Raw genomic sequence first — 57,671 nt, 5'->3', positions numbered from 1 at the left:
GCACAGCCTGCGCAACGGCGCGGCCGACGCCGTCCTGGTGGTAACTGGGCAACGCCGGGAAGGAGATTTCGCCGCCGACGCCCTCGCCGCCAAGGGCTTGACCACGAATTCACCCCTGTCCGAAGGCGTCTCAGCCCTCCTCCTCAAACGCCGAGAGACAGCGCGGCGCGACGGGGACCGCATCTACGCCTCCATCCTCGAAGGCGCGCTAGGCCACGAGCCCCGACCCGGCGTCTTTCGCTACTCGACCACCGCCGAGGAACGCTTCCGCATCGCCAAGGAATGCCACGACGCCGCCGCGGTCCACCCCGCCGCCGTGCGCTACATAGAAAGCGTCGGCCCAGGAATCCCCGCGGTCACCGAAGCCGAAATCCGCGCCCTCACCCGCCTGTTCAATCACACCACCCCCCGATCAATCGCCCTGAACAGCACCCGCGACCGCCTCGGCCACACCTACGCCAACGCGGGCCTCACCGGCATAACCGCAGCAGCCCTAGCCCTCCACGACGCCACCCTCCCACCCCGCCTCACCCCACCCCCAGACCTCTCCGACACCCCCTTCGCCTCCCTCGGAAGCCCCGAACCCTGGCCCCCGGAAACAGAACTCGACGCCCGATACGCAGCGCTTTACGGCTCCGCCCTCGGCGGCACCTACGGCTACTTTCTTTTAGAGAGCGAAAACACCACCTCCGGGTCTGACACCGGCCGCCGCAGCAGACTGAGCGACTGGAAGCCCATTGCCGCACCGGATCGCGAACGTCACCACGGGAACCCCGCTGCCACCGCCGAGGTCGGATACCGAACTCCAGCTGCCGCCCCCAGGCGGCGCCACCCGGGCGCTACCGCAGGGGCCATCGCCGAACGCCGCACCACCCACGGATCCAACGACGGCCGCCGCCGCACAGAGCCCATTGCGATCGTTGGTTTCGGTGGGGCGTTTGCGGGTGGGACGGAGGCGGCGGGACTGTGGCAGACGATCAAGTCCGGTCGGAGTGGGCTGGGGCGGTTGCCGGAGAGTGTGCTGGACCGGGAGCTGTACTTCGCGCCTGGTGAGATGACCTTGACGCATAGTTACTGCCAGGTGGGCGGAGTGGTGGGGGTGCCGCAGCGGCCGCCGGCGGGGGTTCGCATCACGCCGCATCGGTATCGGGCAATGGATGCGGCCCAGCGGCTTGCGCTTTCGGTGGCTGATGAAGTGTTGGCCGGGTATGGCGGGCGCGCGACGCTGGGGGCCGGGCCGGGCGTGGTAGTGGTCGGAAGCACGCTCAGTTTGACGAGTGAACGGCTGCGGAATGCCGAGCGGTCCGGGGCGGTGTTGGAGGACGCGCTGGCCGCGACCGAGGCTTGGCGTGCGCTGCCGGAGGGTGGGCGGGCGCGGGTGCTGGAGCGGGTGCGGCGGGTGAACAGACCGTTGTCGCCGGTGGATTTGGATGGCTGTCTGGCGAGTGGGGTGGCCGCACTGGTCGCCAATGAATATCAGCTGTCCGCGATTCCGATGGCTGTCGAGGCGGCGTGTGCGTCCACACTTGCCGCGATCGACGTGGCGATCAACGCGTTGCGGCGGGGCAGCGCTGATTTCGCGATCGCCGGTGGGGTCGAGTTCGCCTGCAATCCTAGGGATCTCGTGCTCTGCTCGGCGCTGGGATTGTTGTCGCACACCAGGATCACCCCGTTCGATGTCGAGGCCGACGGTTTCAGTCCGGGTGATGGCTGCGCGCTGTTCCTGCTCAAACGCCTGTCCGACGCACGGCGCGACGGTGACGAGATCGTGGGGCTGATTCGTGGCATCGGCGGCTCCAACGATGCGAAATCGCTGATCGCGCCGGATGTGGCCGGTCAGGTGCGCGCTATGCGGCGGGCCTTCGACGCGGTCGATTTCGAGCCCGCAGCAGTGGACTACTTGGAGGCGCACGGCACCGGGACCCGTGTCGGCGACCGCGTCGAAATCACCGCGGCGGCACAGGTTTACGGGGAATCCGAGCGCACACGTCCACTGGTGATCGGATCGGTGAAGGCGGTCGTCGGACACACCTTCGCGGCCGCGGGCGGCGCGGGATTACTGGAAGCGCTACAAGCCATGCGCGCCAAGACCTTTCCACCCAACGCGAGCCTGCGCACCCCGAACCCGGACTTGGCGCTCGCCGACATCCCGGCGGTGCTGCCGCGGACGGCGGAACCGTGGCCCGCCACTCCCGGACGACCGCGGCGAGCGGGCATCAGCTCGTTCGGCACCGGCGGGATCAACTACCACCTGTTGCTCGAGGAATACCGGTAGGACGGCACCTGATGAATTTCGAGCTTTCGCCCGAGGTCACGGCGATGTGTGCCGCAGTGACCGGATTCGCGCAACGCGACCTCGGTGGCCCGGAGACCTTCGAGCCCATCGACTTTCGCCGCCGCTGGGAGCTGGCGGGCAAACAGGGCATCCTCGGCGCCACCGTCCCCGCGCGGTACGGCGGCAGCGGCCTGGACGCGGTCGCCGCGGTGGCGTTGATGGCGGCGCTCGGATCAGGTTGTCCCGATACCGGTTTCGCGTTCTCGGCCGCCGCGCACCTGTTCGCCTGCCTGATGCCGATCGCGGAGTTCGGCACCGAGGAGCAGCGCGCGCACTGGCTGCCGCGGCTGAGCTCCGGGGAACTGGTTGCCGCGCACGCGATCACCGAAGCCGAAGCGGGCTCGGACATCTTCAACATGAGCATGCGGGCGGTCCGCCAGGACGACCACTACGTGCTGAACGGGACCAAGGTGTTCACCACCAACGCCCCGGTCGCCGACGTGTTCCTGGTGCAGGCCGTCACCAGCCCGGGCAGCGGATTCTTCGGTGTCACGGCCTTCCTCGTCGAGGCCGCGACTCCGGGGCTGCGGGTCGGTCCGCCGTACCAGAAGATCGGCTTGCGCGGATCCCCCACGGCCGAAGTGCATTTCGCCGATTGCCGGGTACCGGTGGACGGCGTGCTCGGCGGCGAGGGCGCCGGGGCGAGCGTGTTCACCGGCTCCATGAAATGGGAACGCACCTGCCTGTTCGGGATCTACCTCGGCGCGATGCGCCGAGTTCTCGACAGCACCCTGGCCTACGCGGGCGAGCGCGTCCAATTCGGTTCGCCCATCGGCGAATTCCAGGCAGTCAGCCATCGCCTGGTCGACATGCTCGCGCGTCTGGAATCGGCCGAACTCCTGTTGCACAAGGCCGCCGCCGAACTGTCTCACGGCGGCAACTGCGAGGTGTCGGCGGGTCTGGCGAAGATCGCCGTGAGCGAGGCCGCGGTGCAGATCGGCTTGGACGCGATCCAGCTGCGCGGCGCCCTCGGCGTCACCGCCGGCGACGCCGAGACCCTGCTGCGGGACGCGCTGCCGGCTCGAATCTTCTCCGGCACCAACGAAATCCAGAAGAACAACGTCGCCCGCGCATTGGGCCTGGGCCGTAAACGTCCCCGCTGAAGGAGCTCCCCATGGACCTCATCGTTCATCTCATCCGCCTGCACCCCGGTATCGATCCCGCGGACTTCGAAACCTGGGTCCGCGACACCGATTACCGGACCTGCCCGCAGTTGCCCAGCGTCCGGAGCTTCAGCGTTCAGCGCACCGCCACGCCCGGGCAGTATTTCGAGGTGATCCAGGTGAGCAGCCGCGCGGACTTCGAGCAGGACATGCACACCCCCGAATTCAAGGGCCTCGTCGCCGCTTTCGACACCATGGCGACGGTCACCGAAGAATTCGAGGGCGTCCGGATCGACCCCGGCTACCAGGCCTAGCGGCTTTCGGCGGACGCCGCCAGCTCCGGCTCCTCGGCCCGGCGCGGGTGATGCTCGCCGATCCGCGGCAGGATGCGGTCCAGCCACGCGGGCAGCCACCAGTTCCAGTCTCCGAAGAGTTTCATCAGCGCGGGGACCAGCACGAGCCGCACCAGGGTCGCGTCGATGGCCACGGCCACCGCGAGCGCGAAGCCGAACTGCTTGAGCTCCAGCACCTGCGCGGTGACGAAGCTGCCGAAGACCGCGACCATGATCGCCGCGGCGGCGGTGATCGGCCGCGCGGTGTGCTCGACGCCGATGGCGATGGATTCATCGGTCTCGTGGCCGTCTTCCCACGCCTCCTGGATCCGGCGAATCAGGAAGACCTCGTAGTCCATCGACAGGCCGAACAGCAGCACGAACACCGTGATCGGCAGATACACCTGGAGGAAGCCGGTGCTGGTGAAGCCGAGCAGCCCGGCGCCGTGGCCCCATTGGAACACCGCGACGGTCAGCCCGATCGCCGCGCCGGTGGCGAGCAGGTTCATGATGACGGCTTTGATCGGCAGCACCACGCTGCGGAAGATCAGCAGCAGGAATACCAGCGACAAGCCCAGCACCAGCAGCAGCACCCAGGGCAGTTTGGCCGTCGTCTCGTCGGACAGGTCCACGAAACTCGCTGTCGCCCCGCCGACCAGGACCTGATCGCCGGTCGGCGGCGCGAGGTCGTCGCGAATGTGCTGGACCAGCGCGATGGCCTCGCTGGAGTCGATCGCCACCCGCGGCACCACATTGAGCAGCACCCGGCCTTGATTCGGCAGTGTTTCGACCTGCGCGACGCGCGAGTCCCCGGACAGCTCCGTCGCGAGGCGGCCGGCCCGTTCCTGCCCCGCGGCATCGAGCGGCTCGTCGCCGGGCGCGGTGATCACGACCTGGATCGGCGAGACGACACCCGGGCTGAACGAGCGGTCGAGCACCTCCTGCGCACTCGCGCTGGGCCGGCCCGCCAGGGATTTCGTGCCGAGGTCGATGCCGTACTGCAAGCTGCCGACCGGCAGCGCCGCCACGACCAGCACGATGGCGACCACCAGCGCGTAGATGACCGGGCGCCGAATGACCAGGTGCGCCCAGCGCGCCCACGGCCCGGCGGCGAGATGGGTGTCGGACCGCACGTCCGCCGGCCGCCAGCGCGGCGGCAGCTGCCAGCCGTTCACGCGCGGACCCAGCGCCGCCAGGACGGCGGGCAGCAACGTCAGCGCCGCGATCACGGTGCAGATCACCGATACCAGCACACCGATCGAAATCTCCCGGAACAGCGGCGATTTCAGGATGAAGAACGAGCACACCGAAATGCCCACGACCACACCGGAGAACAGGATCGTGCGCCCCGAGGTGCGAATGGCCACCCCCGCGGCCTCGGCGATCGCGTCCGGATCGTGCGTGGTGACTCCCCGCCGGGCCAGTTCCTCCCGGAACCGGCTCACGATGAACATCGCGTAGTCGATCCCGATGCCGGTGCCGATCATCGTGACGATGGTGATCAGGAAGGCGTCGAAGGTCATCACGAAGCTGAGCAGATAGATCACGCCGAAGGTGAGCATCAGTCCGGCGATCGCGAGCAGCAGCGGCAGGGCCGCGGCCAGCACCGCGCCGAAGGCCAGCACCATGATCACCAGCGCGATCGGCAGGCCGATGCCCTCCGCTTTCGAGGCCGCGGCCGTCTCGACGACGGTCAGGTCGTTGGTGATCGGTGAGTAGCCGGTCAGATACGCCTCGATGCCGCTGCCCGCCGCCTGGTCGATGGCCTCTTGCAGATCGCTTGCGCGACTGGGTAATTGGTCGGTGTCGCCTTGCAGGCCGACGAAGGCCAGGGCGGCCCGGCCGTCCGGTGCGACCTGATCCTTGGCCAGCGGGTCGAACGGGCCGATGACGGTGACCACGCCGGTCGACCCGCGGGCCGCGACGACGACCCGGTCGATCGCGGCGCGCTGGTCCGCGTCGGTGACCTGCCCCTGCGGGGCGTCGAACACGATGACGTCCTGTTCGTTGCCCAGCCCTTGGAAGTACTGCTGGATCAGCGTCGACGCCCGCGTCGACTGCGCGCCGTCCACGCCGTAGTTCGGTGCTTTGAGTTCTTTGGAAAGTAGCGGAAATGCCAAGCCGCACAGGATGATCAGCACCAACCAGGTGACGATCACCAGGCGGCGCCGGCGGGCCATGTGCGCACCCCAGCTGTGTTGTCTCACGGTCAGCCTCCAGACAGCAGCGAGCGCACGGCCGCGGCCGTGCCCTCCAGGTTCAACTCGGGATCGAAGACGGCGTGCATGAGCAGTCCGTCGAGCAGGGCCGCGACGATGGTCGCGATATCGGCCGCGGGCACGCGTGCGGTGAGCGCACCACCGGCCTGGCCCTTGTCGATGAGATCGGTGAGCGCGGCGCGGTAGGCGCGCATCTCCGCGGCGATCGGCGCACGCAGCGCCGGATCACGGACGCCCTGCCGCAGGATCTCCAGCAGCAACGCCAGCGCCGGATCGGTGAGCGAGCCCGCCGAGTACCAGGCCAGGGTCCCTTCGACCAGTTGATCGAGGTCGGTCGCCTGGCGCGCGAACGCCAGCGGCTGCGCCAGCAGATTCCGGGTCGCCGCCGCGGCGGCCTGACCGAGCAGGTCCTCCTTCCCGCGGAAGTGATAGCCCACGACGCCGTGCCGCACGCCCGCCCGGGCGGCGACCGCGCGCAGCGTGACCCCGCCCCACCCGGCCTCGATGATGATCTCCACGGTGGCGTCGATGATCGCCGCGCGGGTGGCCGCACCCTGCGTGGCGCTGTTTGGCCGAATGGACTGTCCAATCGCCTTGTCCATGTGGACAAGCATGGCACCACCAGCGGCTTCATGGGCCGGAATGGCTACAACTCGCGGAAACACGCGTCCGGATCCCGGCGTGGGGAGTGAGGAAAGCTCGTCGTCGGATAGCCCAGGCGCGCGACGAAGAAGGGGCGGCCGGTCAAGCCGAACCGGGTGCGCAGACCGGCGCGCAGGTCGTCGTGCTGGAGCACGACGCTGACCGGATGCAGCACCAGTCCCAGCCGGGTCACCCGCAGCCAGTAGTCGCTGAGGCGCTCCCCCGCGGTGATCAGGTCGTCGTCCAGGTCGCCGGATTCCGGCAGGCTCAACGCCACCACGACCGGCGCGGTACGGACCACGCGCGCGAGCTGTCCAGCGAGCAGGCGCGGGAAGCCGATCACGCGCAGCGCGCGCATCGTCCGCGGTGCGAGCACCCAGCGCCGCAGCAGCTGCTGCGCGGGCGAGAGCGGGCCGAACAGGTGCGCGAGGGTAAAACCGTCGCCCCGCGCCGCTGCTTCCTCGGCGTCCCGCCGAATAAAGGAATGCGTCTCCTGCCACGCCTGCTGATGGGCAAAATCCCGGCCGGCATGCTTTCTGACATAGTCGGCGAACCGATCGAGCTCGTCCGCGGTGACCAGATTCCGGACCTCGATCGCCGGAATTGTGCTTTCAAGATATCCGCCGAGCGCGGCCAGAGTGGCCGCAGGTATCGGCCGCGCGCGGTACGGTCCCCGATTGGTTTGCCGGGCAGCGGCGAGAGCGCGCAACGTGGGCAGCGCTTCCGGCCGCTCGCCCGTCCAGCGGAACTCCATGAGCCGCAACGGTTTCCACGTCGGCGGCAGATCCCGCAACAACGGGTCGGCAGGCGACGGTTCCCGCAACGGCACGTCAGCAGGCGGCAGGTCTCGCGACGCCGGGTCGGCAGGCGGCAGGTCCCGCGATGCCGGGTCGGTTGGCGGCAGGTCCCGCGATACCGCGGCAACCGACGCCAGGTTCCGCCCGCCGACCGGCGGCAGAACTCCGTGCGCGATCCAGCCCTGCGCGGCCAAAGCTCGGTGCAGCAGCCGCCAGTACAGGCCGCAGCTGAGCAGCATCTCCGTGTGATGCGCGGGCAGCGCGCCGATCTCCCGGCCCCGATCCGCCGCCAGCACAAGGAATTCCCGTGCCGGCGCGCTCTCGTCGGGGTCGGCGCCACCGGCCAACCGCGCCACCGCCCACGGCTGGCAGTTGTGCGAGGACGGGCTCGTCGCCGCCACCGCCAACGCCGCTGTGAGGGCTTGTCCGAAGGGAATCGCGACTCGCTGCCGAGCGTGTTGGGCTTTCATGCTCTCCTCCGCCGTCTACCAAACCAAAGCCAGGGAATACCCGGCGATTTCGCCCGCCCAGGCGTGGTGCGGCCAGGGCAGCGCCGCGATCTCGCGACGCAATCCGGGGCCCGCTCGCCACAGGAAGGAGCCGTCGGACCGCCACGCGGTGAGCACCACCTCGCGCGGATCGACGCGCAGGCCGAAGCCGTAGTGCTTGAGTACCGCCTCCGTGCACGCCCACCGCAGTGGCACCGGCATCGTGTGCAGGCGCGAGCCGGCCGCGCTCGTACCGCGGACCGCGGGCCCCAGCGCATGCACCAGCGGCGGCGCGAGCCTGCGGTTCCGCTCGAGATCGATGCCCACCGGCTCGGTGGTGCACACGCCGATCGCGAAAGCGCCCGAGTGCGAGATGCCGATCTCGGCGCCGGCGTTCACGAAAGGCTTACCCGCGCGCGGACCCTCGCCGGTCACCTCGACGACGATCTCCTGGGTCTGCTTGATTATTCCGAGGTGCAATCGAAGATATGCACAGACGGCGCATTTGGCCGCCAATCTTCCGGCCAGCCATTCGAACCGGCGTTTCGGCGTCCACAAGGTCGCGGCATAGGCGGCCTCGGCCGTGGACAGGTGCCGCGCGATAGTCGCCGCAATATGCTCGGCAGGCCGTTCGCGTAACCAATCCACAGACACTGTGGCAATTGTCAGACCGCAAATTGTATGGGTGATGTGCAATGGACTGGCCGGATCCAGAACGATGGCCTCGTCCAGCGCCGATACCGGGAACTCTGATCTCTCGGCAATGCTCCGGTCCCGGTCACGACCCCGGAACATGTCGGGTACACCTCCTGGTCGATCATGTGGCGCCGGCCGTTGCTGTCATTTTCGCGGCCATCGCTGACAGTTCGGCTGACACATTCCTGATGCGATCGGCGATCCCCGGAAGTATTGACGCACCAGCGATTTCGTGGCTAGATTGAGCGCAATTCTCATTTCCGGGAAATCATCCGACCAAATTCGATCACCAAGCTTTCAACGTATAGAGGTGGGCATGAAAACGTTGTCCTCGGATTCTGTTGTCTCCGCCAGCGACTGGGTAGATTTGCTCGACACGCGGGCCCGGCGGAGCGGTGATCGGACGGCCTACATATTCCTGGACGAGAACGGCCACGAATCCGGCAGTCTGACCTACCGCGACCTGGATCGCCGGGCGCGCGGCATCGCCGGGGTGCTGGCCGAACAGTTCCAGGGCGGCGATCGGGTCTTGCTGCTCTACCCCGCCGGGCTCGACTACATCGCCGCGTTCTTCGGTTGCCTGTATGCCGGGGTGATCGCGGTGCCGCTCTACGAGCCAGGGCGCGGGCGGGTCGAGCAGATCGAGGTGATCGCGCAGGATTGCGCGGCCGCCGGCGTGCTCACCACGCGCGAGATCGCCACCGCCATGGCTGCTTTCAGCGACGAGCTGACGGTCGCAGGGCTGCCGCGCGTTGTCACCGAGGAGATCGCGCCGGCCGCGGAGGCCACCGCCGAGCCCCCGGCGATCGACCCGGCGGCCATCGCCTACCTGCAATACACCTCCGGCTCGACCGCCACGCCGAAGGGCGTGATCATCGACCACGCGATGTCGGTCCAGCAGTCGATGGAGATGGCCTGCGCCTGGCACATCGACGCCGACAGCGTGGTGACCTCGTGGCTGCCGCACTTCCACGACTTCGGGCAGGTGACCGGCGTGCTGCTGCCGGTCTTCACGGGCGGCCGCGCGGTGCTTATGGCACCGGCCACCTTCGTGAAGAACCCCGTCCGCTGGCTCGACGCGGTGACGAAATATCACGGAACACACAGTGGCGCACCCAATTTCGCGTTCGACCTGTGCGTGGACCGGACGACTCCGGAGCAGCGGGCGGCGCTGGATCTGAGCAGTTGGCGGGTACTCAGCAATGGCGCCGAGGCCGTCCGCAAGTCCACCTTGGAACGTTTCGAGGCCGCCTTCGCCCCGTGCGGACTGCCGGAAACCGCGCTCTCGCCCGGCTACGGCCTGGCCGAGGACACCCTCAAGGTGACCTGCTGCACGGCCGAACAGCGCTATTTCGCCGAGCGTTTCGACAGCGCGGGGCTGGCTCGCCGCAAGGCGGTGCCGACCGCGGAGCCGGAGGGTGTCGACCTGGTCGCTCTCGGTACCACCGTGCTGGATACCGAGATGGCGATCGTCGAGCCGGAATCCGGACGCCAGGTCTCCGAAGGCGAGGTCGGCGAGATCTGGGTGCAGGGTCCATGCGTGTCGCCCGGCTACTGGGGGCGGCCGGAGGAAACCGAACGCACCTTCGGCGCTCGCCTGGCCGGCGGCGGCGAGACCCCGTGGCTACGCACGGGCGATCTCGGATTCGTCTATGCCGGTGAGCTTTTCATCTGCGGGCGGCTCAAGAATCTGATGATCGTCAACGGCATGAACTACTACCTCGAGGACATCGAGGCCACCGTCGTCGACAGCGACGACGCCTTGCGGGCGGGCGCAGTCCTCGCCTTCGCGGTCGAGGACTCCGGTCAGGAGGATCTTGTGCTGGTCGCCGAGTGCCGCACCGACGCCGGGCGCGAGCTCGAAAGCCTGGCGGCGTCGATGCACGACGCGGTGGCCAGGCGGCACGGAATCGCCCCCGCCACCGTGGTTCTGGTGCAGCCGGGCACGGTGCCGCGGACCACCAGCGGCAAGCTGCGCCGCCAGCACTGCATGACCGATTTCGTCGCCGGGCGACTATCCGAGACCCAGCGCTGGGTGCGCCCGGCGCCGGTCGAACCCGCGCCCGCGCGCACCGCCACGAACGGGAACGGGAACGGGAACGGCCGCACCGCCATGCGAGACCTGGTGCGGCAGGGCCTGATCGAGCAGATCCACGCCTGGCTGGCCGAGAACAAGCCGGACGCGCCGGACCTGGATCCGGATCGTTCACTGGCCGAACACGGGCTCGGCTCGGTCGATCAGATCGATCTGCACGAATGGCTCGAATCATGGGCGGGCAAACGCTTCGCGCCCGAACTGATCTGGGACTCGGAGACGGTCACCGACATGGTGCGGGTACTCGCGGACATTCTGGCTCCGGGCGGTGCGCGATGAAGCTCCGGGCCGCGGTGGCCGGCCTGCCGTCCCGCACGGTGAGCAATGCCGACATCCTCGACATGATCGCCGAGCACAGCGCCGAGGACTTCGACGGCGACCTCGACGGCACGCTGCGGACCATCGACAGCTATCTGCGCTACGCGGGCTCGCAGGACCGGTGCTGGCTCGACGACGGTGAGCGCCCCATCGATCTGCTGCGCGGGGCCGCGAAAACGGCACTCGCACAGGCGGATATGCGGCCCGAGCAGATCGATCTGCTTATCTACACCGGGATCGGGCGCGGATTCGTCGAACCGGGCGGGGCCTACCACTCGGCCGCGGCGATCGGGCTGGGCAACGCGCACTGCTTCGACCTCCTGGATGCCTGCATGAGCTGGACCCGGGCGCTGCAGGTGACCGAATCGCTGATGCGCACCGGGCCCTATCGCGCGGCGATGATCGTCAACGCGGAGTTCAGCCTGCGCGAGGGCGGGGCCGTGGTGCCGCACCTGTTCCGGCTGCCGAACGCGGCGGCGCTGGAGTCCAGATTCCCGGCCTACACGCTCGGGGAAGGCTCGACCGCGACGATTCTCACCGCCGACGAGCACGAGCCGTGGGAGTTCCACTTCGCCTCCCGGCCCGACCTGGCCCCGCTGTGCAATGTGCCGCTGGCGGGTTACGAGGGATATTGCGACCCGTCGGACAAGCTGGCGGCCAACGGGGTCGGCTACTTCACCTCGTTCGGCTTCGAGATGCACGAGACCGGCCTCGCCGACGCGTACGCCGTCTTCGATCGCCTCGCCGTCGACACCGAGAAGGTGGCGGCGCTGTTCACCCACGCCTCCAGCAAACGCTACTGGCAGATGATGGCCGACCAGGTCGGGCTCGGTTCGGCGATCCATCACGTCTATCAACGAACCGGCAATATCGTGTCGGCCTCGGTGCCCGCCGCCATCGCCTCGGCGGTCGAGCAAGGCGCGTTGCTGCCCGGCGACCGCGCGGTGGGCTGGGTCGGCAGCGCCGGAATGTCCTTCGCCGTATTCTCCTTCGTCCTCTGAGGACCAAAGCCGAACGGGTGCGCCATGTTCAGACATCTCGGCAGGGTTGCCGGCAATGGAATGCGCGGGGTCGCCGCGTACTCGATCGACTCGATCCGGCGGCGCGAGGTCTCCCCGGAGCAGCGCCAGGCCGACGCCATCCTGGCGTTCCTGCTGCGGATGGGACCGATCTACATCAAGATCGGCCAGATCGCGGCGACCCGCTCGGATCTGCTGCCGCCATCGTGGGTGGACACACTGCGGGTGCTCCAGGACCAGACCCCGCACATGACCGCGGCGCAGACTCGGCGCGCGGTCGAGCGGGAGCTGGGTGACAAGCTCGAAAACACTTTCAGCTCTTTCGATTTGACGCCGATCGCCAGTGCGTCGGTCGCGCAGGTGCACATCGCGGAGCTGCTCGATGGGCGCAAGGTCGCGGTCAAGCTGGTCAAGGATTCGGTGCCGGAGCAGATCGAGGACAGCCTGTCCTCGCTCGGCGCGATGGTGAAGCTGGTGCACGCCACGGTGCCGCCAATACGGTATCTGGACGTGCCGCGGCGATTCACCGAGGTGGCGCGGCTGCTGCGGCCGCAGGCCGATATGACGCACGAAGCCGCGAAACAACAGCGCATCCACGAGAACCTGCGGGCACACCCGTTCGTGAAGGTGCCCGCCGTGCTGCCGGAACTGGTCAGCAAACGGATGCTGGTGATGGAGTACATGCACGGGATCCCGGGCAAACGGGTCGACACCGTGCCGTTCCCGCGGCCGCGCCTGGCCCAGCGGCTCCAGGACATCATCTACACGATGCTGTACATGCACGGCATCTGCCACGGCGACCCGCATCCGGGCAACGTGATGTTCACTCCCGACGGGGAACTGGTGCTGCTGGACTACGGCGTCACCGTCGAGCTGAGCGAGGACGAGAAGTGGGGTCTGTCCTCCTTCTACTACGCCTGCACCCGCAAGGAGTGGGAGATCGCGGTCGATCGGTTCACCCGCTATTTCGTGATCGCGGGCGCGGCGGTGCGGGAGCGGCACGCGGACTACGTCGCCGACATGATCGAGGTTCTGCGATATCACTTCGACATCTCCACCAACCGGTGGTCGACGGTGTCCTACTTCAACGACGTCAATGCCGTACTGCGCCGGTACGATTCGCGCTACACCACGAACTTCACCAAGGTGGAGCTGGTCTTCCTGTCCGGCGAGGGTTTCGCCTCCCAGATCGACCCGGACATCGACATCTGGGCCAACGCCCGCAAATTCACCGACCGCTACTCCCCCTACATGAGCGCCGAGGTCGAGCGGCGGTTCGAAGACGACTTCACCGATCAGATGCCGACCTCGCTGAAAATGCGGGACCGGGCGCGGTCCTCGCTGGTCGCGCCGACCCACATCGACCGCTACTTCTTCCCGAGCGGGTTCCCGGTCTTCGTCAAGGAGGCCGTCGGCGGCAGCATCCGGGATTTCGACGGCAACGAATACCTGGACCTGTCCGCCGGATACGGCCCGCACCTGCTCGGCTACGCGCATCCGGCGATCACCGCGGCGATCACCGAGGGCGCGGCGCGCGGGCTGGTCAACGGCATCGGCAATGCCGCCGAGATCGAGCTGGCCGAATTGCTGGTGGACGCGCTGCCCGCGGCCGAGCAAGCGGTGCTGTGCAATTCGGGGACCGAGGCGATCATGTTCGCGATCCGCATGTGCCGGGGTTACCGGCGGCGGACCATGGTGGCGAAGTGCGAAGGGCACTACCACGGGTCCTCCGATCAGGGCCTGGTCAGTTCGTGGTTCCGGTTCTCCGGTGATCGGGCGCGGCCCGAGCCGGTGGCCGGATCGCTCGGGGCCGATCCGGCGGCGGTCGCGGGCACCATCGTGCTGCAATACGGCGACATCGCCGGTTTGCAGCGGTTGCGCGAGCACGCCGACGAACTCGCCTGCGTCATCTTGGAACCGATGCCGACCTCGGTGGTCGCGCTGGACGTCGAGTTCCTCACCGCGCTGCGCGCGTTGTGCACCGAGCTCGGGGTCCCGCTGATCTTCGACGAGGTGGTCAGCGGTTTCCGGGTGGCCTACGGCGGTGCGCAGGTGATGGTCGGGATCGAACCGGACCTGACCTGCCTCGGAAAGGTGATCGGCGGCGGGCTGCCGGTGGGCGCGGTGGTCGGGCAGCGCCGGTTCATCGAGATGGCCAAGAGTTCGCAAGATCCGTTCTACGACTACGAGAATCGGGTGTTCGCGGGCGGGACCCTGAGCGGCAATTCGCTGACCTGCACGGCCGGCTTGGCCGCGCTGCGCCACCTCGAGGCGCACCCGGAGATCTACGACCGGCTCGACGCCCACACCGACCATCTCGCCGAGTTGCTGCGCGCGGCGACACAGGAGCGCGACATCGCCTGCCGCATCTCCGCGCGCAACTCGATCTTCTCGCTGAACTTCAGTCATCGCGCGGCCGGGTTGTATCGAGATCGCATGGCGGGCAGCAACTTCAAAGCCACCATCGCGCTGGCCTACTACATGCGCAAACATCAGGTCTATATGGCCGAGATGCACAGCTTCCTGATCAGTGCCGCACACTCCGTCGAGGATCTGGACCAGATCGCGCACGCCTTCGGCAAGAGCCTCGACGAGATGCTCGCCGATCAGCTTTTCGTCACCTAGCGCGTCGAACACGCCAGGAGCCGGACTTGACTGTGCCGTTACGGCACAGTTGAGTGGGAGACGCCGACGAGCATCCGGAGGAGGCGCTGCGCGCTTTGGACGCCAAGTTGGCGGCGACGATCGAACGGTTGCGGCAGGCGCGGGTCGAGCTCGCGGGGTTCCTGCGGCGGGCCGCGCCCGTCGACGTGGCGCCGGACATGGTGGCCGCCGGCGAGCTCTCTTCGGCCGACCACTCGTTCGTGGTCGTTATGTCGCGCGTGCTCAGCGGTTCCACGCTCGATGCGTATAAGCAGATGCTGCAAGATCCGGAGCATCTGCCCGCGGGCCCGGAGCTCGACGAGTTGCCCGCCGATGCCGACGAGCGAACGCGCGGTGCGCTGGCGGCGCGGCTGCTGCCCCAGATTCGCGACCTGTACGCCAAACATCCTGGGTTGCAGGGCATGGGCACCGAATCACGGCGCGTCGCCGAAACCGTCGACCTGGCGTTGACCGACCTCTACAACCCCGCGCAGATCGATGTCATGCGGCGGGTGGGACGCATGCTCCGGGATCCACAGACCGAAGGGAACTGAATCCATATGCGGTTTTCTCTGCCCGGCCGGCTGGTGGCGGCTGGTCTTTTGCTGGTGGGCCTCAGCGCGTGCACCGAATCCGAGCCGGAGCCGACGGCACAGTTGCAGCGCTTCTACGACCAGAAACTGTCCTTCGGGCCGTGCTCGGGGTACGCCACGACGCTCGCGGACGACAAAGTCATCTCCGGCGATCCGTGATTCCAGTGTGCGCGTATGGAAGTGCCGCTGGATTACGCCGACCCGTCGGGGCGAACCGTGCGGATCGCGGTGCTGAAAGCGCCCGCGCGGGGGAAGCCGATCGGATCGCTGCTGCTCAACTCCGGTGGGCCCGGCGGGCCCGGCATGAGCATGGCCGCTGCCGGGGCGAAGAATCTCGCGGAAAGCCCGATCACCGAGCGGTTCGATCTGATCGGGTTCGATCCCCGCGGGGTCGGCGCGTCCACACCCGCGATCGACTGTTTCTCCGATGCCGACATCGACGCGGGCGCGTCCGCCACCTCGGTGACGGTCGGCGCGGGGACGATGACCGAGCAGGACGCCCGGCGGGTGGTGGAGAAGTGCGCCGCCGGGTCGGGCGGCCCGGATGTGCTCGCCCATGTCGGCACCCGAGACGCGGCGCGCGACATGGACATTCTGCGCGCGGTCCTCGGCGATGAGAAGCTGAGCTATCTCGGCCAGAGCTACGGCACCCGGCTCGGAGCCGTCTATGCGGAGATGTTCCCGGACAAGGTGCGTGCGCTGGTTCTGGACGGGGGCATCGATCCGCACGGGGGCACTGTCGAACGCCGGTTGTCCCAATTCACGAGCTTTCAGCGGTCCTTCGACCAGATGGCGGCCGACTGCGCGACCCGTCCCGGGTGCCCGCTGGGCGCCGACCCGAGTCGAGCCACCGAGAACTTTCAGAACATCATCCGGCCGCTCATCGACCAGCCGATCGTGACCGCCAGCGGGCGGAAGGTGGACTTCAACGCGGCCTACGGCGCGGTGATCGCCGGGCTCTACGACTCCGCGGCCTGGCCCGCGATCGTCAAGGGCATCGCGGAGGTCGGGACCGGACGTGGTGACACGCTGCTCGCGATCGGCGACCTCTTCGGCGGCCGTGACGCGCAAGGACACTGGGCCAATTTCGCGGAGGCCAACTTCGCGATCAACTGCATGGACGAGCAGCGGCGCAGCCCGGAGCAGGAGGCCGAGCTCCGGCGGCGGATCCAGGAGGTCGCACCGTTCACCGATTGGGGTCGCGGAGCCGGCGGCGCTCGCGACGCGTGCGAGTTCTGGCCCGCCGCACCCACTCTCACCTATCCGTACGCGACCGGCATCGAAGGACTGCCCGAAACCCTGACGATCTCGATCACCGGCGACCCGACCACGCCCTACGCCGGTGGCGTCAACCTGGCCGAAACGCTCGGCGGTTCCGTGCTCACGGTCGAGGGCGAGCTGCACACGGTCGCCATCGCCGGAACCAGCGCGTGCGTGAATCGCGTCGTCGCCGACTACCTCGTCGACCTGAAGGGTCCGCCGGCCGATTCTCGCTGCACTCTCTGACGCCGAATCACGGTCCGAACGGATATCCGAACCGACCGGTTTGTTCGTTGCTAGGCTCATCGATCGACGTTTCCTCGCGTCACGTAATCCAGTTGCACCCGGTGGCGATCTGGAAGGTGGAGCGTTCATGGATCGGGAAACTCTCCTCGTCGTCGGGGTCGTGCTGGCGACGGTGACGTTGTTCCTCGTCGGGGATCGACTACGTCCCAAATCGTGGCGCCAGACCAGCGACGAGTCGTCGGGCACGCTGGTCCTGGACCTGATCAAGACACTGTTCACCGCGGTCGTCGCCTTCACCTTCGTGGTGTGCTGGCAACAGCAGCAGACCGCGCACAACCACACGGTGACCGAGGCGAAGGCGCTGGTCGACGTCTACGAGTCGGCGCAGGCGTTGCCCGAGGCGGAGCGGCGGCAGGTCCGTGACTCGGTGCGGAACTACACCGATCAGGTGGTCTCGCAGGAGTGGCCGATGATGGAGCGCGACCATCGGGTCAGTTCCGCCGTCGGCGCGGAGCTCGAGCACGTCCGGTCGACGGTGGTCCCGATACGTTCGGCGGACCCGCTCGTCACCGACGCTCGTGCGCGCACGCTGACCGCGCTGGACCGGATCACCCAAGCCCGCGCCGATCGTGCGATCGATGCCGGTCGCACGCTGCCCGCTTTCCTCTTCGCCGTGCTGTGCATCGGTTCGATTCTGGTGCTGCTGAGTCCGGTGCTGTCCGGGATGCGAGTGACATGGCGCAGCGTGGTGATGACCGCGCTGCTCGGGGTGGTGGTCGGCGCGGCACTGTTGACGGTGCACGGATTGCAGCGGCCGTACTCCAGCATCATCGGCGTTCCGACCGATGCGTTCAGCTACGCCCGATCGCAGTATCAGCTGATCAACGACGGCCACCGCGACGAGTGAGGGTTCCGCGGATGGGCCTCGGTAGAGCTGGACGGCGAAGAGCTCGCGCGGCGCGGAACGTCATCGCGGCGACGATGCTGGTGCCGATGACGATGCTGGTGCCAATGACGCTGGCGCTGGGTTGCCCGTTCGCCGCTGCGGGGCCGCCGGAATTGCCGTTCGTCGGGGGGATAGCCAGCGGTTCCGCCGGCGACGAAGGCGCTGCACCAGACAATCCGCAGTCGGGAACTCCGCTGCGACTAGAGCCGATGGTCGGCGAGCTGATCCAAAGCGGTAGTGCCGGTACGCAATCGGCGGACGCGCCGGGGACCGCGGGGAAAGAAATCGCGCTCGACCCCGCTGCCGCGCCCGGGCTGGACAGTGGCAGCGTGGAGACCGCGTGCGCGGGTAGCGCGGTGCTGGGCGGTTCGATGCTGGTGCTCGCGGTGCTCACCGGAAGTGCGTTGAGTTCGGGGTCGGCGTTGCTGGGGTCCTCGGGGCCCGTGCTGTTCGGAAGCTCGTGGTCGGTGGTGGTGGGTTCGGCGGCGGTGGGCAGTGCCGCGACCGGGTCGGCGGCGGCGGGCGGATCAGGGATGAGTGGTTCGACTCTCGGCAGTCTGCTGGGCAGTGCCGGCGCGGGCAGCGCGGTCACCGGCAGCGCGGCGACCGGGAGCGCCGTGCTGAGCTGTCTGGCGTTGTTGACGCCCGCGCCGACGCCACCCGCTCCTGGTGTCCCCCTGTTGATTCCACCGGCTCCGGGACAGATTCCGCCGGTCCCCGGCCAGAGTCCGCTGCCGGGGCCAGGGATCAGTCAGGTCGCGCGACCGGCGCCGCCCGTCGCCGGGGACCCGGCGACCGCCGATGCGGCGTTGATACCCGGCATCGCCGCCGCCCAACCAGCCGAGAACCCGGTCGGGTGGGATCTTCTCGAGATCGTGGTGGTGCTGATCGTGGCAATCCTCGTCGCCCAGCGGGCCTCGTCGGAGCCCGATCGCAAACGACCTTGACCTCAACAAATGTTGAGCTCCTACCGTGGCTGTCATGAAACCACGTCCCACACTGCACGATTCGACCCGCCAAACCGTCGCCGACACCGAGGCGACGGCCCTGGCGGCGCAACTCCAAGAGGGCGGCGAATCGAGCAACGCCGACACCTACGACAGCTGGTTTGCCACCGACATCATGTGGGGCAGTCCCCGGGGCGCGACCCTCATCGGATACGAAGAGCTCAACGCCATCCATCACCAGCTCATGAAAGCCGGTGTCGCACCGCCGTCCCGCTTCGAAGTCGTCGCCGCCCGATCCCCCGCCCCCAACGTCGTCGCACACATCCGCCGGCAAGCACTCGAACCCGGCGGCTTCTCGGAGATGGCGATGTACGTCCTGGTTGAGCGGGACGGTGAGTGGTGGCTGGCCGCCGCCCAGAACACGCCCATCACCGGCTGAGGGCCTATAACTTTCGTCGGGGGTGGGTCCGGCCGTTCGGCAGGTTTGCCCGGACGTGAATCTCTCTAGCGTCGTCGGCATGCTCAGATTGCTCTCCGTCGTCGCGCTTGTGGCTGGTCTCGGCCTGGCCGCGCTACCGGTGTCGCAGGCGGCCCCCACCGGGCCGCTGACGCCCGCCGTCATCGACGACTATCTCGAAGCCGCGCTCGACAGTACCGGGCTGCCTGGGCTTTCAGCGGTGGTCACGCACGGTGACCGGATCGTGCATGCCGGCGGTTACGGCCATGAATCCGGCGGCCGCCCGGTCACCGCGGACACTCCGATGCGGGTCGCGTCGCTCAGCAAGTCCTTCACCGCGACCGCGGTCATGATCCTGGTCGACGAGGGACGAATCTCGTTGGACGGCACGGTTTCCGAACAGCTGCCCGGGTTCACCACGGCCGATGCGCGAGGTGCCGCGGTGACCGTGCGGCAGCTATTGAACCAGACGTCCGGGCTCACGGATCCGACTGTCGACATCGGCCGGCTGCAAGAGGCGGCGTCACTCGAGGATTACGTGTCGCGCCTGAACACCGCCACACTCGCATCGGAGCCGGGCACGCGGTTCAAGTACTGCAACGTCAACTACAACCTCGCGGCACGCTTGGTCGAGGTGGCCAGCGGTCTCAGCTTCGGCGCATTCCTTGCCCAGCGCGTCTTCGAGCCTCTCGGAATGACGCGAAGTGCCGTGAACGACCAGAACATCGCGCCCGCCGAGGGATACAACTCGATCTTCGGCGCCTGGGTTTCCCGTCCGGAACTGCCCGGCTTTCTCGACGACAGCGGCAGCGGTGGCGTCATCACCTCCGCCGCGGATATGGGCAAATGGCTGATCAGCCACAACGGCGGTGGCCGGCAAGTACTGAGCCCGGCGGCGCTGGCCACGACACACGCGTCGTCACCGGTCGACAAGTACGCGATGGGATGGGCGCCGGAGGATGCCGACCCCGCGCTGCTGGTGCACAGCGGAAACCTGTTCACCTACACCGCTTTTCAAGCCATCGATCCGGCAACCGGCTACGGGTTCGCGGTGTTCGCCAACAGTGCCGCGCTGCACGACGACACCTACGACATCGTGAACGGCCTGGTCGCGCTCAGCCGCGGGCAGGCCCCCGCCGAAGTCGGCGGGGATCGCCAGATCTTCGAGCTGGTCCTCGCCCTGATCGCGTTCGGCGCAGTGGGCCTGGGCATCCTGGGCGCACTGCGGTCACGTCGCTGGGCGCACCGCCACGCTCGACGGGCGTGGTGGCGCGTCGCGCTGCGGCTGACGCCGCTCGCGCTACCGGTCATGCTGTTCGCCGCCTACCCGCAAATCATCTCGGCGATCACCGGCGGCCGCACCGTCACCTGGTCTCAGCTCACCTACTTCGCCGCACCACTATCGATCACATTGCTTCTTACAACGGCCGCCGGAGCATCGACGGTAGCGCTTCGAATGATCCGCCTGCGCTCGGTAAGGTCGACGGGATGAAGAACAGCGCACTGCTCGCAATCACCGCGGCGGGCGGTGTGCTGAACGGACTTGCCATGGAAGGACTTCCGCCCTGGCGGCAAGCGCTGTTCGCCGCCCTCGCGGTCGCCGCCTACCTCCAGGGCCGGCGCCTACCCGCACGTCGGGGCGGTGAGCTGCTGCTCGCCGCCACCGGCGCGGCAGCCCTGATCGCGGTCGTCGAGCTCTCCGAAGCCGTCAGCGCGGTAATGACACTCGCCCTGTTCGTACTGCTGCCCTGGCTGATCGGACGCTTCCGGCGGCAGCAATCCGCCCTGATCACCGCGAGCCGGGAACGCATCGCCCACCTCGAGCAAACCCAGCAACTCGCCACCGACAGCGCCCGCCTGCGCGAACGCGCACGCATCGCCACCGACATGCACGACTCCCTCGGCCACGAACTAGCCCTCATCGCCCTCCAGGCCGGCGCCCTCGAACTGAACCCCGGCCTGACCGAACCAACCCGCCGCTCCGCCGCCCACCTACGCGCCTCCGCCGTCGCCGCCACCGACGAACTCCGCCGCACCGTCACCATGCTCCGAGCCGACACCATCTCCGCCGAATCCCCGAACCTGGCCGACTCCCCGAGCCTGGCCGACTCCCCGAGCCTGGCCGAATCCCCGAGCCTGGCCGAATCCCCGAGCCTGTCCGCGGCAGCCCTGGTGTCCCGCGCCCGCACCGCAGGTATGGCGGTGTACCTGAACAACGGTATATCCGCCAATCCTCTTCCCGCACTGATCGATTCGGCTGTCCGCCGAGTTGTCCAGGAGACACTCACCAACGCCGCCCGCCACGCTTCCGGCGCGCCGGTGCACATCCAGATCGAACAGCACGCCAACGAGCTCACGGTCGAAGTGACCAACCCGCACGCAGCCGACGCGGCAGCGGGCCGCACTGACGCAGTCCGGTCGCCGGTCGGCAGCGGGTTGATCGGCCTGGCCGAACGCATGCAACTCCTCGGCGGCGAACTCCGGGCCATCTCCGAGCACGGCATCTTCACCGTCACCGCCCGCATCCCACTGCCCGCCCGGATCCCCTCGGCGGCACAGTGATCCGCGTGCTGCTGGCCGACGACGAGGCCATGATCCGCGCAGGTGTCTGCGCAATCCTGACCACCGACCCCAACATCGAGGTCGTCGCCGAAGCCGCCGACGGCCACGAGGCCATCGAATCCACCCGATCCCACACCCCCGACGTCGTCCTCCTCGACATCCGAATGCCGAACCTCGACGGCCTGACCGCCGCCGCCGAACTCCAACGCCTGCACCCCGGCATCCCGGTAATCATCCTGACCACCTTCGACGAAGGCGACTACGTCGCCCGCGCCCTCGCCGCCGGCGTCAAAGGCTTCCTCCTCAAAGCCTCCGACCCCCGCGAACTCCTGATGGGCGTCCACGCCGCCGCCAACGGCGCGGCCTTCCTCTCCCCCCGAATCGCCCACCGAGTCCTCACCGAACTGAACGGCAACACCCTCGAACGCCAAACCACCGCCCGCGCCAAGGTAGCCACCCTGACCCCACGCGAACGCGACGTCCTAACTCTGCTCGGAACAGGCCTCTCCAACCACGACATCGCCACGCGCCTCCACATCGCCGAAGGCACCGTCAAAGCCCACGTCAGCGCAATCCTGCACCGCACAGATACCGACAACCGCGTCCAAGCCGCCATCCTCGCCCACGAGGCCCAGCTCATCGCCCACTGAATCCAAAAGCCCACCACGCACACTCACCCACCGCCCCTCGCCCAGCCAGCCCACCCAGCCTCACAGCCTCCCCGGGCAACGCCCCAAGCCTCCCCTGCCAACCTCACAGCCTCCCCGAGCAACGCCCCAGCCTCCCAGCCTCATGGGCCTCCCCGGGCAACGCCCCAAGCCTCCCCTGCCAGCCTCACGGCCTCTTCGGGCAACGTCCCAGCCTCCCGGCCGGCGTTGCAGCTTGCCCTGCCAGCATCACAGCGCGCTCGAGCCGCCCTCATCGTGCGCGGCTGCAAACCGGGACATCACGGAGGGGCTCACTCGATATTCGCCTCGACCATGTCCCACTCATCTCACCGGGCGATCACCGTGAAGCGAATCAGATGTGCGCCGTCTCCGTCTTGCCCGCTCCCGTGCGCTTGCGGCTCCCGCAGCCGGTCATGTGAACAGTTACAGCCGAACCCACCGTCGTATGCCGCCCTGCTCATCCATAGGCGCTACTGCGTTGCGATGTCGTTCACCAAGCGGGTCGGATTGCTGAGCGTGCTGACCGTGAGTGCGCGGTAACGACCCCGCCGCTGGGCTAGCAGATCAGGGGGCAGCTTCGAATGCCTCGTGCATGACCCGACTGATGCTCGCCGACGACTACCCATTGTGCGGCCCATCTGTGCGTACTGCTGAAAGCAGTGTTGACATAACGGTTTTCGACGATGCTCTCTCGGCCGAAGCGGCAGCCAATTGTGCGCCATCACGGCCGTCGGCCCAGTGTTGATGGATCTGAGTTTCGGCCCTGGGCGTCGACGCCCACCGAACTGCCCGCAATCGCGCAACCGCCGACGCTGAAAGCTCCACGACGCGGCCCACATCCGCGCCGTGGTCACCGGCAACCAGTAGCGATTCAGGCGCCGTGCCGGGTGAAGGGCTCGGCAAGCTGGTCCAGATACCCCACGGGATAGTTGGGCTTGGCTGCCATTCCGAGGTCATCACTGGTGAAACGGCGGGCGGGGTCATAGCTGTGGGTGCGCAGGAGGTGATCCCAGATCAGGGTGAACAACCCGAAGTTCACGTCACCGACACCGGCGAACTTGAGGTGGTGGAAACGGTGACCTTCATTGAGCGCCAAGACATATTTCAGCGGGCCCACGCGGTAGTCGGCGTTGGAGTGCTGCATCAACAGCTGAACGGCCACAGCCAATGAGAGCGCGGCAGCAACCGAAACCGGCAGCCCGAGCAGGATCAGCGGTGCAACCCCGGCAGCCATCTCGATCGTTTGATGCAGCGGATGCTTCATCAGGCCGTTCAGACCATAGAACCGCTTCACACTGTGGTGCACCGCATGGAACCGCCACAGCACGCCGATCTTGTGGCTGGCGTAATGCGTTAGGGTGATACCCATATCGGCGACCAAGATCGCGACCAGCACCTGAATCACGAACGGCCATGTGGCAGGCCAGATTCCATCGCCCGGAATCAGCGCGGCAAGAACAGGGATGACGCCCACGCTGGCGAGGATCAGCGTCTCGTTCACGAAGGTGTGCGCGGTGTCGCGCTGCACGTCTCCCTGCGCGGTGTTCCAGTCCTGCTCATACGGCAGCACTCGTTCGGCGAGAAACGACAGCGCGATCGCGGCGACAAGCAAGGCCAGAAGCCAGAGCTTATTCGCACCGGAGGCAGCGAGCGCGATGCCGGCGCCGTTGATGCCGAGCAGCATCAGCGGCGCATAGCCAAATCGGATAACGGGTTGCAATACCTTGACCATGGTTCAAGCGTCGCCGGACAACCCGGTCCGACGCTTGAAGAAATCTGCTGACCTGAACGCTCTCAGCCCCGCCAACCGGTGGCACGCAACGCATCAGTCGGAGTGATCCCAAACATATCTCGGCAGGTCCGCGTCAGATGAGCACTATCGGCAAACCCCGCAGCATGCGCAGCCTCGGTCAGCGAAGCCCCGCCCCGAACAGCATCCATCGCCCGCCGCAATCGCATCCACCGCCGCCACGCCACATACGGCAACCCCATGTGCGCAGCAAACACATGCGACAGCCGACTCGGCGACAGCCCAACCAGAGCGGCCATCTCCACCAACGACGGCGGCCCCGAGGAACTCTCGGCCGCCAGCCGCAACGCATCAGACACGGCAGCATGCGAAACCTGCCGTCGCACGCCAACCGCCTCCCACACCACAGCAGCCGAAGCCTCTCGCATCGGGTCACCCACCTCCCACACCGCGCCCTGCGACGCCTCCCGCAGCGATTCACCCGCCTCCCACACCGCGCCATCCGAGGCCGCCAGCAGCGGACCGACCGGCTCCCGGGCCGCGCCGAGCGATACCTCCCGCAACGGACCAACCGCCTCCCGCTCCACGCCATCCGACGCCGCCAGCAGCGGACCAACCGGCTCCCGCACCGCGCCGAGCGACGCCTGCCGCAGGGGGCCAACCGATTCCCGCGTTGGCGGCACGCTGGAACGAGGCGTCGCTGCCGCGATCCAACTCGCGACATCCCCGACAGGCGAACCCTGTAACCGCGCGATCGCCGCGCGCCCGGCGATGCTGTCGGGATCGAGATAGGCCAGCAGGCCGGCGGTCCCTGCCGTAGCGCGGACTGCATGCCGTGTGCCAGGCGGAATGATCGCGATCTGCGCGGTTCTGGTGCGCCCGGCGGCATCGGTCAGCGCGACCTCGCCGCGGGTGACCAACAGGATCTGCACCGCCGCATGGGAATGCGCTGCCGTGTCGCCGATTTCACCGGTGAACGCCATCAGCCCAGGCGTGAAGACGAGACCACCGGACCATCGCGTTTCGGACATCGCGTGAGTGTAGACAGGACGAATGAGCCCCGCGCCGGCCGGAGAAGCGGGGAACGAGGCCGCCTGTGGAGCACCGTCTCGAACAGGGCTGCACAGACCAACATCCGATTGTCACGGACCGCAAAATTGCGCGCAGTGCACTCTCCGGTCCCAGCGCTGTTGCAGTGCACGGATACCCAGGAGCATCAGACCTGCGGACGTGTCCTCGGTCCTGGTCCGGTTGACCGAAACCCTGACGCGCACATAGACGCCGAGCCACAACAGCTGGGCGCCATCGCCATCACATCGAACACGACGGCTACCGGACCGCCATGGAGGACGCCACGAAAGTTTGTTACAGCGGCCGCAATCATGCCACCTATGCAAAGGCCTTCACCCCGCCGATTGCCATACCGATGCACCCGTTCCGCCGACAGCCGCGGGCGCTCTGTCGTCGAAGTCGGCCAGCGCCGCCCGCCGCAACACCAGGGCACAGCACGCACCCGTCCCGAAATGACCCGACGGCCAGCCCGGCGACAACCGTAAGCACGCCGTGGGCGACAGTCACGCCGACTCCACAACCGCGAGCAGCACCACCAGCGACAACCACACCAACTCCACAACCGCGAGCAGCACCACCAGCGACAACCACACCAACTCCACAACCGCGAGCAGCGCCATGGGCGACAACCACACCAACTCCTCGATGGTGCGAACTGTGCGGCGTCGACCAGATCAGCACCCGTTTGATCGCCGACCCCGTCGGCTACCAGGCCTAGCTCGTCAACCTGTACCTCGACAGCTGGTGCGCGGTCAGCGGAGATGTTTGTGGATCTCACGACCGAGATCGTCGCCACCAACCCCGCGGATCCCGCGACCGAGCCCGCGCCACCAACCCCGCGGATCTCACGACCGAGCCCGTCACCGACGCTCCGGCCGACTGTTTATGGGGCGCAGCCGCACGGACCGGTCATCCTGGGCATCGACGGCCGGATCAAGGGCAGTCCGGCACAAGCATCGACGGCCGCATCAGGGGCGGTCCGGCACAGTCCTTGCTCCAGCACATCGCGATCCGGCTGTAGCGCCGGCTGTCAGAGTTTGCGACGGACGGCCGCGACGCCGCGCACGGTGCTGAGGACCGCGACCACCAGGATCGTCAACAGCTGCAGAAGATTCCAGGCGACGGGGTCGGATGTGGGCAGCGGCCTGGCCAGCGGCGGGTGCGGAACACGCTGTGCGGCAGGCGGATCCGGAGTATCGCTGACGGGCGGCGGGGCCGCGAGGAGCGGAACCGGGGCAGCCGGCCCCTGCGAGGCCGGGACGACCGGCGGTGGGCCCAGTTGGAGGGGAATGCCGGGGATCGGCGGTATACCGTCGAGCGGCCACAGTAGGCAGAGCAGCGCACTGCCGGTGACGGCACTTCCGACAGCGGCGCTACCGACCGCAGCACTGCCGGTCCCGGAACCGCTGGAGCCGACGCCCACCAACCCGAGACCGAGCCCACTACCTGTCGCACTTCCCAGCCCACTACCAGTCGCACTCCCCAGCCCACTGCCAGTCGCGCTCCCGAGCATGATCAGCGCACTCCCGAGCGCAACCCCGCCCGCGCAGGCTGACCGAACACTGCCGGAGTCGGGCTGCGGCAACCCCTCCGGCACGTCGGCTACGACAGCCGGTTCAGCCGCATCCTCGACCACGGGCGGGATCTCCAATGGAGCGACCCCGGCCACAGGCGTCGAATACCCGCCACCCGCACTACCCGTTCCGGGTAACCCCAACTCCACCGCACTCGCCCCCAACTCCATCGGGCTCCCCTCGAACCCGCTCCCGGTCTCGGCCGACCCCGGCGAACTACTGCCGCTGACAATCTCACCGAACGGCAGCGGGGGCAATGGTTCGGCGACCGCGTCGACCGGAGGACCGGCGAGCAATACCGCGGCCAGCGGCAGCGTCGTAGCGACGGTCAGCGCTCTGATGTGTGCCATGGGCGAACGTCTCCTCGTCATCGATGCCCGGATCAGCGTCAGGTGATCCGCCGGTAGCGGGAAAGCGCCACCTCGAAGGCATCTTTCGAGACCACGTTCGCACCGGAGAACGGCCGGTCCAGCCCATAGATCGCGACGATCGCCGCACCGACGACCAGCCCGAGCAAGGCCGTCATGATCACGCTGCGCCGGGTGACCAGGACACCGGAGATCAGCGCGCCGAACAGCAGCAGAATCGTGCTGAACCACATCGCCGTGTACAGGAATCCGGGCATCCCGAGGCTCGCGTCCAGCGCGCGGTCGTGCCGGGCTTGCGCGACCGCGTCCAGGGCGGCCAATGCGGCGGTCCGCGCGTCCTCGGCGTCCGGCGCATCGATCGCCGTGACGGTGTCGCGCAGCGAATCCAGTGTGCGCTGGGTGGATTGGCTCAGCCGCCGCTCCTCGTCCATCACCGTCCATTCCTCGGTGACGACCTGCTCGGTGTACTCCCGGACCAGGCCCTGGACCCGGTCGTGGTCGGGTTCGGACATCGAATGCGCGGCCCAGTAGACGTCGACGAGCGCCTTGGATTCGGCGACGGTGTGGTTGTGCGCGTTGTCGTACTGCTGCCAGCAGATGACCACGACGAACGCGGCGATGGCGAGGAACAGCGTGTTGATCAGCTCGACCACCATGCTGCCGGATCCGTCGTCGGGATCGCGCCACGATTTCGGCCGTAGCCGATCCCCCACAACGAAAATCAATACTGCCGCGACCGCGAGTGCGACGGGCACGAGCAATTGTCGGAGCAGCTCAATGATCATGGCTTGCCCTTTTACTTCGGAATGGTCACCGGACGGTTGCCGGCGGAATCGCGAATAGACGTACAGCTCAGTGCATTTCAGCGCGCCGTCTGATGATATTCCGCGAAATCCGTTGCGTCAGCGAATTTCCGAAGTTTGATCATGTTCATTTGGATGGTTTCGACACGTATCCGATTCGATTACTGGTGGATAACGCAAAGCTCCCCGCCGGCTGTCCGGCGGGGAGCTTCAGCACGAGGTGGGCCCGCTCAGGCGGCGACCGGCTCCGGCTTCGGTTCGGGCTCGGCGGCTGTCAGGGGCGCCGCGGGCCCGTCGAAGATCTCTAGATCGAGAATCCCCTCCCGCTTGGCGACCAGCACCGGCACCACCATCTGCCCCGCGACGTTGGTGGCGGTGCGGATCATGTCCAGGATCGGGTCGATCGCCAGCAGCAGACCCGCGGCCGCCAGCGGTAGGCCCAGCGTGGACAGCGTCAACGTCAGCATCACGATCGCGCCGGTCAGACCCGCGGTCGCGGCCGAACCTACGACCGACACGAACGCGATCAACAGGTAGTCGCGAATCCCGAGGTCGATGCCGCTGATCTGGGCGACGAAGATCGCCGCCACCGCCGGATAGACGGCCGCGCAGCCGTCCATCTTGGTGGTCGCCCCGAACGGCACCGCGAACGAACCGTATTCGCGCGGCACGCCGAGCCGTTCGATGGTGATCCGCTGGGTCAGCGGCATGGTGCCGATCGAGGAGCGCGACACGAACGCGAGCTCCAGGGCGGGCCAGGCCTTGGCGTAGAAACGGAGCGGATTCACGCCCGCGACCGCGCGCAACAGCACCGGGTAGACGACCGCGAGCACGAGGAAGCAGCCGATGTAGATGGCGGCGGCGAAGGTCGCCAACGGCTGCAGCAGATTCCAGCCGTAGCTGGCGACGGCCTTGCCGATCAGACCGGCGGTGCCGATCGGCGCCAGCCGGATCACCCACCACAGCGCCTTCTGCACCAGGTGCAGCACCGAGTCGGCGAGATCGAGCACGGGTTTGGCGGCGTCACCGAGTTTCAGGGCGGCGATGCCGAAGACCAGGCCGAGGAAGACCAGTTGCAGCACATTGCCATTGGTGAACGCGCCGACGACGTTGGTCGGAATGATGCCGGTGAGGAAGTCGGTCCACCCGCTCTTGTGCTCGGGCGCCTTCACCCCGGTCAGCGACAGGTCGACCCCGCGACCCGGGTTGGTGACCAGCCCCAGCGTGATGCCGACGGCGACCGCGATCAGCGAGGTGCCCAGGAACCACAGCAGGGTGCGCCCGGCCAGCCGCGCGGCATTGGTGACGTGCCGCAGTCCGGCGACGCTGACCAGCACCGCGGTGAACACCAGCGGCGGCACCGCGAGCTTGAGCAGCTGGACGAAGATGCTGCCGATCTGGGTCAGCGTGGTGGTGAGCCAGGCCGCACCGGTGGCGCGGGCGAGGAAGCCCGCGGCGACGCCGACGGCCAGGCCGAGCAGGATCTGCACGCCGAACGACCAGCGCGCCGGATTCAGGCTGCGCGCTGGGGCAGCCGGAGAAACGGGGGAAGACATGGGAAAACTCCAAGCGGAACGGAACTGACCGGGCGGCGGGCGCGGGTCAGCGACACAGGTGGGCGGCGAGGCGGCCCAGGTCTACGTGCAGCCTGGCCACCAGGCGCACCACCGTCACGGAGTAGTTCACAACGCTAAGAGGATAAGGGATTCATCGGATCAATTCACGACGGGCCTCGTCGCCCTGGACTGAAGGGCCGGATCGAGCGGACACTGTCACTGGAGCCGGGGCTCTTTCGTCTCTACCGGTGAGATGAAAAGGAGGCAGCGATGAAAGTCTTCGTCGCGGGGGCCTCGGGCGCACTCGGCGCCCGCTTGGTCCCGCAGCTCGTCACCGCCGGTCACCAGGTGGTGGCCATGACCAGGTCGGCATCCAAACAGGACGGTTTGCGAGCGCTGGGCGCGCACCCGGTGCTGGCGGACGCACTGGAACCGGACGCGGTCGCGCAGGCGATCGCCGCCGCCGCGCCGGAAGTGATCGTGCACCAGCTGACCGCGTTGTCCGGCGCTCCGGACCTGCGCCATCCCGACCGATACTTCGCCACGACCAACCGGCTGCGCACCGAGGGGACCGACCACCTGCTGGCCGCCGGCCGCGCGGTGGGCGTCCGGCGATTCGTCGCGCAGAGTTTCGCGGGCTGGCCCTATGCGCGCACCGGCGGTCCAGTGAAATCCGAGACCGATCCCCTCGATCCGGATCCGCCCGCGGGCTTGCGCACCACGCTCGACGCCCTTCACTACCTGGAAGACGCGGTCACCGCGTTTCCCGGCGGCGTGGTCCTGCGCTACGGCGGGTTCTACGGTCCCGGAACAGGTCTCAGCGCCGACCCGGACGCCCCGATGGCCGCCACCGTCCGCAAGCGGCAGTTCCCGCTGGTCGGCGCCGGCGACGGGGTGTGGTCGTTCATCCACATCGACGATGCCGCCGCCGCGACGGTGCTGGCGGTCGAGCGGGGCACGCCGGGCATCTACAACATCGTCGACGACGATCCCGCGCCGGTGCGCGAGTGGCTGCCCGAACTCGCCGCGGCGCTGGACGCCAAACCGCCGCTGCGCCTGCCGCGCTGGCTGGCAAAGATCGCGGCCGGCCCGGCGGCGGTCGCCATGCTCACCGAGGTGCGCGGTGCGTCGAATGCCAAGGCCCGCGCCGAATTCGGCTGGCAGCCGCAGTACAGCAGCTGGCGGGACGGTTTCGGTAAAGGCATGGGATGAACTTCGAGGAACTCCAGCCGGCGATGTTCGCCATCGCCTATCGAATGCTCGGCAGCGTCGCCGACGCCGAAGACGCGGTGCAGGAGACATTTCTGCGCCTGCACCGCGCGCTGGCAGCGGGCGAGCGCATCGAATCGCCGCGCGCCTACGCCGCGACCGTGGTCACCCGGTTGTGCATCGATCAGCTCCGGTCGGCCCGGCGCCGCCGGGAAACCTATGTCGGCAACTGGCTTCCGGAACCGGTGCTGGACGACGCCGATCCGGCCGGGCAGGTGGAGCTCGCGGACTCGCTGTCGCTGGCGTTCCTCGTCCTGCTGGAAAGCCTGTCCCCCGAGCAGCGGGCCGCGTTCCTGCTCCGGGACATCTTCGACTACCCCTTCGACGAGATCGCCATGGTGATCGGCAAGACCCCGAACACCGTGCGCCAGCTGGTGGTGCGGGCACGGCGTTATGTCACCGCGCACCGGCCCCGCTTCGAGGCCTCGCCCGAGGCCCGGGAAGCCTTGGCGCGTGGCTTCTTCGCCGCCGCGGCGCGCGGCGACCTGGATGCTCTGGAGGAACTGCTCGCCGAGGACGTGGTACTGCACGGTGACGGCGGCGGCCTCGCGCCCGCTCCCCCGCGCCCGCTGCACGGCCGCGCCCGGGTGGCCAAGGCGCTGGTCGCCTGGGTGCACGCGATCAACCGCTCGGGCGGTATGGAAGTACTTGCGGCGCAGGTCAACGGGCAGCCCGGCGCCCGGGTACTGGATCACGCCGGCCGGTTGATCGGAGTGCTGGCGGTGGACATCGCCGCGGATCGGGTCCAGGCCGTCCACTCGGTTGTCAACCCGGCCAAGCTGATTCATCTCGGCCCGGTGGGCGATCTGGAGGCGTTGCTGCGGGAACGCTCGTAGCCGACCGGAATTCGCTGAACTTCCGCCCCGGTTGGGGGGCTCGAACCGAACCGATGAACCCAAAAGGCGGACGAGTAGTACATACTACTGCGTTGGGGGGCGGCAGAATGCCTTCCACTTGCTGGTAGAACGAAACCTCCTCAGGGGCATATATGAGTGACTTGACCACGCGTAGGCGGATCTTTAAAGATTCGCACAGCACCCGACGACTCCGGGTCGGTCGGCGGGGCATCGCGCCAGTCGTTATGGCGGCGTCGGTGTTCGCCGCGCTGGTGACCGGTTGCACCTCGAACGACTCCTCCTCCTCCCCCACCACCTCCGCCGCGGTGCCGACGGAGCTGCCCGAAGGCAGTCAGCTGGTCTCGGAATGCTCCAAGACCACCCAGACGCTGCAGTCGGTGCACATGGATCTGAACATCACCAACATTCCGAACCTGCCGATGGAGAAGATCGACGCGGGCGTCACCAATCAGCCGCAGGGCCAGGGGGCGGCCCAGGGTGAGGCGAAGATCCGCACCAAGCCGGAATCGGACTTCATCGAAGCCAAGTTCCTGGTCGTCGACAAGACGCTCTACGCGCTGACCGACGGCTCCACCTACACCAAGATCGGTCCGGCGGAGAAGATCTACGATCCGGGCGTCCTGCTGGACAAGGACAAGGGCCTGGCCAACGTCATCGCCCAGATCAAGAACGCGAAGGCGGAGAGCCGCGAGAAGATCGACGGTGTCGACACCGTGAAGGTCACCGGCACCATCAGCGGCTCGGCGATCGATCCGATCGTGCCGCGGGCCGGCGAGGGCATCGGCGATCTGCCGATCACCGTGTGGATCCGCGACGTCGCGCCGCCGACCACCTCGGCCACCCAGCTGCCGTCCACGGCCGCCTCGCCGGGCACCGGCCCGAACCTGATCCGCGCCATCGTGAAGAAGGATCAGGGCGAGATCAAGTTGACCCTGACCGATCACGGCAAGCCGGTGAACGTGCTCAAGCCCGGCAGCTAGAACTGATCGACCGGCATCGAGGACCGGTCCGGGAGCGGTGGGGGCGGCTTCGGCTGTCCCCTGCTCCCGGACCGGCTTTCACGTTTTCGGGGCAGGCGAGCGTCAACACCTATACCCAAACATGCAACGTCTAAACCGGTTTAAGAGATTGTTCAGTGAGATGCAAGCAGTCGCACGGATGATTCTGATGTAACGCTCAGACAACTCCGCCCGCGGCGCAAGCTATGACCCTGTTCCAAAGGATAGACATGACGACGAGTGACCGCCCCGCTACCGAGGAGCAGGATTTCCGTCGGCCGCCCGGCCCCCCACCCGGTCCCCCTCCGGTGTCGAACGTCTGGGTGTACAACGGCAAAGCCTACGACCTGAGTCAGTGGATCTCCAAGCATCCCGGCGGAGAATTCTTCATCGGCCGCACCAAGAATCGCGACATCACCTCGATCATCGGTTCCTACCACAAGGATCCGGAGCGGATCGGGCGCATGATCGAACGTTACGCCCTGGACCGCCAAGCGATTCCGGAAGACATTCATCCGAAGGCGAACGCCCCCGACTTCCTGTTCAAGGAAGGTTTCGACAGCTGGCGTGACACCCCCAAATACCGGTTCGACGACAAGAACGACCTGCTGCACAAAGTCAAAGCGCGGTTGAAGGAACCCGAACTGGCGGCCCGCTTGCAACGAATGGATACCGCGTTCAACATCGTGGTCGGTGTCCTCGCGTTGCTCTACTTCGCGGTGCAGGGCTTGCGACTGGCGGATCCGAAATGGATGCCGTTGCCGGTGTTCGTGATCGCGATGGTGGTGCTGCGCAGTTCGCTCGCCGGATTCGGGCACTACGCGATCCACCGGGCGCAGAAGACCCAGCTCTCGAAGATCTTCGTGAACGCGTTCGACATGAATTATGTCGCGCTGGCGTTCGTTACGGCCGACGGGCACGCACTGCTGCACCACCCGCACACGCAGAGTGAAGTCGACATCAAGAAGAACGTCTTCACGATGATGATGCAGGTCCCGCGCCTGTACCGGATCCCGGTGCACACCATGCACAAGTTCGGGCACACGGTGACCGGCATGCTGATCCGGCTGCTCGATGTCTGCCGCCTGGTCCGCCAGGTCGGCGTGCGGGACATGTACGGCACGCGGCGCGGCGCGCTGGGCCATTTCGTCGGCTCGTTCGGGGTGCGGTTCCTGCTGATCGCCGAATTGGTGGCGTTCACGCTGGCCGGCGATTTCTGGGCCTGGGCACTGCAATTCGTCGTCACGATGTGGGTCAGCACGTTCCTGGTGGTGGCCAGCCACGACTTCGAGGTCGACACCGAGGAATTGCATTCCGATACCGAGGACTGGGGCGTGAACCAGCTGGAGCAGGCCTACGACCTGAAGGTGGTCGGCAACCGCTGGGTCGACTGCTTCCTGTCCGCCGGGCTGAGCTCGCACCGGGTCCATCACGTGCTGCCCTATCAGCGCAGCGGATTCGCCAATATCGCGACCGAGGACGTGGTGCGCGAGGAGGCGGAGAAATTCGGCGTGGAATGGCTGCCGGCGAAGAGTTTCTTCACCGATCGGTTCCCGAAACAGATTCAGACTTACCTGCTTTCGCCCTCGCGCGAGGCGGAGGAGAACAAATGGGGCTTCATGCGTGAGCATCTGTCGCCCTCGGCGTTGAAAACGTGCGTCACCTACACGGCGCAGGGCTTCACCGGAATCGGAACGGTATAAACCGGTTCCGTTGTTTATCGGCGACCGCGCCGTCTGGAGGGTGGCGGGCTCGGTCACCATATATTTCTCGAAAGGAAGAAATTCGTGTCTGTGACTGTCGATGAGGGTGGCGCTCGGCCCGCCGTGTTTTCTGAGAACACGGGCCGGCACTTGGTGGGGGCCGAGCACGGATTCGGAGCGCTTCCGCCCGCGCCCCCGACCACGGTGGCGGTGATCGAGGGGATCGCCACCGGCTCGCCGGGCGAGGTCTATTCGCAAGCCGAGGCGGCCGACAAGGTGGCCGCGCTGTTCGCCGATCCGGCGCAGCAGACCCGTATTCCGCGGATCTATCAGAAGACCATGATCGACACCCGCCGTCTGGCGGTCGACCCGCTGGACCCGGACTTCCTGGCCTTCAGCCGCGAACCCGCCACCATCCGGGAGCGCATGGACCTGTTCCTGGAGCACGCGGTGCCGCTGGCGGTCGAGGTGGCCGGACGGGCGATCGCCGGTGTGGCGGATCCGGCCGCGGAGATCGGGCAGCTGGTGTTCGTGACCAGCACCGGGTTCATCGCGCCCGGCGTCGATGTCGCGGTGGTCAAGAAGCTCGGGCTGTCGCCGGCGGTGAGCCGGGTGCTGATCAACTTCATGGGCTGCGCGGCCGCGATGAACGGGATCCGCTCGGCCACGGATTACGTTCGGGCGCATCCGGACAAGAAGTCGCTGGTGATCGCGCTGGAGTTGAGTTCGGTGAACGCCGCGTTCGGCGACAACGTCAACGACGTGATCATCCACAGCCTGTTCGGCGACGGGTGCGGCGCGGTGGTGATCGGCGCGAGTCAGGTGCATCAGCCGCTGGCGCCGGGCAGCGTGGTCGTCCGGGACAGCTTCAGCCAGCTGTTCGACGACGCCGAAGACGGCATCGTGTTGCGCGTCAACGACAACGGCATCACCTGCGAGCTGGCGGAGAGCCTGCCGGAGTACATTCTGCGCGGCGTCGACCCGGTGGTCACCGAGGCGTTGCGGCGCAACGGGCTACAGAAGTCCGATGTGGATCTGTGGGCCATCCATCCCGGTGGGCCCAAGATCATCGAGCAGTCCGCGCGCTCGCTCGGGATCCCGGTGGATACTGCCGCGCCCAGCTGGGACATCCTGGCCGAGCACGGCAACATGCTCAGCGTCTCGCTGATCTTCGTGCTGGAGAGCATGGTTCAGGCTGTGGAGACCGACGTCCCGATCTCCACCGGCGTGGCGTTCTCCTTCGCGCCGGGGGTCACCCTCGAGGGCATGATCTTCGACATCATTCGCCGATAGTCGCCGCGAAACCTCGAAAGAAGCGCAGTAGCAATGCAACTGATCAGATTTCTCCTCTCGATCTCCCGGGTGCGGATCGCGGCCGTGGTGCTCGCGGGCCTCGTCTGCGGTGCGGCCAACACCTACCTGCTCACCCTGATCCGAGGGGTGGTGTCGCCGGAGCCGCACCCCTCGGTCACCGTGCAGAACTTCGCCCTCACCGGGCTGGTCATCTTGGTCAGCGGCGTGCTCTCGCAGATCCTGCTGCTCCGGCTGGCCCAGGACGCCATCTATCGGCTGCGGGCCGACCTGAGCGCGAGCATCGTCTCCGCGCCGCTCGAACATCTGGAGCGGCTCGGCATGCACCGGCTGATGGCGACATTGACCGAGGACGTGCGGTCGCTGTCGCAGGCGGTCACCGCGATTCCGAGCATCTGCATCGACGTGGCGACCATCATCGGCTGCTTCGTATTCCTGGCGGTGGTGTCCGGGCCGATCTTCGCGATCACCGTCGGTGGCACGCTGCTCGGCATCGCGTGTGTGGAGACGTTCCTGAAGCGGGTGCGGCGCATCTACAAGGCGGCGCGCGAGAACGAGGACGCGTTGCTGCGGTCCTTCCAAGCGGTGACGCTGGGCATCAAGGAACTCAAACTGCACCGGGCGCGCCGCCGCGACTTCATGGACCGGCACCTGCTCGGCACCTCCGGTGAGCTGCGCGACCAGAACGTCGACGCGGGCTCGAAATTCGCCGCCGCACAGGGGATCGGGCAGATCCTGCAGCTCGGCACGATGGCGCTGATCCTGTTCGTCATCGCCTCGGCCCTCAATCTGCCGCATGACGTGATGGTCGCCTACGTGCTGGTGACGACCTTCCTGTCGATGCCGATGCAGAACTTCATGCACCGGCTGCCGGACCTGCTGCGCGGCGATGTGGCGCTGGCGAAGATCCGCGCGATGAACCTGTCGATGGAGACGCTGCACAACGAGGAGCAGTTGCCGTATACCGAGCGGCCGGCGGTGGAGTCGGCGCGGTTGGAGTTGACCGGCGTCAGCTACAGCTATCGCACCGAGTTGCCGCCGCCGTTCCCGCCGCCGGGTGCGCCGGGGCCGGGTGGGCTGGGCCTGGGGCCGGGTGGGCTGGGCCTGGGTGCGCCTGGTCAGGGCGATCCGGGCCGAGGACGTCCAGGTACGCCAGGACAAGGCCGTGCGGGCGCTCCAGGCCGAGGACGCCCAGGTACGCCAGGACAAGGCGGTCCGAGTGCTCCGGGCCGAGGCCATCCGGGCGCGACAGGACAAGGCCATCCGGGCGCGACAGGGCAGGGTCATCCGGGGGCGCCGGGGCAGGGCCGCGGGCAGCATCCGCCGCACCTCCCTCCGCCCGGCGGACCAGCTGGCCCGGATGTCAACGGCCACAAGCGGATCCACCACGGTGGCGCCGACGGCATGCCCATGCCGATAGCTCCCCCGCCCAGCCCCGACACCGACGAAGGCTTCCACCTCGGTCCGCTCGACCTGGTCTTCGAACCCGGTCAGATCAGCTTCGTCGTCGGCGGCAACGGCAGCGGTAAATCCACGCTCGCCAAGCTCATCACCGGGCTGTATGTGCCGCGCACCGGGCGACTGGCGCTCAACGGCGAACAGATCGATCACGAGAACATCGAGTGGTTCCGGCAGAACTCCTCGGCTGTCTTCACCGACTTCCACCTGTTCGAGGAGTACCTCGGGTTCGACCGGCCCGACCTCGACGGGGAAGTCCGGCGCTACCTCGAGGAACTACAGATCTCACACAAGGTCACCGTCGAGAACGGCCGCCTGTCCACCATCGATCTGTCGCAGGGCCAGCGAAAACGCCTCGCGCTGCTCACCGCACTCCTCGAAGACCGCGCTATCTACGTCTTCGACGAATGGGCTGCCGACCAGGATCCCAAGTTCCGCGACGTCTTCTACCGCGAGATCCTCACCTCGCTCAAGGAGCGCGGCAAGACGGTCATCGTGATCACCCATGACGACCGCTACTTCGACTGCGCGGATCAGCTGGTGAAACTGGACTTCGGTCGCATCGCGGAGCAGACCGGGGTGGGGGTTTCGGAGTAGCGCAACAGGTTCGGCCGAGCAAGAGGATGGCTCTTCTGTGAATTCTCGAAACGTGCCCACAGCGGGGCACCTACGACAACATCGGGCGTTCGGACGGAACAGCGGCAGGTAAGTCCGGTAGGGCACACGAGGTAACTACAAAAGTTGGGCAAGATCTCTGGATTGCAGCGCTGCCCCCCGGACTGTGTCGTTGGAGTCAGTGCTGTGGTCCAGAGATCTTCACCAACTATGCGGTTGCGTTGGCAGCCCTACCGGGCTTACCTGCCGCAGTCGCGTTCGAATGCTTGATGTGTGCCTCGGTGCCCCGCTGTGGTCCGGTTCAGAACATCAAAACAAGACCCAAGAGAGTCCGTTTGGGTCATCTGATTACAGGCGCACTGTGAAGCCACAGCGAAGCACTCATTTCCCGTAATACATTGCATAGCAATCTTTTTCGATCACCTGTCCAGTGTGAAGAGATCGAATTCAGACCGGATTTTCGATAGCTATCCGCTCTGGACGCGGGTAGGATTCAAACATGCGTTCGAGCCGTCAGGCAGTACCGGAACAGCGGGTCACCGACCCGCTGTTGAGCGCTGTCACCGAACTTGCCGACATCTCCGTTACCGCGCTCTCCGATGACGCGGTCCTGGAAGCGATGCGTGATCTGGAGAAGGCCCGGCGGATGCTGGATTCCTTCGGCCACCAACTGATTGTGCGCGCCACCGAAGGCGGGCTGCCCGCCCGCACCGGTGCGGGCACGACGAAAAAGCTGCTGATCCAAACCCTGCGGATCTCGCACGCCGACGCGGGCGCCCGCATCGCCGCCGCTACGACTCTGGGTGTGTGGCACGACATCCCGGGCGATGCCATGGAGCCGCGCCATCCGGCCACCGCCGCCGCACAGGCCGAGGGTGACATCTCCGTCGATCATGCCCGCGAGATCGCGAAGGTCCTCAAGCGAGTGCCGGGGTCGGTGGCAAACGCGGATTTCGAAGCCGCCGAGCAAATCCTGGCCACCGCCGCCCGCGCGGTGATGCCCGAAGACCTCACCAACATCGGCCGCGACATCCTCGCCCGCCTCGACCCCGACGGCACCCTCACCGACGACACCGACCGCCAGCGCCGACGCAGCCTCCGCATCGGCAAACAACGCCCCGACGGCATGTCACCGATCAGCGGCGAAATCACCCCCACCCTGCGCGCCTTGCTCGACCCAGTTGTCGCAAAACTCGGCCGCCCAGGCATGAACAACCCCGACGACCCCGAAAGCCCCACCGGCACTTCCGAACACGTCGACCGCGAGCTCCTCGACGCCGCCGCCAAGCGCGACACCCGCAGCGCAGGCCAGCGCACCCACGACGCCCTGCTCACACTGCTGTCACCAGGCACCGACCCCGCCGACCTCGGATCACACCGCGGACTCCCGGTCGCAGCGATCCTGACGATCAGCATCGACGACATCGAAAACGCGTCCGGAGTCGCAACCACCGCAACCGGCGGCACCGTCCCGATCAGCGAAGCCCTGGCACTCGCCGAACGAGCGCTCCCCTGGCTGGTCGTCTTCGACCACGCCGGCGTCCCCCTACATCTGGGCCGCACCAAACGCCTCGCCACCCCCGCCCAACGCCTAGCCCTGATCGCCACCCTCCGCGGCTGCACCCGCCCCGGCTGCGACGCCCCCGCCAGCCTCTGCGCCGTCCACCACGTCACCGACTGGACAAAGAACGGCCCCACCAACATCCCCAACGAAACCCTCGCCTGCGACCGCTGCCACGCCTTGATCCACGACGGCCCCGGCGGCTGGAAAACCATCACCCTCGACCACACCTCCTCCCACCCCGGCCGCACCGCCTGGATCGCCCCACCCCACATCGACCCCACCGCAACCCCCCGAATCAACCACCGCCACCACGCCACCGAACTCCTCACCGAAACCCTGACCCACATCCACAAAACCCGAACCCGCATGCACCAACAACGCCGACTCCACCCCCAGCGCCAACCAACCCCGCCGCTAGCCCCCGGTGCCGCCCCACCTGCGGCCTAACCAGTGGTGCCACACCACCAATCGGCACCGCTGGCCTCCTGCGCTGACCCACGTGCAACCAGGCGGTTTCCGGAGTTTGACTGCACCTCGGCCCCGCAGGCCCAACCCCGGCCAACGCCTAGCAACCCCACAGCCGCGCCCGCCCAACTACGACACCCGCAAGCCTGACGCGCGGCCCACAACGCCAACGCCGCCTCCACCCCAGCGCCAACCAACCCCGCCACAACCCATAGGGCTACCCCACAACGCAACCCCGCCGCCTAGGTTCTGTCTCGAAGTGGTGAGGTCAACGGTCCGCTCTCACCTGCGATGTCTGGTTTCGGACAGCGAGCGTGCCGAACCGGGAGGCTCTGCGGTGCAGTTCAGACTCACTCGGCTCTTTTGAACTACCGCAGGACGGAACCTGCGCTCGGTGGCGTGGCGTGGCGTGGCGGTGGCGGCGCCCGGTGCGAGTGCGGGCGGCTCTGTGAGTACACGCCAGAGGCAACCGCGAGGACGCCGAGTCCTCCGCTGCGAGAATGCAACCCACCAACGCCTCGTCAACGCAGATCCTGCCGACGCCGCTGCCGACAGTGAATGCTGCACCGCTCCGCCGCTGACGAAAGTCGTCATCCTCGCCGGCAGGTCTTCGATCTACCTCTCATCCTGGCTTGTGTCGCCGGCACGGTCCCTCGGCCGGCGTCCAGCAGTTCGTATTCGGAAGTTCTGCCGCCATCCCGTGAACCCGCGCGCGTCCTCAGATCCTCGAGCTTCCGCTCTCACCGTTGTCGATCCGGTGGTCGAGAGCGTTCTAAGCCCTACGATCCGGGCATGAGCTTCGACATGTTCGTGCAGGCATTCCGTGACGGCAATGCCGAGCCAATGCCTGCCGCAGCGTTTCTGGAAGTCTTCGGTCCGCACGTCGAGACGACGGAGCCGGACAAGCGGTACTGGCAGATACACGCTCCAGATGGCGGGCGAGCCGATATCTACGCTTCGATTATCGAGCAGGGGATCGATAGCGTGCTGCTGAACCACTTCAGTAGCGGGGATGTGCTCGACCTCGTCGTCGAATTCGCTCGTAAGGCCGGTGCGGTGATCATGCCGGTTGGCTGCCCGATCCTGCTGGTCGATGGAAGTCAGGGGCGGCATCTACCCGAACACTTGCAGGACGCCGTGCATCTCGTCGCCACTGGTGACGATGTCCTTGTGAGCTTCAATGCTTGAGCAGCATCAACGACCTACGACGTCCACGAGCTCCGGCTGGGGCAGCAAGGTGCGCGGGCGAGGTCGTCCCGCACCACAGAGAAGGCGTCAGCTGGTCCGAAACATATAGCAGGACAGCGCTTTTCGTGGTTGCTGGTCACTCGGCACCAGCCGGAGGTTTGGTGGGGCCTGGTGGAGGCATTCCGTGGGAGATCGGATATCGCGTTGTGAGGGAGGTTCCGGTGTCTGCTGGGATCCGTAGGTTGTTGCCGTTCGACCGGGCCGCGGGGTGGGTGTCGGAGCAGGTGAAGGCACGGGTGCCGAGTGCGGATATGGCGGAGCGGGATCCGGAGTTCATCGGGCGGAGTTTGGAGTTCAGCTGGCGGCTGGTGCGGGTGTATTTCCGGGCGGAGATCAAAGGGATCGAGCGGGTGCCGGTGGCGGGGCCGATTCTGCTGGTGAGTAATCATTCCGGCGGGAATGTGTCGCCGGAGGTGGTGGTGACGACGTTGGCGTTCACCCGGCATTTCGGGGCGGAGCGGCCCTTCTATCAGCTGGCGCATGATCTGGTGATGGCGTTTCCGGTGCTGGGTGGGTATTTGCGGAAGTTCGGGACCGTGGCGGCGGATCCGGAGAGTGCGCGAGCCGCCTTGGACAGCGGGGCGGCGGTTCTGGTGTATCCGGGCGGGGATTGGGAGGTGCATCGGCCGGCGTGGGAGCAGGATCAGATCGATTTCGCGCAGCGGACCGGGTTTCTGCGGCTGGCGTGGGACGCGAATGTGCCGATCGTGCCGGTGATCAACTATGGGGCGCACGAGAATCAGTTGATACTCACCCGGGGTGATCGGCTGGCGCGGCTGCTGCGCTTGGATCGGATGTTGCGGCTCAAGGTGTTCCCGATTTCGATCGCGCTGCCGTGGGGGCTGAATTTCGGGGACCTCGCCGGGCATATTCCGTTGCCCACCAAGGTGACCGTCGAGTTTCTCGATCCGATCGATCTGCACACCGCGCTCGGCGACGAATTGGATCTGGATCGCGGCTACGACCATGTCACCGGCGTCATGCAGCGGGCGCTGAAACGGCTCGCCGACGACCGCTCAGTGCCGGTGATCGGCTGAGCAAATCACGGACATATCGCCGACCTCCCCTTCTGCGCCCCTGCGATCTTCCACAATCGGAGCCATGCCGAAACCCTGCCTGCTGTTGCAGCTGCGTCCCGAGCACTCCGCGTCCGACGACGAATACTTCGCCATCCTGCGCGCGAGCGAGCTGGAGCGCGAGCAGATGGTGCGTATTCGAATGGATCAAGGTATGCCCGACATCGATCTCGACGACTACGCGGCGGTCATCGTCGGCGGCGGGCCGAGCAATATCAGCAATCCGGAGCACCAAAAGTATGACTACCAGCGGGAATTCGAGCCGAAGCTGCGCCGGCTGGTCGCCGAGATCGTGCGGCGGGACCTGCCTTACCTGGGCGCCTGCTACGGGCTGGGGGTGCTGGCGGAGGTGCTCGGCGGCAAGGTCGGCACCGAGCGCTACAGCGAGCCGCCGGGCGCGCAAACCATCGAATTGAACGACAACGCCACCGAAGACCCCCTGCTGCAGGGCCTCTCGCGTTCGTTCCGGGCGTTCGTCGGGCACAAGGAAGCCTGCCAGGAAGTGCCGCCGGACGCGGTGCTGCTCGCGGGCTCGGCGAGCTGCCCGGTGCAGATGGTTCGGGTCGGGCAGCACGTCTACGCCACCCAGTTCCATCCCGAGCTGGACGGCAACGGCCTCGCCCTGCGCATCGAAACCTACCGGCACGCAGGCTATTTCGACCCCGACGAGGCGGATTACCTGACCGAGCTCGGGCACAAGGAATCGATCACGGTCCCGATGGAGATCCTGCGCCGGTTCGGCGCCCGCTATCTGGGCGGCCCGGCGCTGCCGTAGCGCTACTTCTCCGGTTCGGGATCGGTTGTGCCGCGGACGACTTCGGTGCTGTGATCGGAGTCCGAAGCGGTCGCGTCGACCTCTTCGGGGGCGCCGGTGTCCGCTACATCTCCGGTGATCACGTCGATCTGCTCGCCGATGTAGCGGATGGTCACCACCGCGACGGCAGCCGCCGGAACGGCGAGGAAGGCGCCGATGATCCCGTAGAGCGAACCGCCCGCGGTGATCGCGAGCAGGACGATGACGGCGTGCAGCTTCATGCTGCGCGATTGCAGAACCGGTTGCAGCACATTGCCTTCCAGCTGCTGCACGGCGATGATGATGCCCAGCACGATCAGGGCGGTGGTGACGCCGTTGGCGACCAAGGCCACCAGCACCGCCAGCGCGCCGGCCACGAAGGCGCCGACAATCGGGATGAAGCCACCGAGGAAGGTGAGCACGGCCAGCACCAGCGCCAGCGGGACCCCGAGAATCACCAGGCCCGCGCCGATGAAGACGGCGTCGATCAGGCTGACCAGGGCCTGCGTGCGGATGAACCCGCCGAGGGTGACCCACACGCGGGCCAGCACCTGCTCCAGGTGGGTACCGCAGCGGCTGCCGGTCACCTGGTGCAGCCACGGCAGGAAACGCGGCCCGTCCTTGACGAAGAAGAAGGCCAGAACCAGCACCAGGAACAGTGTCACCAGCACCGAGGTCGCCGTGCTGACACCACTGAACACACCGGAGGCGATCTGCTCGGCGCTGGACTTCAGGCGGCTCGTGACCGCCTCTACCGCGGAGTCGAGCTGTTCGTCACGCACCCGCAGCGGCGGACCCTGCAACCAGTTGCGGACCCGGTCGATACCCTCGGTGGCTTTCTCGGCCAGGTCAGGCGCCTGATCCACCACGGACGGCACGATCAACGCGATGATGCCGGCCAGCACGGCGATGAACCCGAGCAGCGAGGTGGACGCCGCGGCAGCCGGCGGCCACCCCTTCTTCATCAGCCAGCCCGTCGGCGGCCACAGCACGGTGGCGACGACGATGGCCAGCAGCACCGGCAGGATCACCACCCACAGCTTCGCGATCAGGTACGCGAGCACCCATGCGCCCGCCGCGATCGCAACCAGACACAACGCCCACTTCGCCAGCCACACGACCCCACGGCCGATGACCTCGCCACGTTCCGGACGCTCGTCGGTCTTATTGCTGCTGAATGCTTCGCTGAGCCCACTCACGCCGCAAGTCTCGCACGCCAGGACGGCTAGAGCAGGGATTGAAGGCCGGGTAACAAATACACTGCGCAGGAATCGGTTTCAGCTGTGCGCGGAGAGCGGCGGCAAATGCGCTCTGCGGCGGGAACGCGCAGCGTAATCTTGGTAGATGGACCCAGTCTCGTCAACTGTCGGAGTTGAGGAGGAATTCCTGCTCGCCGATCCCGAGACGGGCGCGCCGGCCGCGAAGAACGAAGCGGTCGCGCAGACCGCGAAGGATTGCGGCATCGACCTGCAGCTCGAGCTCACCCGCTGCCAGGTGGAGACCAGCACCGACGTGCACACCAACACCCCCGACCTGCTCGGTCAGCTGCGTGAACTGCGGCGCGGGGTGGCCACCTGCGCGGATGTCAACGACGCCCAGCTGCTCGCGGTCGCGATCCCGCCGACCGTCCCGGGCCGGTTCCCCGTCACCGACACGCCGCGCTACCAGCGGATCTCCGACGGCTTCGGCATGCTCGCCCAGGAACAGGGCCTGTGCGGCTGCCACGTGCATGTGGCGGTGCCGGACCGGGAGATCGCGGTCCAGGTGAGCAACTATCTGCGGCCCTGGCTGCCGTTGTTCCTGGCCCTGACCGCGAACTCGGCGATCTACCGCGGAGTCGAAACCGGCTATGCCAGCTGGCGCAGTATTCTCTGGCGACGCTGGCCCAGTGCGGGCCCGCCCCCGTACTTCCGCTCCGTCGACGACTACGACGCGATGGTCGCGATGATGCTGTCGAGCGGGATCATGCTCGACGAGCAGATGGTCTATTGGGATGTCCGCCCGTCGATCCAGTGGCCGACCGTCGAGATCCGGGTCAGCGACGTACCCGCCACCGTCGAGGAGACGGCGCTGCTGGCGACACTGGTCCGCGCGGCGGTGCTACGCGCGCGAATGTCGCTGGCGGAGGGCATAACCGCGCCCCCGGTGGCCGCGGACGTCTTACGCGCCGCGTACTGGAAGGCGGCGCGGACCGGACTCGACGGCGATGCCGTAGCCCCGGTGGACGGGCGCATCCTGCCCGCCCGGGACCTGCTCGTGGAGCTGATCGACTACATCTCCCCCGCGCTGGACGAATTCGGTGACCGCGCCTTCGTGCTGGACACCCTCGCCGCGGTCCTCAAACGCGGCAACGGCGCGATCCGGCAGCTCAACGCGTTCCGACTACGGGGCGACGTGGCGGATGTGGTCGCGGAGCTGGCCAACGCGACGTTGGAAGGCTGCCGGATATGACACGCGTGGCCTGCTGACACCGGAGGGGTTTCAGGCGAGCGTTGGTTGAACGCGGAGCTCGCTGCCCTCCAGCCGGAGCTGGTGGCGTGCCTGGGGGCGGTGGCGGCGAAAGCGGTGCTCGGGCCGCGACCACGGCCTGAATCTTGTCGGTGGCCGCGCGTAGCGTGCTGGACATGACGGGGCTGGGACCGCACGAACTACGCACGCTGCTAACGAATCTCGGGGCTGCCGACTTCGGAGCTTGGCGGCACGAGGATGTGGTCGGCGTGTGCACGGCACTTGGGTGGGAGGTGTCGCGCGATCAACTCCCGCGCTGTGAGACGGCCGCGGTGCCGGGGGTCGTGCGCGGGGCGTACCTCACCGAGAACTGGGACCGGAGACACGGCGGGGATTCCGAGATGATGCAGGTGTACATGTGTGCCGCCAGCATCGAGCCGGAGGGGTTCCGGGACTATCTCCAGGTCGCGACCGAAGTGTGGGGTGAGCCGTCCCTGTACGGCGGCAACGGCGACCTGTTCGTGCGCTGGCGCGGCGCAACCACCACCAGGCAGCTCGAGGTGAGTTACCGCGGTGATCTCACGGTGCGGGTCTACGCCACCGAGGCGTGGGAGGGCTGGGATTACCGCAGCTGGGAATGGGGCGAGGGGCTCGGCGAGGTGCCGTACACCTGGATCGGGGAGAACGATCATCCGAGCCTGGCCGGCTGCTACTTCGGCGGGCGGCTGGTGCACAGCTGGGACGAGCTGGCCGAAGCGCTCGCGATGACATTGCGCGACATCTATTTCGGGATGCGCGTACTGGGCGAGGGCGCGGCGACCCCGTGGTCGGACGCTGTGGTGATCACACTGAAGGCGGCAGACCCGGCCGAGAACGACCGCCGGTGGCTGCAACTCGCACAAGGCCGCGACGAACTGATCATGCTGACGGCCGTGCACGGCCAGCCGGAGCCGATCATGCACGACCGCGGCTTCGAACTCGACGGTTACGGCGCATGGACCCGTGAGCTCGCACCCGGCCCCGAATCAGCGGAAGCGGCGGCAGGCCTGGCTGTCACGCTGCTGCGTGACTTCGGCTTCCCCGAACCCGGGGCGGTCGCCCGCGAGTATTTCCGCAACAACAGCCCCTACCACCGCTTCACCCTGCACTGTGTCGGGGTAGAAGAGTCTCGGTGACACCGATATGGGCCGGCGCCCACTCATGATGGAATATCCGGATGAGCGCTGAAGAAGACAAGGTGATCGAACTCGCGGGCAAAGTCTTCGATCTGGCGCGCCAGGGCGACGCCGACACTCTCGCCGCCTACCTGGACGCCGGGGTTCCCGCCACTCTCACCAACGACCGCGGCGACGGCCTCCTCATGCTCGCCGCCTACCACGGTCACCGTGACGCCGTCGCGGTGCTGCTGATGCGCGGCGCCGACGCCGACCAGCTCAACGACAGTGGCCAGACACCGCTGTCCGGCGCGGTGTTCAAGGGCGACAAGGAGATCATGCGGCTGCTGATCAACGCGGGCGCCGACCTGGACGCCGGCACCCCGTCGGCCCGCGACACCGCCGACATGTTCGGCCAGACCGAGCTGCTGGAGTCACTGAAGAATTCCGAGCAGTAGCGCTACCTGCTCTTCTCCACCGCGGCCACGGCTTTGCGGGCCGCCACCAGCACGGGATCCCACACCGGCGAGAACGGCGGCGCGTAGCCGAGGTCGAGGGCTGTCATCTGCTCGACGGTCATCCGGACGGTGAGGGCGACGGCGGCGATGTCGACGCGCTTGCCCGCGCCCTCCCGGCCGACGATCTGGGTGCCGAGCAGTCGCCCGGTGCGGCGTTCGGCGAGCATCTTCACCGTCATCGGGGCGGCGTTCGGGTAGTAGCCCGCGCGGCTGGTCGACTCGATGGTGACGGTGACGAATTGCAGCCCGGCCGCGCGAGCGTCCTTCTCCCGCAGACCGGTTCGCGCGACCTCGAGGTCGCAGACCTTGCTGACGGCGGTGCCGACGACGCCGGGGAAGGTCGCGTAACCCCCGCCGATGCCGGCGCCGATGATCTGCCCGTGCTTGTTCGCGTGGGTCCCGAGCGCGATGTGCACGGACCGCCCGGAGACCAGGTCCAGCACCTCCACGCAGTCGCCGCCGGCCCAGATGTTGTCGTGGCCCCGGACCCGCATCGACAGGTCGGTCAGCAGGCCGCCGTGCTCGCCCAGCGGCAGCCCGGCAGCCTCGGCCAGGGTGGTTTCCGGCCGCACACCGATGCCGAGGACTACCACGTCGGCCGGGTACTCGCCGTCGGCCGTGCGCACCGCCGACACCCGCCCGGACGCGCCGGTGCGGATCTCGGTCACCTCGGCGTCGCCGACGATCTCGATATCCATGCCGGACATGGCTTTCCGGATCAGGGCGCCCATGTCGGGGTCGAGCGTCGACATCGGCTCGGACGCCCGGTTGATCATGGTCACGCCGTAGCCGCGCTTGATCAGCGCCTCCGCCATCTCGACACCGATATAGCCCGCGCCGACCACGACCGCTCTCCTGCCCTCGGTGTGCTCGAGCGTGTCGATCAGCGCCTGACCGTCCTCCAGCGTCTGCACGCCGTGCACCCCGGCGGCATCGATGCCCGGCAAGTCCGGCCGGATCGGCCGCGCCCCGGTGGCGAGCACCAGTTTGTCGTAGCCGCACCAGGATTCGGCGCCGTCGGCGTCCCGGACCCGCACCCGGCGGCCGTCGACATCGAGCTCGGTCACCTCGGTGCGCAACCGCAGATCGATGTCGCGTTCCCGATGCTCCTCGGGCGTCCGCGCGATCAGGTCCGCGCGATCCCGCACATCCCCGGCGACCCAGTACGGGATACCGCACGCCGAGTAGGAAGCGAACCGGCCGCGTTCGAACACCACGATCTCCAGCTCGTCGGGCTTGCGCAGCCTGCGGGCCTGCGAGGCCGCCGACATGCCCGTGGCGTCCGCGCCTACGATCACCAGTCGCTCACTCATACCCGCCACGCTACGTCGTCCCGGCGGGCCGGTCCGCGCACAGCATCCGGCGAGTTTCCGCACTTGTGCTGCGTCGGACCGTGGTTTAACGCACACTGATCTTCTGCAAACGCTGTGTGAGGGCAGCGTTTTCGCTGTGGGAGCAATTATGAGCACTACCGATGACGAACGTCGGCTCGCCGAACTCGGCTACAAACAAGAACTGGCCCGATCCTGGTCCGGATTCTCCAATTTCGCGATCAGTTTCACCATTGTCTCGATCCTGACCGGCGGGCTCGCCAGTTACGGCATCGGCTTGGCCAACGGCGGCCCGATCACCATGGCGTGCGGCTGGCCGCTGGTCTCGATCATGGTGTTGTTCGTGGGCTTGGCCATGGCCGAATTGGCCTCGGCCTATCCGACTTCCGGCGGCCTGTATTGGTGGGCCTCCGAACTCGGCGGACCGGTCTGGGGCTGGTTCACCGGCTGGTTCAATCTCATCGGCCAGATCGCGGTGACCGCGGCCATCGATTATGGCGCCGCCATTTTCACCACCTCGGTGCTCAATGTCATCGGTATCGACATCGGCACCGACCGCACCGCGATCTTCATGGTGTTCGCCGCGATCCTGATCCTGCACGCGGTGCTGAACGCCATCGGACCGCACCTGTCCGCGGTCATCAACAATATTTCGGCCTGGTGGCATGTGGCCGGTGTCGCGGCGTTCGTCCTGGTGCTCGGCATCGGCGCGGAAAACCATCAGAGCATCGGCTTCGTTTTCACCGAAACCGTCGACAACAGCGCCGTCGGATTCGGCGGCGTCGCGTTCAGTTTCCTGCTCGGCCTGTTGCACGCGCAGTACACCTTCACCGGTTACGACGCGTCGGCGCATATGAGCGAGGAAACCCACGACGCGGCCCGGATGGCGGCCAAGGGCATCGTCAACACGATTATCGTGTCGGCGGTCGCGGGTTATCTGCTCATCATGGCGGTCACCTTCGCGATCCCGAATCTCGACGACGCGCTGAACCCGGAGAAGAACAGCGGCTACCCGGTGATCTACATCCTGGAGAACTCGCTGAATTCCTTCTGGTCCGGCACGCTGCTGATCATCGCCGCGGCCGCCCAATTGTTCTGCGGCTACGCCTCGGTCACCTCCGCCTCGCGCATGCTGTTCGCCTTCTCACGTGACGGCGCCGTGCCCGGTTCGCGGCTGTGGTCGAAACTGTCGGCCCGCAAGGTGCCGGTGAACGCGGTGCTGTTCATTTCCTTCTTCGCGTTCCTGCTGCTGATTCCGTCCATGCTGGTGCCCGCGGCGAACGCTCCCGTCGCCTACGCCGCCGCCACCTCGGTCGCCACCATCGGCCTCTATATCGCCTACGGCATCCCGATTCTGCTGCGGCAACGGCACGGCAGCCGATTCAGCACCGGCCCTTGGCAACTCGGCCCCTGGTATCGGCCGATCGGCATCATCGCCTTGATCTGGATCGCCCTGATCAGCGTGCTGTTCGTCCTGCCGACCGACGATCGCGGCTATCCGTGGAACGACGAATTCACCTGGACGGTAGTCAATTACGCGCCGCTGACCCTGGTGGCCGTGGTGGGCGCGATCGGCGTCTGGTGGCTGGTGTCGGCCCGCCGCTGGTTCACCGGGCCCAAGCGGAATGTCGCCGAACCTCCGGATACCGCCGAAACCCCGGTCGGCGCCTAACCGTCCGGGTTGCCGCCGGCAATAGGCAGAATGCCGAGTGCCGATGGCGCGCAAGTGGTTACGGTGGTGTCGTGAGCTACGAGTACATCATCGTGCCGGCGGGGGTCGTGTCTTCACCTGATCAGGTTCTGACGTATTTCCGGTCGCAGGCCGGGCAACCGATCGAGGACGATCTGCAGTTGACCTTGATCCCTGGTCTGGAGTCGTGGAATCGATCCATCCCGGCGTCCCGGGCGCACGCGCGGGTGCGGGTGGAGGCGGCGGGGAACGCGGTGCGGATCACCGCCGCCGACCGGGTCGATCGCCGCCGCACCCGCGGTTCCGCCGTCGATTACGCGGCGCCCGCGGTGCGCCGGATGGTCGAGGCGCTCATCGCGGGTTTCGGGTACGCCATCTATGACGCGCGCAGGCACACCCTCAGCTCGGCGGACGGGGAGCGCTGAGCGGCAGAACGGTCTGCTGCTCGACCAGGCCGGGCAGCAGACCGCATCGGTTTGCCTCTCAGTGCCCCGGCAGCACGCAGGCGGCGTCGAGGCCCAGCACGTGGTTGAGGCGGCCGAAGGCCAGCCACGAGCCGATGCTCATGGACAGCTCCACCACCTCCGCCTGGCTGTAGTGCGCGAACATCCGCTGCCAGAATTCGTCGTCCAGATTGTGGTGGTCGACGGCGTAGCGTTCGGCGTATTCCGCGGCCAGGCGGGTCCGCTCGTCGAACAACTCGGTGGTGCGCCACTCGGTCACCGCGTCGGCGAAGGCCTCTTCGACCTTCTGCCCGTCGCGCTCGGTCCGCCAGTCCAGACAGAAAATACAGCCGTTGATCTGCGCGATGCGCAGCCGCGCGGCCTCGAATTCGCGCAGGCCGAGGGTGGCGTGCTCGTAGACCGACAGGGAGAAGCCGGAGGCGGGAATGCCGATGCCCGGCACCATTTCGCCCCACACATAGCCGATCGGGTCCTTGCCCTCGGGTACATCGATGATCACGGATTCTTCCTTCCGAGTTTGCCGACCGCCGGAGTAAGCGGCACGTCCAGTGCGTCGTAGAGACCGGGTTCGGCCGCGGTCAGCCAGGGGATCGCGTTCACCAATCGGCCTGCGGCCGTGGCGTTTCCGCCGGCGGACCGGTTGCCGCCCTCGTCCGAGCATTCGATGCTGACCTCGATGTGCGGGCGGCCCTCGATGATCACGCGGTGCGCGCCTTCGCCGTCGGGCGGCAGCGGCCAGTCCCGGGCGCAGTCGGGATGGATGCGGGTGACGTGTTCGATGACGATGCGTGGCTCGCCGTCGACGATGCCCTGCACCTCGAACCGGATCGCGCCCTGTGTGCCGGCCTCGAAATCACCCATGAGCTTGGTGGTGACGGTCGCGTCCAGCGCGCGGCGCTCCACGGTCTCGCGGATCTCGTCGAGTTCGACGCCGAGTCCGCGGGCCAGCAGGCGCACCTGCCCGCCCCACACCATGGTCGGCACCGAGGGCGCCAGCATGGGCGGCTCGTATTCCATCGGCTGCCCCATACCGACCAGCCAGCGCACCGAGTCGGGCTGGTCGTAGGTGGTGTAGTCGAAGATCTCCTGGCAGCGGACCACGTCTACGGTCCCGGCCAGGCCGCTGACCAGCAGCGGCAGGACGTCGTTGCCCCAGCCCGGATCGACGCCGGAGACGAACAGCGAGCCGCCGCCCGCCGCGATCGCGTCGAGCACCGGTTGCTTGACTTCCGGTGCGGCGCCGCTCGGGTCGTAGAGCGCGTACACCGCGGGCGAGACCACTACCGCGCCCGCGCCGAGCGCTCTGACGATGTCGGCGAGCGCGTCGTCGGGCCGGATATCGCCGGAGGCGGCGTAGACGACCGCGCCCGGATTCGAGGCGAGCACGGCGTCGATGTCATCGGTGGCCGCGACCCCCAGTTCGTAGTCGAGACCCGCGAGCGAACCCGCGTCCCGGCCGACTTTGTCGGGGTTGTGTACCAGTACACCAGCTAGTTCGAGCTCCGGGTGGGCGTCGATCGCACGAATGGCCGCACGCCCCATATTGCCGGTGCCCCATACCACAGTGGGGATCATCGCCGAAGGGTAGCAAGTGCTTGGTTGGTTACGTGTCGTTTTCGGTGAGTGGGATTTTTCCGGGAATCGCGTTGTAGCGCACCAGGTATTCGGCTAGGCGCGTCAGATCGTCATCAGGCCAGTCCCGGAACCGGTCCGTGAACGCGGCGCGCCGCGCGGATTCCGCCGCGCCCGCCACCCGGCGGCCCTCCGCTGTGGCGTGCAGGTGCAGGTTGCGGCGGTTGGCCGGGTCGACTTCCCGGCTCAGATAGCCGAGTTTCTCCAGGGCCGCGATCTGCCGGCTGACCGTCGACTTGTCCAGCAAGAAGTGCTCGGCGACCTCGCTGGCCTGGCAGCCGTCACGCTCGATGAGCAGGTCCAGAATGCTCGCCGCGACCAGCGAGAGTTCCGGATGCAACTCCGCCGCACGCCCCCGGGCGCGACGCGCGAAGGCGGTGAGCTCGCGCTGGATAGCGAGGATGGCGTCCCCTCGTGGCAGCTCGTTCGGCATGGTTGTATGCTACAACTAATCGCATAGTTGCATTTACCAACCATTGGGAGATGATCTTTTTGCAGACCTCGGCAGCACAGCTGCGGCACGTGGCCGCGCATCTACTGACCCCGCTGCTGATGTGCCTGGGCATGGGCCTGGCCTACCTCGGCGCGTTCCACCAGCCCGAGCCGCACCATTTGCCGGTGGCCGTCGTCGGCGCCGGGCCGCAGGAGATGGTGCTGGCGCAGGCCCTTCAGGACAAGGCAGGCGGCGGGCTGGAGGTGCTGACCCTGCCCGATCGTGACGCTGCGGTCAGTCAGCTGCGCGAGCGCGACCTGGCCGGCGCTTACCTTCCGGACGCACACCATCCGGAACTGCTTGTCGCCAAAGGCAGTTCGGACACCACCGCGATGGCGGTCGAATTGGTCTTCAAGCAGGTCGCCGGGCAGCAGGGCGTGCCGCTGACGGTCACCGACATCGCGCCCACCGCACCCGGCGACCCGACCGGGCAGGGCATCTTCTTCTTACTTGTCGCGCTGAGCGTCGGCTCCTACGGCAGCGTCGCCGCCATCGGTGCGGCCGGCGCGGGCCTGAGCATGCGGATGCGCGCGCTGATCGGCGTGGTCACCTCGCTGGCGGTCAGCCTCATCGGCCTCGCGGTCGCCGGACCGGTCTTCGGCGTCGTCGACCACGATTACGCGGCGATCTGGGGCATGTCGTGGCTGTACTCCGCGGGCATCGTGCTCGTCGGCATCGGTCTGCACACCTTCCTGAAGCGCTGGACCACGCTGGTGCTGATGGTCATGTTCGTGATGCTCAACTTCACATCCTCCGGCGGCATCTACCGGCCCGAGTTGCAGAACGGGTTCTTCGGCGCGCTGCATTCGTTCTGGAACGGCGCGGGATTCGTGGAGGGCGCGCGCAGCCTGCTCTACTTCGACGGCGGCGCGGGATTCGGCGGGCGGATCGCGAGCCTGGCGCTGTGGCTGGTCGCCGGAGTGGTGTTGCTGGTGGTCGCGGCGCGCTATGAGCGTGGGCAGGCGCCGGTTGCCGCGGAACCCGCACCGCGCGCGGCGGAGGAAGAGATGGAAGAGGCTGTCGGAGTGTGAAGTAGACCCCTCGGGCTGCGAATCCCCGAGGCACCGGGTAGGGTGAGTGCATCGCGCACCATCTTCCGGTGCCCTCGGCCGATCGGCCACCTCTTCCCGATTTCGAGAAGTAGATTTATGTGTAACCGTCGGTTACACATAAATTCCAGGCGTTTCATCTATCAAACAGCGCTCGAAGCAGACCTCGAGTTCGCATTCGAAATCCTTTACAGAACAAGCGAACACGTCTTTTTTCCGCGACCCTCCGGCGACTCGCCGAAACACATCGGCGAGTCGGCCGCCAGCGAGTACGGTGTACCGCGCCGCACAGCGCAGACATGGCGATGATCATCGCGGAAAGGCGGAGCGCTTCCGATGTACGAGCCGTATTCGCACCTGCCTGCCCAGAATTCGGCCGACCACCTACCGCTAGGCGCGCGCTACCAATCCGCCGACCCCATCCGATGGCACGGCAGCCTGGTCTATCCCATGTATTCCGAGCAGTTCGGACCCGCGCCCACCCGCCTCACCATGTACACGATCTCGGCCGCGCCGCCGACCGGATTGCGCGGGCACGGCATCGGACTGTCGGTCACCGACGGATACATCGGGATCGACGGCCGCCAGCTCGGCGGCGTCGACGTGTGGAGCGACGTGCTCACCGGCGGCGTCACCTTCGACTTGACCCCCACCAGCCCGCAGGCGATGTTCACGCTGACACCGGTGTGGGTCGACGAGACCGGCATGCAGAAATCCTGGATGGGCAACTACGGCATCGTCATCGAGGACTCCCCCGACGGGCGCATGGTCCTGTGGTGCAGCGTCGGCGAGGGCCCGCCCAACTTCGCGAACCTCGTCGTCGGACTGGACATCGCCGCCGGGACCGCGCCCCGCAGCTTCTTCGCCGCCGAGCCCGGCGCCGAGCCTGCCGGAACGCCGAGCGGCGGCCAGGTAGCCGAATCGGCCGCGCCGATCCCGGTGTCACAGGAATGGTTCGAGACAGCCGGGCAGATCGTCGCCGCGCCGGAACCCGAACCCGTGCCGGTCGCACCGGCGATCGGCTCGCCGGAATGGTTCGCCGCCAGCGGGCTCCCGGACCCCCGCACCGACGCCGACGCTTACAAGCCGGGCCGATCCTGGACCACCGGTCAGCGCGCGACCCAGCCCGTCACCGCCCCGGCGACCGATCAGGCGTGGTACGCCGATACGCCGGCAGCACCTGCGCCACAGCAGGATTGGTTCGGGACCGGGCGCGCGGCGAAACCGGAGCAGATCGCTGGATATGGCATGCCCGGGCAGCAGCCGAGTGGGACCGCGGACCGGGGGGATGCCACAGACTCCCCCGCCACTGGGCAGAACGGCTTCGGCGCCGACTGGCAGTCGCGGTTCGAGCCGGAGCAGTTCGCGGATCGCACTGAACCAACAACGGAGCCGCGGCGGCTGGCGCCGCCTCGGGAGCCGCAGGTGCAGGCACCCTCACCAGACCCACTGGCGCAAGCGCAGTCTCAGGAGCCGCAGGTGCATGGGCCGGTGGGAGAACATCAGTTGCAGGCGCTCTCGCGGGAGCCTCAGTGGCAGGCGGCAGTTCAGCCAGAGCCGTTCGGCGCTCCGGCTGCGGCGACGCGGGATTGGTTCAGCAACGAGCGTCCTTCCAGCTGGTCGGCGGACAGCCTGCCGGGGTCTACGGTGCCGCGGTCTTGGGAAGCAGCTGCCTCGCAGCCAGCGGTTGGCATGCAGCGCGATGTTGCACCGCCTGCAACTATCACGGGTGACTGGCTGCCGGCTGGTCAGCAGGCATACGACTCCGCAGCCGCAGCACTGCCGAGTACCGCGGATTGGGCGCCGGGTGAGATTCCGGGCCACATCGGTGACACCGCGTGGCAGGCCGGGTCGGTGCGGGAGCCCGACTCCGGAATGCGTGGCGCGCTCTACGACCTGGGTGTCGCGATGTACAGCCGTGGCGAGGAAGAGCAGGCATGTGGGTTGTGGGCGCAGGCGGCGGAGGCCGGGCATGCTGCGGCCGCCTACGACCTCGGGGTGGTGCGGTTCCGGAGCGGCGACGTCGGGGAGGCTGAGCGCTGGTGGCGCACCGCCGCGGATCGCCGCGAGCCCCGGGCGATGGCGGGGCTCGCGGAATTGCTCGATCGGCAGGGGAACTACGCCGAGGCGCGCGTTTGGCGGGCGTGTGCGGACGAAGAGCGCTCGGGGGTCGATCAGTCGGTCTGAGCGCGGGAGTCGATCAGTCGGTCTGAGCGCGGGGATCGATCAGTCCGCCCAGCGGCCGAGCTCGATCATTCCACCTCGGCGCGCAGCTCGGCCCGGGCGGCCATGAGCGCGAAACCGAGCAGGTTCAGGCCACGCCATCGGGACGGGTCCTCGGCGCGCGGATCGTCCGCGGCCAGGCCGATCCCCCAGATCCGATCCACGGGGCTGGCTTCCACCAGCACCCGCTCGCCGGTGCGCAGCAGATAATCCCGCAGGTCCGGATGTTGACCGAACTTCGCGGTGCTGCCGGCCACCACGATGCCGAACCGCTCGGCGTTCCAGGTGGTCTCGTCGAACCCGCTGACCTGACGGCCGAGATCCTTGGCCTGCTTGGGATGCTTGGCGGCGAGCACACGCTCGGCGACCTCGGTATCACCGAACAGCATCGCCTTGCCCCACATCATGTAGTGCTCGGCGCTGCGGAAGACCGCACCGCCGACGGTGAATTCCGCGGGCCACCACTGACTCAGCGCACCGGGACCGACGCTGCCGTCCCGTTGCGGCTGGTGACCCCAGAATTTCAGGTACTTCACGGTTCCTCCACGCTGGAGGAAGGCCGCCAGCTCCTCGGCCGAACGCATACTCACGCCGGACAGTCTGCCGTAGACCACCGACACGTTCGACCGAGTTTCGCTCAGGCGAGCGCGAAGGTGAGCAGCTGCGCCGGCCCCGCGGGGTCACGCGACCAGGAGTAGCCGAACCACACTCCGGGCGTGATCTCCCGGATCTCGTCGTACAGTTGCGGGCTCGGTGACGGACGGTAGTCGAGCACCCAGGACGGCGCGCCGTCGAGCAGCGCCGGGCCGCGGAAGACGTCCGCGGGCCACCCCTCGATTCCGGCCCCGGTGATCCGGTTCAGCACGTGACCGCCGTCGGGACCGGTGTAGAAGGTTTTGCCGATCCACAGCGCCGGGGTCCAGGCCTGCATGTCGATCGGCCGGATCACCCAGCCGTTCTTCACGCCCATCGGGACCGCGCCCAGCGAGGCGTCGCGGAACAGCGCGTCCTGCTGCGCCGGATTGCAGCGGAACCGCAGCGAGTCGATGGTTGCCGCACGATTACCGCTGTACAGCACACAGCCGCCGCCGTAATCGGCGTCGGCGTGGGCTACCGGCAGTGCGAGCGGTGTGACGACGAGCGCGGCTCCCAGTCCAGCGGGCACTATCCACCGCATCAGTGCAGATAGACGATCTTTAAGGCTGGTACGCATTGGGCCTCCAGGGACTTACCCCGACCTAGTTGTCGATGTTAGTTCGCCGATTGTTTGCTGTCGACCTGCGGCGGCAATGCCCGCCCGGAGCGGCGATAAACCATTTCCGTTGCGGAAAAGGCAGCCGGTATGTTGTCCGGTATGGGTAGTCCCGGCATGAACGGAGCGTGCGCTGTCGGCGCGTTCTACATTCGACTGCGCACGGTGGCCTGGGCTCGGCCGGCGCACCGTGACTTCCCGATCGCGCGATAACACGCGCGCGCCGTTGATTATTCGGCGCTGATCGGATTCCTTACCGACGTTCCGTCGGTCGCACCGTGTACCGGCATGGGTCCGGGCGAATCACTGGTTCTTGATTCGACCACTCCACCTGGAGGACACCCATGTCCCGCAATCGTTCCCTTCCGCGCGCCCGCAGCACGCACGCCGGGCCCCGCAAGCGGCTGTCCCAGAATTTTCTAGCCGGCGCGGACACCGCCCGCCTGCTGGTCCGCGCGTCCGGTGTCGCCGGGGCCGGGCTCCATCGCCGCGTACGTGCGCGCCCACTCCTCAACCACCCCGCCCTGCCGACCTACCGGCGACAGGTGGAACGCGGATACTCCGGTGTCGCC

49 protein-coding genes and 1 pseudogene (1 of these 50 cut by a window edge) are annotated in these 57,671 nt (G+C 67.4%); 33 read left to right on the top strand and 17 right to left on the bottom strand.

The features are described from left to right. The 3 genes in view from AB0M14_RS30585 to AB0M14_RS30575 are tightly spaced (at most 11 nt apart) and all read left to right on the top strand, a layout consistent with a single transcriptional unit that may run on beyond the window. A protein-coding gene (locus AB0M14_RS30585) for a polyketide synthase (protein ID WP_365001045.1) crosses the window boundary here: on the top strand, positions 1 to 2,275 show its 3' portion. 587 nt of this gene lie to the left of the window's left edge; only the last 2,275 of its 2,862 coding nucleotides appear in the window; its start codon lies beyond the left edge, outside the window; the stop codon is at positions 2,273 to 2,275. Between the two features lie 11 nt (positions 2,276 to 2,286). Next, on the top strand, positions 2,287 to 3,438 hold the full coding sequence (redW, locus tag AB0M14_RS30580) for an L-prolyl-[peptidyl-carrier protein] dehydrogenase (RefSeq protein ID WP_365001043.1): 1,152 nt from the start codon (positions 2,287 to 2,289) through the stop codon (positions 3,436 to 3,438). An 11-nt stretch (positions 3,439 to 3,449) separates the two neighbouring features. Further along, the gene (locus AB0M14_RS30575) at positions 3,450 to 3,752 is read left to right on the top strand and encodes a hypothetical protein (protein WP_365001040.1); all 303 of its coding nucleotides are present in this window, start codon (positions 3,450 to 3,452) and stop codon (positions 3,750 to 3,752) included. Here AB0M14_RS30575 and AB0M14_RS30570 read toward each other — a convergent pair. The 4 genes from AB0M14_RS30570 to AB0M14_RS30555 are packed head-to-tail and all read right to left on the bottom strand — an operon-like array spanning position 3,749 to position 8,570. Beyond that, positions 3,749 to 5,977 (bottom strand): MMPL family transporter, encoded by a 2,229-nt coding sequence (locus AB0M14_RS30570; RefSeq protein WP_365001037.1) that lies wholly within the window; start codon positions 5,975 to 5,977, stop codon positions 3,749 to 3,751. The two genes, AB0M14_RS30575 and AB0M14_RS30570, sit on opposite strands and share 4 nt — an antisense overlap. A 2-nt stretch (positions 5,978 to 5,979) precedes the next feature. Then, the gene (locus tag AB0M14_RS30565) at positions 5,980 to 6,591 is read right to left on the bottom strand and encodes a TetR family transcriptional regulator (RefSeq protein WP_365001034.1); all 612 of its coding nucleotides are present in this window, start codon (positions 6,589 to 6,591) and stop codon (positions 5,980 to 5,982) included. Positions 6,592 to 6,635: 44 nt separating this feature from the next. After that, positions 6,636 to 7,898, bottom strand: coding sequence for a hypothetical protein (locus tag AB0M14_RS30560; RefSeq protein ID WP_365001032.1), 1,263 nt, complete (start codon positions 7,896 to 7,898; stop codon positions 6,636 to 6,638). A 15-nt stretch (positions 7,899 to 7,913) separates the two neighbouring features. After that, positions 7,914 to 8,570: a hypothetical protein gene (locus AB0M14_RS30555; protein ID WP_365001029.1), complete on the bottom strand. Its 657-nt coding sequence runs from the start codon at positions 8,568 to 8,570 to the stop codon at positions 7,914 to 7,916. A 358-nt stretch (positions 8,571 to 8,928) separates the two neighbouring features. On the opposite strand from AB0M14_RS30555, the gene AB0M14_RS30550 reads away from it, so the two are divergent. From AB0M14_RS30550 to AB0M14_RS30495, 12 genes are all read left to right on the top strand, one after another. Continuing rightward, on the top strand, positions 8,929 to 10,986 hold the full coding sequence (locus AB0M14_RS30550) for an AMP-binding protein (RefSeq protein ID WP_365001026.1): 2,058 nt from the start codon (positions 8,929 to 8,931) through the stop codon (positions 10,984 to 10,986). After that, positions 10,983 to 12,026 carry a 3-oxoacyl-[acyl-carrier-protein] synthase III C-terminal domain-containing protein gene (locus tag AB0M14_RS30545; protein ID WP_365001024.1) on the top strand — a complete coding sequence of 348 codons (1,044 nt, stop codon included), beginning with the start codon at positions 10,983 to 10,985 and terminating at the stop codon, positions 12,024 to 12,026. Before AB0M14_RS30550 ends, AB0M14_RS30545 begins: the two co-directional genes overlap by 4 nt. A 24-nt stretch (positions 12,027 to 12,050) precedes the next feature. Continuing rightward, positions 12,051 to 14,669: an aminotransferase class III-fold pyridoxal phosphate-dependent enzyme gene (locus AB0M14_RS30540; protein WP_365001021.1), complete on the top strand. Its 2,619-nt coding sequence runs from the start codon at positions 12,051 to 12,053 to the stop codon at positions 14,667 to 14,669. A 53-nt stretch (positions 14,670 to 14,722) separates the two neighbouring features. Next, on the top strand, positions 14,723 to 15,241 hold the full coding sequence (locus AB0M14_RS30535; protein WP_365001018.1) for a hypothetical protein: 519 nt from the start codon (positions 14,723 to 14,725) through the stop codon (positions 15,239 to 15,241). Between the two features lie 6 nt (positions 15,242 to 15,247). Beyond that, on the top strand, positions 15,248 to 15,439 hold the full coding sequence (locus AB0M14_RS30530) for a hypothetical protein (RefSeq protein WP_365001015.1): 192 nt from the start codon (positions 15,248 to 15,250) through the stop codon (positions 15,437 to 15,439). Between the two features lie 15 nt (positions 15,440 to 15,454). Continuing rightward, positions 15,455 to 16,786 (top strand): alpha/beta hydrolase, encoded by a 1,332-nt coding sequence (locus AB0M14_RS30525; RefSeq protein WP_365001012.1) that lies wholly within the window; start codon positions 15,455 to 15,457, stop codon positions 16,784 to 16,786. Positions 16,787 to 16,913: 127 nt separating this feature from the next. Next, positions 16,914 to 17,693 (top strand): DUF4239 domain-containing protein, encoded by a 780-nt coding sequence (locus AB0M14_RS30520; protein WP_365001009.1) that lies wholly within the window; start codon positions 16,914 to 16,916, stop codon positions 17,691 to 17,693. Between the two features lie 86 nt (positions 17,694 to 17,779). Continuing rightward, positions 17,780 to 18,679, top strand: coding sequence for a hypothetical protein (locus AB0M14_RS30515; protein WP_365001006.1), 900 nt, complete (start codon positions 17,780 to 17,782; stop codon positions 18,677 to 18,679). 34 nt (positions 18,680 to 18,713) lie between these two features. Next, positions 18,714 to 19,118, top strand: coding sequence for a DUF4440 domain-containing protein (locus tag AB0M14_RS30510; RefSeq protein WP_365001003.1), 405 nt, complete (start codon positions 18,714 to 18,716; stop codon positions 19,116 to 19,118). 79 nt (positions 19,119 to 19,197) lie between these two features. Further along, positions 19,198 to 20,628, top strand: a complete 1,431-nt coding sequence (locus AB0M14_RS30505) for a serine hydrolase domain-containing protein (protein ID WP_365001001.1) — start codon at positions 19,198 to 19,200, stop codon at positions 20,626 to 20,628. Beyond that, positions 20,625 to 21,698 (top strand): histidine kinase, encoded by a 1,074-nt coding sequence (locus AB0M14_RS30500; RefSeq protein ID WP_365000998.1) that lies wholly within the window; start codon positions 20,625 to 20,627, stop codon positions 21,696 to 21,698. Before AB0M14_RS30505 ends, AB0M14_RS30500 begins: the two co-directional genes overlap by 4 nt. Before the next feature lie 5 nt (positions 21,699 to 21,703). After that, positions 21,704 to 22,348: a response regulator transcription factor gene (locus AB0M14_RS30495; protein WP_365000995.1), complete on the top strand. Its 645-nt coding sequence runs from the start codon at positions 21,704 to 21,706 to the stop codon at positions 22,346 to 22,348. Positions 22,349 to 23,237: 889 nt separating this feature from the next. On the opposite strand, the gene AB0M14_RS30490 is transcribed toward AB0M14_RS30495, so the two are convergent. The 6 genes from AB0M14_RS30490 to AB0M14_RS30465 all read right to left on the bottom strand — a co-directional run bounded on the left by AB0M14_RS30490 (position 23,238) and on the right by AB0M14_RS30465 (position 29,488). Continuing rightward, positions 23,238 to 24,098 (bottom strand): sterol desaturase family protein, encoded by an 861-nt coding sequence (locus AB0M14_RS30490; RefSeq protein ID WP_365000992.1) that lies wholly within the window; start codon positions 24,096 to 24,098, stop codon positions 23,238 to 23,240. Positions 24,099 to 24,160: 62 nt separating this feature from the next. Then, the gene (locus AB0M14_RS30485) at positions 24,161 to 25,147 is read right to left on the bottom strand and encodes an AraC family transcriptional regulator (protein ID WP_365000989.1); all 987 of its coding nucleotides are present in this window, start codon (positions 25,145 to 25,147) and stop codon (positions 24,161 to 24,163) included. A gap of 543 nt (positions 25,148 to 25,690) precedes the next feature. Then, positions 25,691 to 25,825, bottom strand: a complete 135-nt coding sequence (locus tag AB0M14_RS30480; protein WP_365000987.1) for a hypothetical protein — start codon at positions 25,823 to 25,825, stop codon at positions 25,691 to 25,693. A gap of 392 nt (positions 25,826 to 26,217) precedes the next feature. Next, a complete protein-coding gene (locus tag AB0M14_RS30475; protein WP_365000984.1) occupies positions 26,218 to 27,111 on the bottom strand; it encodes a hypothetical protein in 894 nt (297 codons plus the stop codon). A 38-nt stretch (positions 27,112 to 27,149) separates the two neighbouring features. Then, positions 27,150 to 27,914: a DUF4239 domain-containing protein gene (locus AB0M14_RS30470; RefSeq protein WP_365000981.1), complete on the bottom strand. Its 765-nt coding sequence runs from the start codon at positions 27,912 to 27,914 to the stop codon at positions 27,150 to 27,152. 248 nt (positions 27,915 to 28,162) lie between these two features. Beyond that, on the bottom strand, positions 28,163 to 29,488 hold the full coding sequence (locus tag AB0M14_RS30465) for a dicarboxylate/amino acid:cation symporter (RefSeq protein ID WP_365000979.1): 1,326 nt from the start codon (positions 29,486 to 29,488) through the stop codon (positions 28,163 to 28,165). A gap of 270 nt (positions 29,489 to 29,758) precedes the next feature. Between AB0M14_RS30465 and AB0M14_RS30460 the strand changes: the two genes are divergently transcribed. The 10 genes from AB0M14_RS30460 (at position 29,759) to AB0M14_RS30415 (ending at position 42,827) form a co-directional block, all read left to right on the top strand. Further along, the gene (locus AB0M14_RS30460; RefSeq protein ID WP_365000976.1) at positions 29,759 to 30,700 is read left to right on the top strand and encodes an NAD(P)-dependent oxidoreductase; all 942 of its coding nucleotides are present in this window, start codon (positions 29,759 to 29,761) and stop codon (positions 30,698 to 30,700) included. Further along, on the top strand, positions 30,697 to 31,593 hold the full coding sequence (locus AB0M14_RS30455; protein WP_365000973.1) for an RNA polymerase sigma-70 factor: 897 nt from the start codon (positions 30,697 to 30,699) through the stop codon (positions 31,591 to 31,593). Before AB0M14_RS30460 ends, AB0M14_RS30455 begins: the two co-directional genes overlap by 4 nt. Before the next feature lie 257 nt (positions 31,594 to 31,850). After that, positions 31,851 to 32,594 carry an LppX_LprAFG lipoprotein gene (locus tag AB0M14_RS30450; RefSeq protein WP_365000970.1) on the top strand — a complete coding sequence of 248 codons (744 nt, stop codon included), beginning with the start codon at positions 31,851 to 31,853 and terminating at the stop codon, positions 32,592 to 32,594. A gap of 248 nt (positions 32,595 to 32,842) precedes the next feature. Then, on the top strand, positions 32,843 to 34,315 hold the full coding sequence (locus tag AB0M14_RS30445; protein WP_365000967.1) for a fatty acid desaturase: 1,473 nt from the start codon (positions 32,843 to 32,845) through the stop codon (positions 34,313 to 34,315). A gap of 123 nt (positions 34,316 to 34,438) precedes the next feature. Continuing rightward, a complete protein-coding gene (locus tag AB0M14_RS30440) occupies positions 34,439 to 35,608 on the top strand; it encodes a 3-oxoacyl-[acyl-carrier-protein] synthase III C-terminal domain-containing protein (RefSeq protein ID WP_365002015.1) in 1,170 nt (389 codons plus the stop codon). A gap of 33 nt (positions 35,609 to 35,641) precedes the next feature. Beyond that, on the top strand, positions 35,642 to 37,681 hold the full coding sequence (locus AB0M14_RS30435) for an ATP-binding cassette domain-containing protein (RefSeq protein WP_365000964.1): 2,040 nt from the start codon (positions 35,642 to 35,644) through the stop codon (positions 37,679 to 37,681). A gap of 517 nt (positions 37,682 to 38,198) precedes the next feature. Further along, complete coding sequence (locus AB0M14_RS30430) at positions 38,199 to 39,710, top strand: DUF222 domain-containing protein (RefSeq protein WP_365000961.1); 1,512 nt, start codon at positions 38,199 to 38,201, stop codon at positions 39,708 to 39,710. A gap of 810 nt (positions 39,711 to 40,520) precedes the next feature. Continuing rightward, positions 40,521 to 40,916: a hypothetical protein gene (locus AB0M14_RS30425; protein WP_365000958.1), complete on the top strand. Its 396-nt coding sequence runs from the start codon at positions 40,521 to 40,523 to the stop codon at positions 40,914 to 40,916. 221 nt (positions 40,917 to 41,137) lie between these two features. Continuing rightward, positions 41,138 to 42,013: a 1-acyl-sn-glycerol-3-phosphate acyltransferase gene (locus tag AB0M14_RS30420; RefSeq protein ID WP_365000956.1), complete on the top strand. Its 876-nt coding sequence runs from the start codon at positions 41,138 to 41,140 to the stop codon at positions 42,011 to 42,013. Positions 42,014 to 42,077: 64 nt separating this feature from the next. Continuing rightward, a complete protein-coding gene (locus tag AB0M14_RS30415) occupies positions 42,078 to 42,827 on the top strand; it encodes a glutamine amidotransferase (RefSeq protein WP_365000954.1) in 750 nt (249 codons plus the stop codon). 2 nt (positions 42,828 to 42,829) lie between these two features. On the opposite strand, the gene AB0M14_RS30410 is transcribed toward AB0M14_RS30415, so the two are convergent. Continuing rightward, positions 42,830 to 44,044, bottom strand: coding sequence for an AI-2E family transporter (locus AB0M14_RS30410; RefSeq protein ID WP_365000951.1), 1,215 nt, complete (start codon positions 44,042 to 44,044; stop codon positions 42,830 to 42,832). Between the two features lie 145 nt (positions 44,045 to 44,189). On the opposite strand from AB0M14_RS30410, the gene AB0M14_RS30405 reads away from it, so the two are divergent. From AB0M14_RS30405 to AB0M14_RS30395, 3 genes are all read left to right on the top strand, one after another. Next, positions 44,190 to 45,296, top strand: a complete 1,107-nt coding sequence (locus AB0M14_RS30405; RefSeq protein WP_365000948.1) for a glutamate--cysteine ligase — start codon at positions 44,190 to 44,192, stop codon at positions 45,294 to 45,296. A 173-nt stretch (positions 45,297 to 45,469) separates the two neighbouring features. Beyond that, positions 45,470 to 46,468 carry a hypothetical protein gene (locus tag AB0M14_RS30400; protein WP_365000946.1) on the top strand — a complete coding sequence of 333 codons (999 nt, stop codon included), beginning with the start codon at positions 45,470 to 45,472 and terminating at the stop codon, positions 46,466 to 46,468. Between the two features lie 41 nt (positions 46,469 to 46,509). Next, a complete protein-coding gene (locus AB0M14_RS30395; protein ID WP_365000943.1) occupies positions 46,510 to 46,905 on the top strand; it encodes an ankyrin repeat domain-containing protein in 396 nt (131 codons plus the stop codon). A 2-nt stretch (positions 46,906 to 46,907) separates the two neighbouring features. Here the strand turns inward: AB0M14_RS30395 and AB0M14_RS30390 are convergent, their stop codons facing one another. Next, complete coding sequence (locus AB0M14_RS30390; RefSeq protein ID WP_365000940.1) at positions 46,908 to 48,278, bottom strand: FAD-dependent oxidoreductase; 1,371 nt, start codon at positions 48,276 to 48,278, stop codon at positions 46,908 to 46,910. Positions 48,279 to 48,426: 148 nt separating this feature from the next. Between AB0M14_RS30390 and AB0M14_RS30385 the strand changes: the two genes are divergently transcribed. Together AB0M14_RS30385 and AB0M14_RS30380 are read left to right on the top strand one after the other, a co-directional pair. After that, complete coding sequence (locus AB0M14_RS30385; protein ID WP_365000937.1) at positions 48,427 to 49,968, top strand: amino acid permease; 1,542 nt, start codon at positions 48,427 to 48,429, stop codon at positions 49,966 to 49,968. A gap of 71 nt (positions 49,969 to 50,039) precedes the next feature. After that, complete coding sequence (locus AB0M14_RS30380) at positions 50,040 to 50,411, top strand: hypothetical protein (protein ID WP_365000934.1); 372 nt, start codon at positions 50,040 to 50,042, stop codon at positions 50,409 to 50,411. A gap of 58 nt (positions 50,412 to 50,469) precedes the next feature. On the opposite strand, the gene AB0M14_RS30375 is transcribed toward AB0M14_RS30380, so the two are convergent. The 3 genes from AB0M14_RS30375 to AB0M14_RS30365 are packed head-to-tail and all read right to left on the bottom strand — an operon-like array spanning position 50,470 to position 52,515. Beyond that, on the bottom strand, positions 50,470 to 50,949 hold the full coding sequence (locus AB0M14_RS30375; protein ID WP_365000931.1) for a carboxymuconolactone decarboxylase family protein: 480 nt from the start codon (positions 50,947 to 50,949) through the stop codon (positions 50,470 to 50,472). Further along, positions 50,946 to 52,025: a dihydrodipicolinate reductase gene (locus tag AB0M14_RS30370; protein WP_365000929.1), complete on the bottom strand. Its 1,080-nt coding sequence runs from the start codon at positions 52,023 to 52,025 to the stop codon at positions 50,946 to 50,948. The genes AB0M14_RS30375 and AB0M14_RS30370 overlap by 4 nt, the downstream gene beginning before the upstream one ends. Positions 52,026 to 52,053: 28 nt before the next feature. Further along, positions 52,054 to 52,515: a MarR family transcriptional regulator gene (locus tag AB0M14_RS30365; RefSeq protein WP_365000926.1), complete on the bottom strand. Its 462-nt coding sequence runs from the start codon at positions 52,513 to 52,515 to the stop codon at positions 52,054 to 52,056. Between the two features lie 50 nt (positions 52,516 to 52,565). Here AB0M14_RS30365 and AB0M14_RS30360 point away from each other — a divergent pair, with 50 nt between their 5' ends. Together AB0M14_RS30360 and AB0M14_RS30355 are read left to right on the top strand one after the other, a co-directional pair. Continuing rightward, entirely contained in the window at positions 52,566 to 53,606 is a 1,041-nt protein-coding gene (locus tag AB0M14_RS30360) for a hypothetical protein (protein ID WP_365000924.1), read from the top strand. Between the two features lie 354 nt (positions 53,607 to 53,960). Beyond that, on the top strand, positions 53,961 to 55,811 hold the full coding sequence (locus AB0M14_RS30355) for a hypothetical protein (RefSeq protein WP_365000922.1): 1,851 nt from the start codon (positions 53,961 to 53,963) through the stop codon (positions 55,809 to 55,811). A gap of 65 nt (positions 55,812 to 55,876) precedes the next feature. Here AB0M14_RS30355 and AB0M14_RS30350 read toward each other — a convergent pair whose 3' ends face one another. Both AB0M14_RS30350 and AB0M14_RS30345 read right to left on the bottom strand, forming a co-directional pair. Further along, positions 55,877 to 56,431 (bottom strand): NADAR family protein, encoded by a 555-nt coding sequence (locus AB0M14_RS30350; protein WP_365002012.1) that lies wholly within the window; start codon positions 56,429 to 56,431, stop codon positions 55,877 to 55,879. Between the two features lie 53 nt (positions 56,432 to 56,484). Further along, a complete protein-coding gene (locus tag AB0M14_RS30345; RefSeq protein ID WP_365000920.1) occupies positions 56,485 to 57,012 on the bottom strand; it encodes a hypothetical protein in 528 nt (175 codons plus the stop codon). A 431-nt stretch (positions 57,013 to 57,443) separates the two neighbouring features. Here AB0M14_RS30345 and AB0M14_RS30340 point away from each other — a divergent pair. Then, a pseudogene (locus AB0M14_RS30340) lies at positions 57,444 to 57,671 on the top strand (hypothetical protein); the annotation flags it as partial.

The organism is Nocardia sp. NPDC051832, assembly GCF_040681285.1.
Taxonomy (GTDB): Bacteria; Actinomycetota; Actinomycetes; order Mycobacteriales; family Mycobacteriaceae; genus Nocardia.
The sequence above is the reverse complement of the archived record's forward strand: the minus strand, read 5'-3'. Positions and strand labels throughout refer to the sequence as shown.

Coding starts and splice junctions, on each gene's coding strand:
- redW (WP_365001043.1), top strand. CDS start 2,287: ATGAATTTCGAGCTTTCGCCCGAGGTCACGGCGATGTGTGCCGCAGTG.
- AB0M14_RS30575 (WP_365001040.1), top strand. CDS start 3,450: ATGGACCTCATCGTTCATCTCATCCGCCTGCACCCCGGTATCGATCCC.
- AB0M14_RS30565 (WP_365001034.1), bottom strand. CDS start 6,591: ATGGACAAGGCGATTGGACAGTCCATTCGGCCAAACAGCGCCACGCAG.
- AB0M14_RS30560 (WP_365001032.1), bottom strand. CDS start 7,898: ATGAAAGCCCAACACGCTCGGCAGCGAGTCGCGATTCCCTTCGGACAA.
- AB0M14_RS30550 (WP_365001026.1), top strand. CDS start 8,929: ATGAAAACGTTGTCCTCGGATTCTGTTGTCTCCGCCAGCGACTGGGTA.
- AB0M14_RS30545 (WP_365001024.1), top strand. CDS start 10,983: ATGAAGCTCCGGGCCGCGGTGGCCGGCCTGCCGTCCCGCACGGTGAGC.
- AB0M14_RS30540 (WP_365001021.1), top strand. CDS start 12,051: ATGTTCAGACATCTCGGCAGGGTTGCCGGCAATGGAATGCGCGGGGTC.
- AB0M14_RS30530 (WP_365001015.1), top strand. CDS start 15,248: ATGCGGTTTTCTCTGCCCGGCCGGCTGGTGGCGGCTGGTCTTTTGCTG.
- AB0M14_RS30525 (WP_365001012.1), top strand. CDS start 15,455: ATGGAAGTGCCGCTGGATTACGCCGACCCGTCGGGGCGAACCGTGCGG.
- AB0M14_RS30520 (WP_365001009.1), top strand. CDS start 16,914: ATGGATCGGGAAACTCTCCTCGTCGTCGGGGTCGTGCTGGCGACGGTG.
- AB0M14_RS30515 (WP_365001006.1), top strand. CDS start 17,780: ATGACGATGCTGGTGCCAATGACGCTGGCGCTGGGTTGCCCGTTCGCC.
- AB0M14_RS30510 (WP_365001003.1), top strand. CDS start 18,714: ATGAAACCACGTCCCACACTGCACGATTCGACCCGCCAAACCGTCGCC.
- AB0M14_RS30505 (WP_365001001.1), top strand. CDS start 19,198: ATGCTCAGATTGCTCTCCGTCGTCGCGCTTGTGGCTGGTCTCGGCCTG.
- AB0M14_RS30500 (WP_365000998.1), top strand. CDS start 20,625: ATGAAGAACAGCGCACTGCTCGCAATCACCGCGGCGGGCGGTGTGCTG.
- AB0M14_RS30490 (WP_365000992.1), bottom strand. CDS start 24,098: ATGGTCAAGGTATTGCAACCCGTTATCCGATTTGGCTATGCGCCGCTG.
- AB0M14_RS30485 (WP_365000989.1), bottom strand. CDS start 25,147: ATGTCCGAAACGCGATGGTCCGGTGGTCTCGTCTTCACGCCTGGGCTG.
- AB0M14_RS30475 (WP_365000984.1), bottom strand. CDS start 27,111: ATGGCACACATCAGAGCGCTGACCGTCGCTACGACGCTGCCGCTGGCC.
- AB0M14_RS30470 (WP_365000981.1), bottom strand. CDS start 27,914: ATGATCATTGAGCTGCTCCGACAATTGCTCGTGCCCGTCGCACTCGCG.
- AB0M14_RS30465 (WP_365000979.1), bottom strand. CDS start 29,488: ATGTCTTCCCCCGTTTCTCCGGCTGCCCCAGCGCGCAGCCTGAATCCG.
- AB0M14_RS30460 (WP_365000976.1), top strand. CDS start 29,759: ATGAAAGTCTTCGTCGCGGGGGCCTCGGGCGCACTCGGCGCCCGCTTG.
- AB0M14_RS30455 (WP_365000973.1), top strand. CDS start 30,697: ATGAACTTCGAGGAACTCCAGCCGGCGATGTTCGCCATCGCCTATCGA.
- AB0M14_RS30445 (WP_365000967.1), top strand. CDS start 32,843: ATGACGACGAGTGACCGCCCCGCTACCGAGGAGCAGGATTTCCGTCGG.
- AB0M14_RS30435 (WP_365000964.1), top strand. CDS start 35,642: ATGCAACTGATCAGATTTCTCCTCTCGATCTCCCGGGTGCGGATCGCG.
- AB0M14_RS30430 (WP_365000961.1), top strand. CDS start 38,199: ATGCGTTCGAGCCGTCAGGCAGTACCGGAACAGCGGGTCACCGACCCG.
- AB0M14_RS30425 (WP_365000958.1), top strand. CDS start 40,521: ATGAGCTTCGACATGTTCGTGCAGGCATTCCGTGACGGCAATGCCGAG.
- AB0M14_RS30415 (WP_365000954.1), top strand. CDS start 42,078: ATGCCGAAACCCTGCCTGCTGTTGCAGCTGCGTCCCGAGCACTCCGCG.
- AB0M14_RS30405 (WP_365000948.1), top strand. CDS start 44,190: ATGGACCCAGTCTCGTCAACTGTCGGAGTTGAGGAGGAATTCCTGCTC.
- AB0M14_RS30400 (WP_365000946.1), top strand. CDS start 45,470: ATGACGGGGCTGGGACCGCACGAACTACGCACGCTGCTAACGAATCTC.
- AB0M14_RS30395 (WP_365000943.1), top strand. CDS start 46,510: ATGAGCGCTGAAGAAGACAAGGTGATCGAACTCGCGGGCAAAGTCTTC.
- AB0M14_RS30390 (WP_365000940.1), bottom strand. CDS start 48,278: ATGAGTGAGCGACTGGTGATCGTAGGCGCGGACGCCACGGGCATGTCG.
- AB0M14_RS30385 (WP_365000937.1), top strand. CDS start 48,427: ATGAGCACTACCGATGACGAACGTCGGCTCGCCGAACTCGGCTACAAA.
- AB0M14_RS30370 (WP_365000929.1), bottom strand. CDS start 52,025: ATGATCCCCACTGTGGTATGGGGCACCGGCAATATGGGGCGTGCGGCC.
- AB0M14_RS30365 (WP_365000926.1), bottom strand. CDS start 52,515: ATGCCGAACGAGCTGCCACGAGGGGACGCCATCCTCGCTATCCAGCGC.
- AB0M14_RS30360 (WP_365000924.1), top strand. CDS start 52,566: ATGATCTTTTTGCAGACCTCGGCAGCACAGCTGCGGCACGTGGCCGCG.
- AB0M14_RS30355 (WP_365000922.1), top strand. CDS start 53,961: ATGTACGAGCCGTATTCGCACCTGCCTGCCCAGAATTCGGCCGACCAC.
- AB0M14_RS30350 (WP_365002012.1), bottom strand. CDS start 56,431: ATGCGTTCGGCCGAGGAGCTGGCGGCCTTCCTCCAGCGTGGAGGAACC.